A 57,671-nucleotide genomic window follows, 5' to 3' on the forward strand; every position below is an offset into this window, starting at 1 on the left:
TTTGGTTTAAATTCTTGAAAATAATTATTAAGCATAAAAACCCCGAATGTTTTTGACCTAAATTCACAACAATAGATACACAACAAAACAACACATAAAAATGAAAATCAACAAAAACAATAAATCAACAAATACTTATAATATAATTTTAATCGTAATAGTCAAAACATCTTATTAAATAGCAATATTTTTTCTATTTTTTATAACAATATAATATAATCGCTTATATGTATAATTCTATTTCGACATAATCAATACATCTTCGGCAATTCCTTTAATTTCACACAACATAATGATTACAATCAAGATAGCCTTAACCTGTTTAAATATTACGATTAAAACTAAAAAGGGGTGGTATTACCACCCCTATAATTTATTACTTGATTTATTACTGATGACCTTTCGGATTCTTTTTAAAATACTCTTTTACTTTTTCTGGATCTGGCTTCATTGTATCTTTACCAGGTCTCCAGCCAGCAGGGCATACCTCTCCATAAGTTCTTACATATTGAAGGGCATCGAGACTCCTTAAAATCTCATCAACATTTCTACCAATACCCAGATCATGGATCAGCTCAAACTGAACCTTACCCTCTGGATCTATGATAAATGTAGCTCTAAGAGCCATCCCAGCAGGAAGAAGCACTCCATAATCTTCAGATATCTTCTTTGTAAAATCAGCTACCAATGGATAAGCTATATCACCAAGACCACCTTCCTCTCTTGGCTGATTTACCCATGCAAGGTGAGAAAACTTACTATCGGTAGAAACACCTATTATCTCACAATTCCTCTTTTTAAATTCTTCCACAGCATCGCTTAATGCTGTAATTTCTGTAGGACAAACAAAGGTAAAATCCAATGGATAAAAGAACAATACAACCCACTTACCCTTATAATCCTCAAGATTTACTTTTACAAATTTCTTGTTTAAAACTGCATCGGCTTCAAATAATGGCGCTGCTTTTGATACTAAACTCATTTCTCTACCTCCACACTTTTTATAGTTGACAAATTATATTTTATATAATTTTAATAATTTGTCAATATAAAAAGACAAAAAAACTCTTAAAATACTATATAGCCATACCAGCTGGCAGTACAAATGTCCTCGTAGAAAGCTCTTTATCTATCATGAAAATACCATTTCCATCAGATTTTGTTAGCTTTAATTGATCTATTATCCCATTCACAGACGCCTCTTCTTCCACCTGCTCAGTTACAAACCACTGCAAAAATGCATTGGTTGCATGATCCCTCTCCTCAAGAGCAAGATCTACAAGGTTATAGATACATTTGGTGACGAATTGTTCATGCTTTAAAACCTCTTCAAAAGCTTTTAAAGGTGATTTAAAGTCTTTCTCAGGTTTTGGAATCTCTAATAACTCCACGGCTTCCCCTTGATCAAGAATATAGTGGTAAAACTTCATAGCATGAACCAGCTCCTCTTTCGATTGCACATAAAACCAGTTTGCAAAACCCTTAAGCCCCTGAGATGTGGCCCATGAAGACATAGAAAGATAAAGATACGAAGAGTAAATCTCATTTTTCACCTGCTCATTGAGAGCCTTTGCCATCTTTTTAGATATCATAACATGAAACCTCCAAATTTTTATAGATTATTATATAACAAATAAAGATAGAAAGCAATAAAATTATTTATAAAAATTCTAATTCAATATATTATCTGTTTTACAAAAGGTAATGACTCTAATTTCTGCAAAATCTTATCCAACTGTGACTTCCCGTTTAACTCCACTGTAAAGGTTTGTCTTGCATTTCCATCCTTCTGGGGCTTAGCAGATAGTTCCACTATATTAATAGCCATGTCTTTGAGTATAGTTGTAATTTCACTAAGGATACCTGGCTTATCGATGGTTATCGTTGTAATCCTAAAAGGTAATTTAACGTTTTTACCTTCTGCCCATTGGACGTCGATAATTCTATCTTCATTTGTTTTTGCAAGCTCAGCTAAATTTGTACAATCAGCCCTATGCACCACCAAACCTTTACCTACACTGATATAACCTTTGAGATTATCACCGGGCAAAGGGTGACAACATTTCGCTATATTAGTCAACACACCATCAATACCATCTATATTAAAGGGTGATGTTTTGGAAAAGGTAGGCTTTACAACCACCTCATCCTTCTCCTCAACTCTATGGAAGATATTAACTATCTGCTTTGGCGATACCCTACCAAAACCAACAGACTTAAATATATCCTCTTTAGTTTTTATCGAAAATTTATCAAGGATAGTTTTTATATTTCTCTCATCGTCGAGAAACTCCACTCCATTAATCCCCCTAAACTCAAACTCCTTTATCAAGAGTTCCTGTCCATTTTTTATGGCAAGATCCTCCTCTTTCTTTCTCAAATAGTTACGTATCCTTACCTTAGCACGGTTCGTTTTAACAAAATTGAGCCAATCAGATCTTGGCTCTTGTGTAGGAGACGTGATAATCTCCACTTTTTCACCGTTTTTCAATTTGTATTTCAGACTAACCATTTTGCCATCAACCTTAGCTCCAACACACTTTTCCCCCACCTTTGAATGGATAGCATAAGCAAAATCTATAGGTGTAGAGCCAACTGGAAGTTCAATGACATCCCCTTTCGGTGTAAACACATATATCTGAACGGGTAAAATATCCTCTTTTAAAGCCTCAACAAGATCCTGTGGTTTGTTCAGCTCTTTCTGTTCCAAAAGTTGTCTTAGCCATACGAAGGCATTGTCATCTTTTGGATTATATACTTTACCTTCCTTATATTTCCAGTGCGCAGCAATACCCTCTTCAGCGATCCTGTGCATCTCCTCTGTTCTGATCTGAATCTCAACATTCAAGCCATGAGGACCTACAACTGTAGTATGAAGTGATTGATACATATTTGGTTTTGGCATAGCAATGTAGTCTTTAAACCTACCTGGAATAGGTTTCCACAAATTATGTATAATCCCAAGTGTAGCATAACAATCAGAAACCGTTTTAACAATAACCCTTACAGCAAGTAGATCATATATCTCATCAAACGTGGTTTTCTTTTTAATCATCTTACTATATATGCTATAAAAATGTTTGGGTCTGCCAGTAACCTCAGCATCTATTTTAACATTTTTTAAATGAGCATCTAATAGGTTTATAACTTGGTTTAAATAGGACTCCCGTTCACTTCTCTTTAGCTTCACAAGGTTGTAGATTTCGTAATATTTTTCAGGGTTTAAAACTCTGAATGCCAAATCTTCAAGCTCCCACTTTATCCAAGCAATACCCAGCCTGTGGGCTAATGGTGCATAAATTTCCATTGTTTCCGTTGCTATTCGCTGTTTTTTCTCCTCACTTAAGTGATCTAACGTTCTCATATTATGGAGCCTGTCGGCCAACTTTATCACAATAACCCTAACATCCTTAGACATGGATATAAGCATCTTGCGAAAATTCTCAGCCATCTTTTCTTCTGTCGATTTAAAAGATATCTTACCTATCTTGGAGACACCATCCACAAGAAAGGCAACGTCTTCTCCAAACAATTGAGCTAATTCTTCATAAGTGGCATCAGTATCCTCTAATGTGTCATGCAAAATACCTGCAATTACAGTGTCAAGATCCATATTCATATTAGCTAAAATTAAGGCTACATTTAAAGGATGGGACAGGTATGGTTCACCACTTTTTCTTAGTTGTCCCCTGTGTTTCTGGGCTGCATACACATAGGCTTTGTGTAGCTTCTCTATGTTACCTATATTATTCTTTTGAAGAACTTCCTGTATATCCATTAATCTTACTAATTTATCCTTAGCCATTTAGCTACTCTTCTTAATATCTTTAATCTTTAACTGGATATTGGTACCACCTATCCAATTGTTAAGTTCTATTGTAAAAGCAATATCAAACAGATTATTCTCTTTTATTAGTTCCTTATATTCAGCCATATTAAATCCGATGATTTCAAAATACTTGCCATCTTTTGTTACAAACCCCTTTAAAACACTTTTATCCCTTCCAATAAAAGCAAATTCCTGAGCTTTAGATACCCTTTTCATAACAAATACAGGCTCTGGATTACAGTTACCAAATGGTCTTAGCTTATTGATAAAATCGAGAAAACTTTCAGTGATATCCTTAGGATCCAAAAAAGCATCTATCAAAAGTTCTGGCTCTAACTGATCTTGGGAAAAGTTTTTATTTAAATAATCCTCAAATCTTCGCTGTAGATGTCTTAGGTTTTTAGCATCCAATTTTAAACCTGCAGCATACTTATGCCCACCAAACTCTATTAAAATATCCCTGTTTGAACGCAGAAAAGCAAAAATATCTACAGATGAAATACTCCTTGCAGACCCTTTTGCAATATTGTTTTCAACCGTTAGCACGATGGATGGCTTCGAAAATCTTTCCACAAGTCTAGAAGCTATGATACCTATAACACCTGGATGCCAATTCTTAGAATAAACAATAATCCCTTTGTAACGATCGTTTATCCTTCGTCTTTGAATCTTTTCTAAAGTCTCTTTTAAAATATTTTTTTCTAAATCCTGTCTATACCTGTTTTCTGTTTCCAGTTCTTCGGAAAGCCATCTTGCCTCATTACTGTTTCTTGTTATGAGTAGTCTGACACTTGCCTTACTATTACCCATTCTACCCACTGCATTTATACGGGGAACAAGGCTAAATCCAATATTTGAAGTAGTTATGTCGGTATTGACTAAACCTGAAATCTTTTTCAACTCTTCTATACCAGGTCTATTTGAATTTTCTAAAAGTTTCAAACCATGCTTAACAAACACCCTGTTTTCATCGATCAACGGCACCACATCAGCTATTGTACCTAACGCTACGAGATCTAAAAAGCTTTTGATAGGTAATAGCTTTTTATCATATTTCCTTTCGTATAGATACTTTATTGCCATAGCAAATTTAAAAGCAACCCCAACCCCCGAGAGAAATTTGAAAGGATATGTATCACCAGGCTGTAATGGATTGATTATGGCATACGCCCCTTTTGGAATATCAAAATTAAGCTGATGGTGATCAGTAATAATAATATCAAGCCCTATTTTAGTGCCATAGTCTACCTCTTCTACAGAAGTTATCCCACAGTCAACGGTTATAACTAACCTCGCACCTTTAGATTTCAATTCATCTAAAGCCTCTTTATTCAAACTATAACCTTCCTCCAGTCTGTTAGGTATGTAATAATCGATATTTGGAGTCATTTGGGATAGAAACTCATACAACAAAGATGTAGCAGTAACACCATCTACATCGTAATCACCATATATGCAGATCTTCTCTTTTTGTTCAATAGCAGATAATACCCTCTTTACTGCCTTTGTCATATCTTTGAGCAAAAAAGGGTCATATAGATTACTTAAAGGCACTTCGAGGAAAGCAAGCAGATCATCTTTTTTATAAAACCCCCTTTTAGCAAGTACCTCAAGAATTGGTACAGGGACATCTGTAAAATGTATCTTTAAATCTAAAATCTTTTTTACATCTAACTTTTTGCAGATCCAACGGTATTTAGGGGTTTTATCTACTAATGCATAATCATTTTTCTCCATCTACCAGCCAAATGTTATTTTCTACTAATTTAATATTAATATTAATAAAGCATATTTTCAAGTACTTTTTAGATAAAGTCATAACTGGATAGTTCTGGCATTTTTATTGTGTTTAATATAGTAAAATTAGATATGGAGGAAAAAATGAAGAATATTCTACTATTAATCTTAGTGCTCTTTATGTTCGGTTTTTTTGGTGGAAAATACAAAACTGTCAAAGAGTCTAACGGGACCATAAGTATACCAATCAAAGAACTTGAAACAGAAAAAGCTAGTTTTTACAGGTACAAAGTTAATGACAAGGATATTAAGTTCTTTGCAATAAAACTAAAAGATGGTTCCATAAGAACAGCTTTTGATGCCTGTGAAATATGTTATCCTGCCAAAAAAGGTTATTCCCAACAGGGAGAGTTTATGATATGTAACAACTGCGGTCTTAAATTTCACCAATCTAAAATTGGAGTTATTGCCGGTGGCTGTAACCCATCACCCCTTAAAAGCACCATAACAAAAGACCAAATACTAATCTCCACCAAAGAACTTATAACACACTATAAATACTTTTAAGGTGAACTATGAATATATTTACCATTCCATTAAAGAATATTCGTAGGAAAAAAATAAGAACCTTAACAATATTGTTCATCTTTTCAGTAGGGATCATATCTGCTGTTTCCTTCTATAAAATATCAAATATTGTACTGTTAAGCTTTGAGGAAAAGTTAAACAAATATGGTGCAAACATTATAATTAATTCAAAAACAGATACATTAAATATCACATACGGCGGTGTAAACTTAGGCAGTGTTATGTATGACATCAAATATCTTAACCTATCAAAAAGCATAGAAAAAATTAAAAATATCAAGTTTAACAAAAACATAAGCACAATAGCACCCAAACTCATTGTGGTAAAAGAGTACAATAACAAAAGTTTGGGGTTTGTAGGAATTGAGTTTGAAAATGAGATAAAGCTAAAAAACTACTGGCACATAAACGGCAAACTACCCACTAAGGATAACGAGATAATCGCAGGCAACTTAACAGCTACCCTATTAAACCTTAAACCAGGCAGTACAATACAAGCTTTCGGAGAGACATTTATTGTAACAGGAGTACTGGATAAACTTGGTTCAGAGGAGGATCATCTTCTCTTTATTGATTTAAACAAACTCCAAAAGCTTTCAAATTTACCAAATAAAGCAAATTTCATAGAGATTGCAGCACTGTGTGCAGGCTGCCCCATAGATGATATTGTTGATGAACTGGAAAAAGCGCTACCAGATGCAGAGATAAATGCCGTTCAAAAAGTAGTTAAACAAAGAATGTCTGCCCTTCATTTCGTTGAACATCTTTCCTACGTAGTGATATCTATCATGCTACTTACTTCCTGCTTTATAATAGGACTTTTTGTCTTTAACTCTGTAAATGAAAGAAAAAAAGAGATTGGGATCCTCAGGAGTATGGGGTACGAAAAAAAAGATATTTTCATAATATTTAGTTTCGAAGGTGTCTTCATAGGCTTTTTCTCAGCTATTATAGGTTATATAATAGGTTTACTGCTTTCAAAAGAGATTTTGCAATACCTACACATTGATAAAAATAAGATAGTATTCAGTTTCCCTGAAATGATACTTTTAATCTTACTAGTCATGCTATTAACTCTACTTGCTTCCAGTTACCCATCATACAAAGGTACCAAAATTGAACCCTCTGATACAATTACGGCATTATAGGAGATTATTATGTTAACTGCTAAAGGCATAACAAAATCTTACAACAACAATAACAACAAAGTAACCGTCCTAAAAAGTATAAACATAGCAATAGATAAAGGTGACTTTGTTACAATCACAGGGAGATCAGGTTCTGGTAAGAGTACACTGCTAAACGTATTAAGTACACTTACCAATTACGATGAAGGTGAAATATACTTTGAGCAAACATTGATAAACCACAAAAACGAAAAACATATAAACCATCTAAGAAGATATGACTTCGCCTTCATATTTCAGCTATATCACCTAATTCCATACCTTAACGCTCTCGAAAACGTCCTACTACCATTTTCCTACAGCATTAAAAAAATAGACATGAACCATATTGAGTTGGGAAAGTTTGCGCTTGACAAAGTAGGTTTAAAAGGGAAATATTATAGATTACCAGGAGAGTTATCCGGTGGAGAACAACAAAGAGTTGCTATCGCAAGGGGTATAGTCAAAAAACCAAAAATTGTGTTTGCAGATGAGCCCACTGGCAGCCTTGATGAAAAAACTTCAGCAGAAATTATTGAACTCATACAAGCACTAAACTACGAAGGTATGACAATTGTTATGGTTACACATGAACAAAAGCTTGCCAAATTAGGCAATAAAACCTACGTTATGGAAGATGGAAAGATTACTATTTAGCCATCTTTATATTCCAACCTCTAAGAAAAATGTACTTCTCGTCATTATTGCCACATTGCTCGTTACCTATCTACACTATTCGGTCTCAGATAGCTTTCACATAATACACATCATGCATTATTACATGTATTATCTCATAGTAATCTATGCAGCCATAAAAATGGGGCTTTTGGGTGGTATTGTTGCTTCATTTTTTATTTCAATACTTTATGATTATGAAATCTACCTCTATCTATTGGATATCCCCCATTACAAGCTGAGATCTTTTGTTGAGGTCATAATGCTTTTCACTGTAGGGGGATTTACAGGATACTTCTCTCAAAAACTATTTGAAGAAAATCAAAAACTACAGCATACCAAAAATGAGCTTTTAAAAACATTAAATGAACTACAGAAAAACATAGATGAAAAAACAAAGATGGAAAAAGAATTATCACGTATAGATAAACTACGACTCATGGGAGAAATAAGCGCTTCTATAGCTCATGAAGTAAGAAACCCCCTCTCAGCAATTAAATCAGCAGCAACCCTGATCAGTAACAATAACATGAGTGATGACCTTATAAATATAATCATTAAAGAGAGTGAACAGTTAGAAAAATTTGTCTCCAAGTTCACACAATTTATTCGAAAATCAGAAATCAAAAAGGAAAAAATAAACATACCTGAATTCCTCGTTGAACTTGAAGACTATGTTAAGATGTATATAAAGGATAAAAACAAAAAATATTCTATAAAAGACCGAAGCAAGATAACTGAAATATACACAGATAAAATAGCGTTAAAACATATCTTATTAAACTTGATTATTAATGCTTTTGAAGCCACCCAAGACATAAATAATGGGAGAGTTGAGATAGAGTTTTACAATGATAATAACCATGTATACTTTTCTATTTGGGATAACGGAGTTGGTATAAAAAAAGATCATATCGACAAAATATTTGAACCCTTTTTCACAAACAAAGAAGAAGGAACAGGCTTAGGTCTCTCCATATCTTTAAAATTGGCAACAGAATTAGGAGGTACTATCCTGTTAGAACATCTCGATGGAACAAAATTTATCCTGAGGTTACCTATATGAACAACAAAGTCTTACTCATCGAAGACAACGAATCCCTTTCCAAGATTATTAAATTACTCTTAGAAAAGGAAAACATAAATGTCATTTGGTCAAAGAATCTTTCTGAAGCTTTTTATAACATAAACACTGATGATTTTGATGTAATCATAACAGACTTAAGATTACCCGATGGTGATGGCTATGAAATATTCAAAAAGATTCAGGAAATAGATTCGGAGATACCTGTTATCATCATTACCGCCTACGGGAATGTAGCAGATGCGGTAAATGCTGTAAAAAATGGGATTTACGACTACATATCTAAACCTTTTGACAACGATGAGTTTGTAATCACTGTAAGACGAGCTATCTCTTATTCGAACATCAAAAAAGAGAACAAAAACCTTAAAACTATAAAAGAAGAATCCATAAAAACAAAAATTATTGGTGAGAGCAAACCTATAAAAAACATGATAGAAAAACTAAATTTGGTAGCACCTACTGATGCTCCTGTTCTCATATTAGGTGAAAGCGGTGTAGGAAAAGAATTAGTCGCAAAATATATTTACAGTAAAAGCCTAAGAAAAGATAAGGCATTTATTACTGTAAACTGTTCAGCAATCCCTGAAAATCTTTTTGAAAGTGAATTTTTTGGTCATAAAAAAGGTGCTTTTACAGGTGCCGACGCAGATAAAAAAGGGAAACTTGAAGAAGCTGACGGTGGAACAATCTTTTTAGATGAAATAGGAGATATCCCATTAACAATACAACCAAAGCTTTTACGTTTCTTACAGGAAGGGGAGATAGAAAAAGTAGGTGACAGTAAGACAAAAAAATTATCGGTAAGGATCATAGCAGCTACTAACAGAGATCTAAAAAAAATGACTGAAGAGGGTTCTTTTAGAGCTGATCTTTTTTATAGGCTCAATATCTTCCCCATACATGTTCCTCCACTTAGAGAAAGAAAAAGCGATTTACAAGAGCTTATCCAATTCTTTTGCAAAAAGTATAGAAAACAGCTAATTTTTGAAGAAAACACCTTTACTTATCTTTTTAATTACGACTGGCCTGGAAATGTAAGGGAAATTGAAAATCTTATCTATAGACTTACCATTATTTGCAAAGACGGTATTGTAAAAAAACAACACCTCCCACCAGAAATATACCCAGAAAAAGAGGCAAAAAATTGTATTTTAGATACTTTACCAGAAGATGGATTAGACTTAGAAGAACTGGAAAAAAATATTATTGAAATGACCTTGAAAAGGTTTAATGGAAATAAAGCAAAAGCAGCAAAATACCTCAAATTACCAAGACACAAACTGATATATAGATTAGAAAGATATGGTATAAAATAATAATTAAAAAGCTCCAGTAAAAAAAACAAAATTAAAGAATATTCTTCAAAAGAAACGATTATCTTCTGGCATTTTATTTGTATTTTATTGAATCAAAAAAAATAATTTGAGGTGCGATATGAAAAAACTTTTAGTATCTGTGCTAACCTTTTGTATGTTAAGTGTTTCTGCCTTTGCTATGGATCATTCCCAACATTCAAATTCCGCCAGCGGTAAAGTATCATCATCTGGCGAACACAAAAAAATGGCCTGTATGACTGGGAAAAATGAAGGTAATATGATCCCCCTCAGTAAATCAATAGCAGAAGATATTGTTGAAGAACAGATCCTCAACAGGCTAAAAAACTTTTCTATAGTAAAGTCTGAAAAAAACGATCATGGGTTTGATATCTATGTAAAAGATAACAACGGAAACAACTTTAAAATAACCCTCAAAGGCCACATAATATCTTCAGGATTAGAACCTGTAAAACAATAATATCTGGGGGACCACCCCCATTTTTTATTCATATATTGAAATTTTATTCTATTACTTTATAATAATTCTATGAGTTATTTTGAATTCAGTTCTACATTTGACCATAGTCTTGAAGAACTTTTTAGTTGGTATGAGAGAAAGGGGATTATTTGCCGTCTAATACCACCATGGGAGGATGTAAAGGTTATAAGAGAACCTGATAATCTTCAAGATGCAGAAGCCACTTTTATATTAAACATTACCCCTTTCATCCGTTTTGTCTGGCATGCTAAGCATACAGATTATATAAGGTATAAGCAATTCAAAGATATTCAGTTAAAAGGACCCTTTAGACGGTGGGAACATACACACATTTTTAATAAGTTAGATGAAAACAGCTCCCTACTAAAAGATGTTATATATTACGAGCCTATGTTTAACATGTTTTTAATACCTGAAAAGCTTGTAGCATCTAAACTCAAAAGAACATTTAGATACAGATATACCATTACAAAAAACGATCTATCTTTCATCTCAAAATATAACAACTCTAGTCCTATGAATATAGCAATAGCAGGCTCAAATGGTACCATAGGAAGAGAACTCGTACCTATACTCAGAAGTCACGGTCATAGGGTATACAGAATAGTTAGAACACCATCAACCGAAAAAGATACAATTCTTTTTGACATAGAAAAAGGGGTTTTAAAAGGTAATTTCGATACTATAGACACAGTCATAAATCTCGCAGGAGCACCCATAGCTGAAGGAAGATGGACTGTTGAGAAATTAAGAGATATAGAAAACAGTAGAATTTTCTTCACCAAGCAATTAATAAAAGCTCTAAGCCAAACAAACACTACCAACCTCCACTTCATAAATGCCTCTGCCATAGGTTATTACGGTGAAAACAATCATCCCCTTGACGAACAAGGTCCAAAAGGGAAAGGATACATTGCAGAACTCTGTCACCAATGGGAAGAGTCAGCTAAAAATGATCTATTTAAAACAACTATACTTAGAATAGGGGTAGTATTGACTCCCAAAGGTGGTGCCCTCAAGAAACTATTATCTCTTACAAAATATAACCTTTCGGCAGTGCTCGGCAGTGGCAACCAATTTATTAGTTGGATAAGTATAGATGATGTCATTTACGCTATATGCCATATAATATACAATAAGCTAACTGGTGTATTCAACATTACAGCACCCAATCCAGTCACCCAAAAGGAACTAGTGGATATACTGTCCAAAAGATTAAAAAAGGTACGTTTCCTTACACTTAATGAACATATTGTAAAAACATTATACGGTACCTTAGGGACAGAAATACTTCTATCCAGCTGTAGAGCAATCCCAGAGCACCTGACAAAAACCAGTTTTACCTTTTATTTTCCCCAACTAAACTCCACCATTGACCATCTGTTAGGAGTAGTGGATGAGTGAAAAAAACAGATCCCTTTTTTACACAATAATAATGCTCGCTCTTATATTTGGATTCATGCACCATTTTTTTCCAGAGATACATTTTGAAAGATTACACATTTTTCTACTTAATCTCTGCACAGGTGGTACTTTGATTATCTACTTCACAGAAGGCAGTATAGTTTTTACAAGAAAAACTACTATCTTTTTTATATCCTCCTTTTTATATGCCATATTTGCCTTTTTGGAAAAATATGAACTTGCTATTATAATAGCCATTATTATGTTCTTAGTTGTAGAATCCGTGAGACTAAAGAGATTTGGTTTCTTCCCTATTCAATTTTTTAACAACAACTATAAGATGTCAGAAAGATTTCATCATGCTTCATTACTATGCCTATCCATAGGTCTTTTGTTGTCAACATTCGCTATAATAAATCATAAGTATCTGAACCTACTACCTTTTAGAAAATTCGAGTTAAATACATTTTTCTTGGGATTTTCATTCCCGGTATCCCTTATCACCCTTTCGATAATATTTTCCACAATGCAAAAAGCCCCTTCTCTATTCCAACGTTTCCTTAAGTTTGCATCTTTTTGGATAATAAATCTTGGTGTAGTGATCTTTTTTATATTTATCTTGTTTGAAAACCACCGTTTAGAACTTATTATCTCCAGTATCCTCTTCATCACTGTTACAACAGTATTTGTCTTATATTACAGATTAGGATATGCAGAACAACGAAAACTTTTCCTATCATCAGGAATAACATTTCTTATCTTCACAGCCATAACAGGGATAGCATATATAGCTCTCTATTTTACAGCTTTTAATACCCCAGAATTATCAAAATTGATAAAAGACCTTCATCGTATAATTTCTTTATACGGGTGGAATCTTACAGGTTTGTCCGTAATAGTGAGATTTAGGGATTTTCCGATAGAGTTAAACTCATATCAGGTAATCCTACTTCACTGGTTAACTGTTTCAATATTTATACCTCTTGGATACTATATAAGCTTTTTTGCCCTTTTGGCAGTGTTATTTTTTGGGGCATTCCTCTATATAATGTTTTATAGCAAAAGAATATTAGCTTAGGTTAAAAATCTCTTCAACTCTTTTATACCTAAAATCAAATATCTCCTTAAGTTTTACACTTACGTAAAAGTGCAATATATCTCCCAAAAAGCCGTATGGCATTATATAATCAACATCATCCACCATTAAAACATAACTTTCTTTGGGTAAAAAAAGATGTTTATGATGCCAAAACTTATAGGGGCCAAACCTCTGTTCATCCACAAAAAACTCAAAGTCTCTCACATGGGTTATCTCAGTAATCCATTTAATTGGTATACCTAATACAGGTCTTATCCTATATTCTATGATCATACCAGCATACATTCTTTCAGGAATATCGGTAATAACCCTAAAATCAAGCCAGTGCGGTGTTATTGTGGAGAGGTTTTTAGGTGAAGAAAAAAATTGCCAAACTTTTTCCACCTCTGAAAAAATCTTCTGCTCTCTGTAAATTTTTCTAAGTTTCATGCTAACCCAACTTTAATAAAAAAGGGAATAGATCCGTTAAAAAAGATACTATCGAAGTCAAAGACCCTGAGATCATCAAAATCCCTATTAAAATAAGCATAGCCCCAGCGATCTTTTCCACAACAATCACATACTTTGATGCTTTTTTAATACTACCTATTACAAAGCCTAAAGCTATCGCTGATAATAAAAATGGAATCCACAGTCCAAGTGAATAGACAAAAAGCAGCATTACTCCGTGGGAAAGAGTACTCTCCTTTGCAGCTAAAGACAAAACACCAGCCAGAATAGGTCCAACACAAGGTGTCCAGCCCAACACAAAAGCAACACCCAACAGAAATGCCTCTACAAAAAATGGAGCATTGATCTTTTTAAAGTTCCACTTTTTTTGTAGTAAAAGTGTGTTTATTTTATACAACCCCATCAGATGAACCCCAAGTATTACTACAATCACACCCGCAATTTTTTCGAAATAATTGCGGTACTCATTTAACGCTTTTCCCACACCTGTAGCTGACGCTCCCAGCGCCACAAAGACTAAGGTAAAACCCAGACCAAAAAAAATCGCCCCCAAAAACGCTTTGAGCCTTGCACCCTTACACCCTTGTGTGGTAAGACAATCTATACTCTCTCCAGAAATAAAAGAGATATACCCTGGTAATAAAGGTAACACACATGGAGATAAAAACGTCAATAGCCCAGCTAAAAAAACCCCATAAAAAGTTAACTCTTCCATATCTACTCCATTTATTTAATCGATATTAATTTATATGCCTGTGGACCTATTGTCAAGTTCGTGTTGTAATTTTGAATAAAGGATGTATATTAGTCATTATGAAACTAAATATAATATCTTATGAAGCAATAGAAAGAGGTAACATCGATCTTAAATCTCTTTATGATGTAGTAGAAAAAACTATTCTACTTAAATCAACAGGAGCTATAGAACTTCCTCCTAAACCAGCTATTTACCCACGAAAAAACAGCTTTATAAACGTCATGCCCGCTTACATAAAAAATGAAGATATAGCTGGTATGAAATTGGTTTCCTACTATCCTGAAAATAGCCAATACAACATACCAACAATAAATGCACTTATCATACTGTGTAATCCTGAAAATGGATTACCCGAATATATCATAGATGGTAATTGGATAACAGCATACCGTACTGCTGCAGTATCTGCGGTTACCTTAAAAAAAATAACTGACAAAAAGAACCTTGTTTTGTCCATTATAGGATCTGGAGTACAGGCAAAAAGCCATATTGACGTATTTTCTACAATATTCTCAATTAAAAAGATATATCTACATTCGAGAAATCAAAAAACTGCCAAAAACTTAAAAAAATTTACAACAGATAGATATAACTTAGAAATAATAATTACAGATATTAATACTGCACTCTCAGAAGCAGATGTAGTCATCTCTGCAACGACCATATCAAAAGATCTAAGACCCTTCCTCGATCCTACCCTAACTAAAAATGATACAATCATCCTACCTGTGGATTACGCTTCCCCTTGGTATGAAACCCTTTTCTCACTAAACAAAAATATCGTTACGGATGATAAAAACCAATTTTTAAAATACCATGAAACTGGATATTTCAAAGGCTTCAACGATCAAAACACGCTGTTTGATATTTCAGAAAACCATCCAAAGGATGCAAGATTAGCAATAAATTTAGGTATCGGGGCGTTTGACCTTGTTATCGCCCATTTAATCAAAAACAAGATAAAAACCGATAGGATAATTGATCTATGAAAGATAAAGCCGAAGAGATAAGAATCAAAGCAAAATACAAGGAATTAATACTTAAAGGCAAAATCAAACTACCCCTTGAAGCAGCTAAAAAATTAACTGGGCCAGATACGGCCTATCACCTTTATAAAAACCAAATGAACAAAGAAAAAAGTTAAATTCATTTTAACTACGCCAACACAATAAAATCTATTGACTTTTTATCACAAAAGAGATATTTCTAACCAAAAGCACCTATTTTCAGTTAACTTTAACTTAAAAAGGAGGATTTGAATGAAAAGAAGAGATTTTATTAAAAAAGCTGCAACTGTAGCTTCCGTAGCAACAGCAACTACTGTCATTGGCGCCCCTGCCATCCATGCAGCACCAAAATACAATTGGAAAATGGTTACCACATGGCCTCCAAAATTCCCAGTTTTCCAAGAAAGTGCCGAAATGATTGCAAAATCTATTAAAGAGATGTCAGATGGTAGACTCAATATACATGTTTATGGTGGCGGTGAGCTTGTTCCTGCATTTGAAGCATTTAATGCTGTAAGCGCTGGAACTGTTGAGATGGGTCACGGCTGTCCCTACTATTGGGCTGGAAAGGTTCCGGGAGCTCAGCTCATAGCTGCTGTACCTTTTGGAATGAACAGCCAGCAGGTAAATTCATGGATCACCTCAGGTAATGGGCTCAAACTATGGGAAGAACTGTATGCCCCCTTCAACGTAGTACCATTTTTAGTGGGTGAATGCGGCATGCAGATGGGTGGATGGTTTAGAAAAGAGATCAAGAGCCTTAATGATATAAAAGGTCTCAAGATGAGAATCCCAGGTCTTGGTGGTAAAGTTATTACTAAGGCTGGTGGTACATCAGTTACTGTTCCTGCTTCAGAGGTATTTACAAACCTTGAAAGAGGTGTCATAGATGCTACAGAGTGGGTTGGACCATACCATGACTACATATTAGGTCTATATAAAGCTGCTAAATTCTACTATTATCCAGGTTGGCACGAACCAGGTACTGTCATCGAAGCTTTCATAAACAAAAAAGCCTGGGAAACACTCCCATCAGATCTCAAAGCAATAGTAAAAGCGGCTTGTGCCCAATCAAATGCCTGGATGGTAGCCGAGTTTGACGCCAAAAACAATTTTTATCTTGAGAAATTGAAAAAAGAACACGGAGTTAAAGTGTTTAAATTCCCAGAAGATGTTATGAAGGAGTTTAGCAAACTCTCTATAGAAGTTGTAGAAGAGATTGCTTCTAAGGATCCAATGTCCAAAAAGATATGGGAAGACTATAAAAAATTCATGATAAATATAAGAGACTTACATAAAAACTCAGAATTTGCCTACGCAGATTTTATATTTTAAGATTAAGGGGGCACCAACCCCCTTTTTTTAATTTCTAATCCTACAAGTTCTAAAATTTTATCCCCAATTATGTTATAATAGATATGAAAGCTTATGATCTGGTATAAAAGTGATATAACCCAAATTTTTGAATACCTTGCAACGTCAGAAAATGGTCTTTCAACTGAAGAAGCCAAAAAAAGGATAAAACTATACGGCTTTAATAAATTACCCGACTCAAATAAAATTAATATATTCAAAATTATTCTACATCAGTTTACAAGCCCACTAATTTACATACTTATAATCTCCGGTGTAATCACCTTTTACCTCAATGAGTATATAGATTCCTTTGTAATATTTGCAGTAGTAATTTTAAATGCCCTCATAGGTTTTCCCCAAGAACTAAAGGCTGAAAAAAATGTAAAAGCCCTAAAAGAGATGTTACTACCAAAAGTGAGTATCATAAGGGATGGGGTAGCTAACGAAATAAATAACCACGACATCGTTCCCGGTGATATCGTTTTATTATCATCAGGGATGAGGGTACCAGCTGATATCCGTTTGATCTATACCAATGAACTTAGAATTGACGAATCTATACTGACTGGGGAGTCTATACCCGCCAATAAAACAGACAAAACTATATCAGAGGACAACCTCACCCCTGGCGATCAAAAAAACATGGCTTTTATGGGGACATTGATAGTAAGTGGACGAGGTAAAGGGGTTGTGGTTGCCACCGGAACATCTACAGAAATTGGTAAGATAGCAAAAAACCTTTACGAAATAGAATCCTCCCAAGCTCCCATAAAAACAAAAATTGAAAAGTTTACAAAAGAGATCGGTACTTTTATAATGCTTGCCTCTTTAATAATCTTTTTTATTGGATTAATAAAAGGTATTAGCGTTAAAACCATGTTCTTGACATCAATTGCTGTAGCCGTTGCTGCTATACCTGAAGGGTTGCCCATTGTTGTCACCATAGCATTGTCTGTTGGAGTAGCAAGGATGGCAAAGAAAAACGCAATTATCAGGAAACTACCGGCAGCAGAAACCCTCGGTAGCACTACCATCATATGCTCCGACAAAACAGGAACGCTAACAAAAAACGAGATGACCGTTCAAAAAGTCTTTTCCAAAAACACAGTCTATGATATCAAAGGATCTGGATATATACCAAAAGGTGAAATATTAAAAGATGGAAAACAGGTTTTATTAAAAGAGTTTGATAACCTTTACCTAACATTCTTAGTGGGGGCTTTATGTAACGAATCAACTATCAACATAATAAACGATAAACCTAAGATAACCGGTGATCCCACAGAAGTAGCTCTTATTATTTCAGCAATGAAAGGGGGTCTAAAGATCGATCATCTTAAATCAGTATTTAAACTGCTATACACAATACCTTTTGAATCAGAAAAAGGATTTATGGCTACCTTTCATAAACATAATGATACATTTTTTATATTTGTAAAAGGTTCTCCAGAAAAGATTTTCGAACTTTGCTCTTTCCATAGTGAATTGTCTCAACTTGAAGCTATAAAAACTGCTGAAACCTTTTCAAAAGATGGGATGAGAGTCTTGGCTTTTGCATACAAAGAGATATCTAAAAACACAGCGATATTGTATCAAACTACTGGCCAAAGTGAATATATACATAATGAGCTAAAGGAACTCACATTTGTGGGACTTCAAGCAATGGTGGATCCTCCAAGACCAGAAGCAATAGAAGCAATAGCAGGTTGTAGAAAGGCTGGAATACGAGTGGTCATGATTACCGGAGATCATGCCCTTACAGCAAAAACAATAGCAAAACAGCTACTTATAATAATAGATGAGGAAGAGGTTTTAATCGGTAAAGATATAGAAAACATGAACGACGATGAACTGTTGGAAAAGGTAAAGTATATAAATGTTTATGCAAGAGTTACACCGGAACACAAACTGAGAATAGTAAACCAACTCAAAAGATTGGGTCATATCGTTGCTGTCACAGGGGATGGGGTAAATGATGCACCAGCTTTAAAATCAGCCCATATAGGTGTAGCAATGGGTAAATCTGGTACAGATGTTGCAAAAGAAGCTTCAGACATGGTACTTACAGACGATAATTTTGCAACTATCTATAAAGCAGTAAAAGAGGGGCGCATTGTTTTTGAAAATATAAGAAAAGTGACCTTTTTTCTCATTCCAACAGCTCTTGGGTCTATACTATCTATACTGGGCACACTGCTTATGAACATACCTATTCCATTAGTACCAGCCCAACTACTCTGGATAAATATAGTAACCAACGGACTACAGGATGTTTCTTTAGCTTTTGAACCAGGTGAAAAAGGTATTGAAACAAGACCACCCAGAAAACCTGAAGAACCGATCATGTCCAAAACCCTTATTGAAAGGACATTTTTAATAGGTATTCTCATCGCTCTAGGTGTCATTTATATCTTTCAACACACATTGGACAAAGGGTACAGTATAGAAAAAGCAAGAACTATGGCTATGACCACTATGGTCTTTTTTCAATTCTTTCAAGCTTGGAATGCTCGTTCTGAAACTGTATCGATATTTAAAATAGATCCTCTCAGCAACAAATTCCTCTTTTTCAGTCTTATTGCTGCCACTTTAGCCCAACTGGCTGTCATATACTTACCACAACTTCAATGGATATTTAGAACAGAACCTTTGAACTGCAATGACTGGCTTCTATTGCTCTTTATATCATCCAGTGTTGTGATTTTAGTAGAAGTGGATAAATATTTGCGTAAAAAACTAAAGTAACAAAAGTAAATAGATAAAAACTTGATTTTTTTCCAATTAACATTACAATGAAAATAAATGGGGGTTTATGGAGAAAAATACTACGATCATTTCAGTTGCAAGTGGTAAAGGTGGGGTAGGTAAAAGCAATTTTTCACTAAATCTATCTTTAGCTCTTGCAGAAAAAAACAAGACAACTGCCCTATTCGATGCAGATCTTTCTTTGGGTAATGCCTCTTTGTTACTTGGTACTAATCCCCAAAAAACCATTTTAAATCTTGTAGAAGAGGATGTCTCCATCAATGACATCGTTTACAAAAACAAGAAATATGACAATTTTCTACTAATCCCTGCTGGTACAGGGATTACGAAGTTTGCCAACCTCAGTAAAACCGATAAAGAGAAGATCACCTTCAAGATAAATGAATTCAAATCTAATGTAGACTTTTTCGTTATTGACACCGCGGCAGGTGCCTCTGATGAGGTTTTACATTTTATAAAAATGTCAGATATCTTGATTTTGATTATAATACCTGAAATCACATCCATCAAAGATGCCTATGGTCTTTTAAAAATCCTAAAAGATAAAGAGATCATAAAGAAAACATATGTCGTGATAAATAGAGCAAGATCAAAAAGTCAGGTAAAAAACATTTTTGAAAAGTTTGAGGAAACTGTAAAAAAATTTTTAAACCTGGATATCGAGCTATTAGGCCCAATACCTTTTAACCCCAAAATCTCTGAGGCTGTAAATAATCAAACACCCATCTTGTATTATGAACCTGAGGGTAGCACTGCCAATCTCTTCAGACAGTATGCTAATCTATTTTCGGAGTATATGATTGGTAAAAGGGAGATTAACGATCTCTTATCCAATTTAATTCTAGTAAATAAAGAAGAGGACCTGTACAGCGAAGAAACAACCCAGATAAAACCTGTTGTAGATGAATCTATTTTTTTTAGTTTGGAGCAAAATATAAATAAGATAATCTCAGAAATAAACAATATTAACAAGACGATAAAAATAAACTTAAGAAGAAACCTATTAAACCTCCCAAAAGACGATTATTTTTCTGAATTTCAAGTAGGCAGAGAGCTTGTTTTCATAGAAAAAAATAGTTACTACATCACTTCAACTATCTTAGGATGGGACTTTGGAAACTATCTTTTTGTAAAGATAAACAAAAAATTATTAGACTTTTTAGAAAACACAACCATAATCTCTGCTCGATACAGCTATCAGGATAAACTTATAGAGTTTAAAACAAAACTACTGCACAAACCATCAGAATTAGATGAAATCGCCCTCTTTTCTTATCCCAAAAAATACATAGAAACCTCATTAAGAGGAAATAAGAGATATAAGGTGAACTTAGGGGCTATTATACTCATTGGTAATAATGTATATAAAGGTAAAATTATAGATCTAAATCAATCTGGAGCACTAATAGAATCAGAAGTATCTATGAATTTAGAAGATATATGTAGAATATCATTTGTTCTACCGGATGGTAAACTGATAGAAAATATAGCATGTAAAGTAAAAAACATAAGAGATGTAACAAAATATGGTGTAAGCTTCGAATCGATTTCACCTCTATCGCTCAGAAGATTAAGCAATTTTTTTGAAATATATGAAAGGATAACTGGGGGTAAAGAATCGATCACAGAAGTTAAAAAGACAGAAGGTAATTTGGAGAATATAAGTCCCATGGATTTAGTACAAGTTCTATCCATATCAAATAAAATATGTGTTTTAGAATTAGTAGGCAATGAAATATCTGGAAAGATCTATTTTGATAAAGGATCTGTCGTACACGCCGAATCTAAAAACCTATCTGGTCTCGATGCCTTTTATTTTCTAATGGAATTAGCAGAAGGGGAGTTTTTAATAAACGACATGCCCTCATCAAACATTACCCAAAGAACCATATCAAAATCTACCAATCAACTGCTACTTGATTCAGCATTTGTTATAGACACCAGGAAAAACCTATTAAAAAACAAGACGGATATTTAATCCGTCTTCATCAATCTATGGTTATTAGATCGTACTCCCTTTTACCCAAGCCAAGATATTCCGCATGAGAAAGTTGAATTTCAGGCGACAGATACGGATATATATCCACAAAAGGATCCTTACCAGCAAACTGTTTCAACACTAAATCATAAGAAGCCTGATCAATGGCTACAGGATCAGTGGATGATAAAAATCCAATATCTGCACATATAGGTGCATCATTACCTGGGTAACAATCACAAGCTGGACTTATATTTATAAGAAAATTTACGTATAATATCTTACCTCTTAGGGCCTTATGTACCCCCAAAGCATACTCAGCCATTTTTAATTGGGTGTTTTCTGTTGTCTCATCCCAGTTTATACCTATTGCCCCCTCAGGACACACAGCTATGCATCTGGCACAACCGGTACATTTTTCATTAATAAAAGCTTTGGGCTTTATATCTATAGCACTGTGGGCACATGCTGAAAGACATCTACCGCAGGAAGTGCACTTTTCTTGATGGACTTTCGGTCTGGTAACAGAATGCATCTCAAGCTTACCCTGCCTTGAAGCACAACCCATGGATAAATTTTTTATAGCTCCACCAAAACCTGATACCTCATGCCCTTTGAAATGGGACACACAAACCATACCATCAGCATTCACTATATCTGAAGCCAATTTTACACTTTTTAAATATTTGCCACCGATCTCCACATCAACACTGTTCTCCCCCCTGAGACCATCTGCAATAATTGTAGGTACGCCAAGAGTGGAATAACCAAAACCATTTAAATTAACATTGTGCAGATGATCCACACTGTTAGTCCTCATCCCAACATAGAGCGTATTTGTATCTGTAAGATAAGGATTTGTCTTTAAATTTTTTAAGACTTCAACTACAGGCCTAAGATAAATTGGGGAAACAAAAGCGGTATTACCCAACTCCCCAAAATGGGTTTTGATAGCTATGATCTCACCTTTTGAAAAAAACTTTTCAGGAGAACATTTATTTAGGAGCTTTTTTATTTTGTTAAGGGAAGAAGTATGTTTTTTATTTTTTACTGATGCAAAGTAAACAGTTGGCCTCATACGATTACTCCAAATTAAATACCACGGTTTTTATCTCCGTCATCTCTTCAACTGCAAATCTTGGACCTTCTCTACCTGTCCCAGAAAGTTTTACACCACCATAAGGCATTTGATCAACTCTAAAAGTAGGCATATCGTTTATCATCACACCACCCACTTCTAACTCATCTATAGCTTTAAAAGCTGATTTTATGTCTTTTGTAAATATGCCTGCCTGAAGCCCAAATTTCGAATTGTTCGATTTTTCAATAGCTTCTTCTAAGGTCTTATATTTCATAACACATACAACAGGCCCAAAAATCTCCTCACTTACCACCTTCATCGTTTCATTCGTATCAGACAGGACAGTAGGCTCCAAAAGAGCCCATACCCTTTTCCCACCACACAAAAGCTTAGCCCCTTTGGCGATAGCTTCATTTATCCACTCTTCGACCCTTATCGCTTCTCTCTCCTCTATCATTGGCCCTACTACCACATTTTCATCCAATTGAGAGCCAAAAGGTGTGTGTCTTACAGCATTCACAAATTGTTTGGTGAACTCCTCATAAATATCTTCATGTACATAAATCCTCTGAATACTGATACAAACCTGTCCAGAGTTTGCAAACCCACCTATCACACATTTAGGGAGAGCAGATGATATGTCAGCATCTTTATGTATAATCACAGCCGAGTTATTACCAAGCTCGAGGGTAACCTTTTTCATCCCAGCCTTTTTCTTTATCTCAAGACCCACTTCTGGTGAGCCAGTAAAACTAATCATAGCAATCTTATCTGACTCCACCATTCTATTCCCCACTACAGAACCAGACCCAACTAAAAGAGTAATACCCTCTTTAGGTAAACCAGCTTCTAATAGTATTTCCACAAGCTTGGCTGAGGTAAGTGGTGTCGTTGTTGCCGGCTTTAAAACAATAGCATTACCCGCAGCAATAGCAGGGGCAACTTTATGTGCAACAAGGTTTAGAGGGAAATTAAAAGGTGTTATGGCACCTATAACACCCAAAGGGTATCTTTTATAATAGCCAAATCTATTTTTACCTGTTGCTGCAGCATCCAACGGGATTAATTCCCCAGACAACCTTCTGGCCTCGTCAGCAGCAAACTGAAACGTCTCTGAACTCCTTAGCACTTCACCCTTAGCAAATCTCATCGCTTTACCACTTTCAAGAGCAATCGTCTTGGCAAGGGTATCAAAGTTGTCTAAAATGAGCTTTGAAGCTTTGCTCAAAATCTCACCTCGCTCTTTGGCTGTAAGTTTGGCCATTATCGACCTATTATTATAAGCATAATTTATCCCCCTATCCGTCCATTCATTGTTTGATATACATATTTTTGATATCAAAGAGTTATCGTATGGATTTAGTACATCTATATAACTTCCGGTATCAACCCAATTACCCTCGATGAATAACTTTTGCACCTGCATAGCTACCTCCCTTTTTTTGATTAAGATTATCATTTTATCTCTTGACTTTCAACAAATTTTTTATAATTTCGTTTTATATGGAGAACTTTGGCGGATTTGGAAAAATACTCATTACAATAGGTGTACTTCTTATTATTGTAGGCTTATTTTTTCATTTTGGTGAAAAAATAGGTTTAGGTAGGTTACCCGGCGATATAAATATAAAAAAAGATAACTTTAGCTTCCATTTCCCCATAGTTACTTCAATCATTATCAGTATTATTCTAACAATTTTGTTAAATATTTTTTTTAAAAAGTAGGAACAAAAAACCCCGCCATTTAGGCGGGTGTAATTTTCTTGGTAAGTGGAACTATCCTCTTACAACATTTGCAGCTTGCGGACCTTTAGGACCTTTTACGATATCAAACTTTACTTTGTCTCCCTCTTTAAGGCTCTTAAAACCATCCATTGCAATTGCAGAGTAATGTACAAATACATCCTCTCCTGTTGAGCTGGTAATAAAACCATACCCTTTTGTGTCGTTAAACCACTTAACTGTTCCTGTGTTACTCATAACATTTCACCTCATTGTTAAATTACAGAGCTATCTGCTCTAAAATTAATATAGCAGTTTTAATGGGTTTGTCAAACAATATTTTTAAAAAAATAAAAAATGTTTTAAAAAAAGTAGTGAAATATATAGTCAATTCTACCTCTTTTTATTAAATAAATTCCGCTAAATTTCATAACCTCTTTAATTTTCAACCTCATCTCATGCTTGTAGCAATGTATCTTACAATCTTTACACTTAGGCTTGGGGTCAAGGGGACACTTTTCATCCCTCTTCAGAGCGTACTCCAAGAGATAGGCACATTCCCCACATAAACCATCCATAGAAAGGCTTGCCCCATTTTTTAAATGATGCTCCCTGCAGTATATACTTATAAACCTTTTTAAAGTTTTTGCATCTTTTTTTATTCTCTTTGATTTTTCCATTTCAGTAGTCTATACCAGCCTTTTGAACATACTTCTTATCAAAAGCATGACAAGGTGTAACACCGTACACCATAGAGCATTTGGGGCATCTTGCTTCAAATGTCTCCATTAAAAAATGTTCACCACATTCACATTCCACCTCAAATGGTGAAGACATGAATTGATTATTAAACCCCATAAGTCTTAATTTGTCCACTACCTCCTTACCATTTTCAAAATTCCCTGAACAACCCTGATGCATAGTTCACCTCATATATTTTCTAAAATATCACCATTTCTAATCTTATTCCTAAGAGAAATAAGTTTATTATCAAGCTCCTGTAAATAAGGTAGATGCTTTCTCTCCTCTTCACTAACATCAATTACCCTCGATATCCCACCATTTTTGATTACTACCCTTTTATCACCCATAAGGGCTAAAATAGGATCATGGGTAGCCATGAGAACAATCTTTTCCTCCCTGATAAGGAGTTCAAGTGCTTTTTTTCGGTCTATTCCAGCATTTTCTATTTCATCAATGAGTATAATGGGAGATTTACTTAAAATAGCAGTATCAGCAATCATCAAAGCCCTAGATTGCCCACCGCTTAACGATGTTATCGGTGTATTAGGCGCAAATTTCTCCCCAGCAAGCATATTGGCCTGTTCTATTATACTTTTTATCTTTTCATTCACATCATCTACAAGCCTGCTCTCAGCATGCATCTTAATAAACTCCTCAACTGTCAAGTCCATGACAAAGTTCATATTCTGAGAAAGTTGGGCTACCATTTTGTGATCTATGGAAAACCTTCTCTTTTTATCCGGCTCCTTACCGTTTACCAAAATTTGCCTTTTAGTAGGAGTATCCCTTTGGGCAAGCCACTCTATATCAGCCAATAATCTACTCTTGCCTGATCCAGTGGGACCTACAATACAAACAACTTCCCCTTTATTAATATTTAGCTCCACATCCTCTTTCTCACCAAATTTATTTACTCCACCTTTGATGGTTATGAAATAAACCTCTTCGATATCTTCGAACCCCTGACACATAACTGACATGAAATTTAAAAACTGCTCTTTTAAAATAGAAATGCTTAACCCTTTTTCCTCTAAAAGATCTTCATTTTGGGATTCAAAAAATGCTCCAAATGTTTTTGGCATATCATCATCGTGAAGCTTTAGATCATAAGAATCTAAAAAGTCGCTTATGAAGATGTATTCATTTAACAAATTTCCAACAGTTAAATTTAAAAAATCTTTCATATCAAAACTCCATCTTTCTTACATTACCCATTTGATACGAATCACCTATACGCGTTTCACCCAAACAGTAAGAACAAAGAGCAGCTGGCATGGAAAAGCGTAACTGTTTCCCCTTAAGAGTATCTATCGACTCCGCCTCCTCAAGCAATGTAGAGAGTTCAAAAGTACCCTGTCCAGTGATACCGTTTACATGCATGATAATAGCTCTCGGATTGACCACTTTGATCCTCGAAGCGAAAACCTCACGCTCAGCTTGGGAAACAATATCACCTTTTGTTATCACGACAATATCAGCAAATTTCAACATGGGACCGATCTTCTTAGGAGTATTTACACCACTAAGATTATCTATAACACAGATAGCTGTCACACCCTTTATATGAGGGGAACAGCGGTTACACAGCCCTGCACTCTCACTGATTAGTACATCTATCCCAAGGTTCAACCCCCATTCAACACAAGCTTCAACATTACTCACAAAGAAATGATCCGGACAAAGCCCCCCAGCCAAACCCTTTTTTACAGGGATACCTCTTGACTCATAAATCTTATCATCATCCGTAAAAAGGCAGTCAAACTTAACTACCCCACACTTTATATTTTTTATTTTATAGGACTCTATCATTTTAAGTATAACAGATGTTTTTCCAGATGAAGGAGGACCTGATACAGTCAAAAATTTCATTTTACACCCCTACAGCATTTTTTTCAAAAAGAGTGTTTAGCTCTTCTATCAATTTACCAATATCATGATTATATATAAAATCCCAACCCAACCATTTAAAACCTACTCCAGATGGTAAATTATTTGAAACATCTTTATGTAGAGATGGGAAAAGACCCCTGTGGGATAAAATCTCTCCCATCTGCTTACCTGCTATAAACCTTGCTATTGGCTCAAGAATCTCTTTCTTGCATCTTTTGACCAGCATGAAAACAGGTGCCACAATTGCTCCATCCTCTGGCCAGATAACCTCCATACCACTAACATCCCTAACCATTTTAGTAAAAAAATATGGCATGATAGTTATTGCAGGCTTTTCAGAATGCTTCATATTGGCATTTTTCACCATCTGGGATGGATGCATAGATCTCAAAAGAGATTTGGCCAAAGCCTTTACTCCTTCATGACCAAAATCTTTATACACATTCAACAATATAGCATTAAAAAGATCAAAATCACCCACAGGTAAAGCTACTTTTTGTCTGTATTCAGGTTTTAAAATATCAGTCCAGCTTTTAGGTACAGGCAAATCACCCAACTCCTTTTTGTTCACCATAAAAACTGCCACAACTAAAGAGATTATCGAATAATCACCATGGGGATCTTTTATCCTAAGAGATTTAAAATCATTGTTTATATCATCTTCTGTAACGTCTATAAAGACTTTACCTTTTTTGAACAGCCCCAAAGCCCTCTGATCAAAAAATGCCTCAAACCCAGCGCTAATAAAAATATCAGGTAAATCCTCTGCCTTTTGAACTGATAAAATATGTTCCCTTAGATAGTCTAATCCCAAAGATGCCGCTTCAAATTTATATGTTACCTTAACACCCATTTCATGCTCGAACCTTTCTAGAAACCCTTTAAACTCCTCTTGCAACGGCATTCTGACGGGACATGGTAGCAATCCCACTATATTGATATCGTAATCTTTTTTAGTCTTTATATATGTTTCATAGCTATTGTCAGAAGTTATTTTATCATGGAGTAATTTCAAATATGTTTCTATACTATACCCTTTGGATTTAAGTGCAGTAGATAACTTTAACATCTTGCCAACTGTTTCTAGATTTTGTCTGTTAGCAAACTGGGGAAAACCGTTTGCCACTAACACCTTAATTGTTTCAGGATATAAACTTACAAGCTCATATATTGATATGTTTTCATCTATTCTGGTTGTCATAAAGCCTCCTTTCTTTTGATTATACAATATACTTTTTTACAAAAAAGAAATTGATTTTAGTCAAAAGAAATAAATATTTGTAACTTAAAGGTATCAACAATACAATTTCACCCTTTCAATAACATACTCTATCTCCTCCTCACTCATACCGGGCCAGATAGGTAATGATAGAGTGGAATCAAAAACCATATTTGCAACGGGATAGTCCTCATCTTTGTAGCCATATTTTTCTTTATAGTATGGATGCTTATGAACAGGTATAAAATGAACCGAAGTACCTATTCCATCTCCCTTTAACCTCTCTATTAAAGAATCTCTATTTGATACCTTTACAACGAAAAGATGCCATGCAGATATTCGATCATCTTTCAACTTGGGTAACTTAATTCTTTCATCACCATTAAATGCCTGAAGATATCTTTGTGCAATTTTTTCCCTTTTACTACGCATCCACTCAGCTTTTCTAAGCTGAGCAAGTCCTAAGGCCGCATTTATGTCTGTAGAATTATATTTAAAGCCATTATCCACCACCTCATAATACCAACTACCCTTCATCGTATATCTATCCCAAGCATCTCTATTTATACCATGTAACCTATTCGTTTTTATTGTTTTAAGATATTCTGCATTATCCGTAGTCACAGCACCACCTTCCCCCATAGCAAGGGTCTTGGTGGCATAAAAGCTAAAACAGGTCATATCACCTATCGTACCTACTGGCATACCTCTGTAATATGCAGGAAAAGAGTGAGCTGCATCCTCAATAACCGTTAAATTATACTTTTTAGCTAATATCATTATCTCTTCCATATCACAGGGCTGACCAGCAAAGTGTACAGGTATGATTGCTTTTGTTCTTTCCGTAATGAGAGATTCTATTTTTGAAACATCCAATAGCATACTATCATACTCTATATCACAGAGCACAGGTCTTGCACCAAAATATGTAACAACTTCAGCCGTTGCAATAAAGGTATTTGTAGGAAGTATCACCTCATCACCTTCTTTCAAACCAATGGCCTTCAGCGCCAAATGAAGGGCGGCAGTACATGAGTTTACCAGAACTGTCTTTATCTTGCGCTGACTCATGCTATTGATAAAGTGAGAAAACTCTTCTTCGAACTGAATAACCTTTGGTCCCATGGTTATCCATCCAGATTTAAGCGTATCCACAACCGAGCTTATCTCCTCTTCCGTAATCAGTGCCTTATGGAAAGGTATCTGCATAAATTTATCTCCTGTATTTTAGTACAAATTCTGATATTCTCTTTGCCTCTTTATCGGAAATCTTTTCATGGGTGGGCAGATTTATGATCTTTTTTGATATATCCTCAGCAATAGGACATTCCCCTTTAACATAATAAACATTTTCCCACCCTGTCAGATTGGGATGCAGTGGTGACAAAAACCAATCCCCAAGCTCCACCATGCTCCTTTTAGCAAGCTCAAGTATCTCTTCTTTATTGTTGACCAAAACAGGAAATCTTAAAAACACAATGTTAGTTTTTTGACTTTTTAACCTCTCCATTTCCGATGGAAAGTAAGCAGAATAAATCTGACAAATCTTCATTCTATGTTTTATTATTTCACTTTTATTTATCATCTTTTTGAAAAGTAGTCTCTCTTGTGCATAACCCATCCTCTTTTCATACCCCTCAGGCTTAGCATACTCCAACTCATCATCTGAAGAAGAACCTACCGTAGCCCCAATTGACGAAAGTTTTCGATAAACAGACCTTGCAACCCAAAACATCTTAGGGGAGAGCACTTTATCGAATAGCTCGTATTGCATCTCTAATAAAAGTTCTTCCTTTTTTCCTGGTTTTTTAAAAGAATCATAAATAACATCCATTTTCTTTATTAAATCTGAATTATTTACCTGAGCCCACCCTCCGAGCCCTGTGGTAATAGGTTTAGACCATTGGGACGAAAAGAATGAGGCATCACCAAAATTCCCCATCTCGATTCCATTGTATTTTGATCCAAGGCAATGGCAAGCATCTTCTATCAAAAAAAGTCCATATTTTTTACACAGATACACAATATCATCCATTTCTGCAGGGATACCAAAGGTATGTTGAGCTATTATTGCTTTTGTTTTTCGTGTAATTTTGGATTCTACCTTTGTGGGGTCAATATTAAAATCTTTCGCCCTTATATCCACATAAACAGGTTTTGCTCCAGTATAGCAAACTGCATTGGGAACAACTACACAGGTAAAACCGGGCAGAATAACCTCATCCCCTTCACCCACCCCAATACTCTTTAAAATTGCGTAAAGGGCCACTCGTCCTTTAAAGAATGTATATATCACAGACATTATTCACCTTAAAAAGTATTTTATTATACCAAAAACCGAACCTAAACCATAGGAAAAATGTAATGTAAAAAATGAAACAAACGTCGGTAAAAAATATTTAAATCCCTTATCCTTAGCTATCTTAAAACTAAAATAGATATTGGCAAATGTGTAGGAAGAGATAGTGAAAATAAATATATAAAAGAAAAAGGGGATAAATGATAGTACTCCAGAAACAATCAATGATAGAACAAAAATAGCTGGAACTGTATGCCTCAACGAAAATGGAAGCTTAGCGAACTTGAGACTATAAAAAACCCAAAAACCGTTCCAGAAATTTTGTATAAATAACCCATTTAGGTCCTTTCTCGAATAATATATAGTCTTTATATCTGGATTGAGAACAATCTTCCCACCACCTTTTTTTATTCTCAGATTAAGCTCAATGTCCTGATTTCTAACAAGGTTTTCATTAAAATAACCATATTTATCAAAAACCGATCTCCTGTAGCACCCATAAGGTACCGTATCTGATTCGATAGTTTTATCAACACCTGTTCTAAATGCAGAGTTACCCACTCCAAACTTATTTGAAAGAACAAAAGATATACTTTTTGAAAACAGATCATCCGTAGGTGGCACCGTTATAATAACACCACCAACACAATCAGCTTTTTCTTTTATAATAGTTTCTATATTTTTTTTGATAAAATCTTCTTGGACCTCCGTATGACTACTCATAATAATAATATAATCGCCACTTGTGTTCTTTATTCCTAAATTCAATGCCACAGGTGTAATCCTTTTTGGATTATCAGTGATAGATATGTGTAGCTTGTTCCTGAAAGTAGCAATAATTTCTTTAGTCTTATCTGTACTCATCCCGTCCACAAATAGGATCTCAAGCTTTTCTTTGGGGTAGTTTAGTCTACAAAGAGAGGATAAAAACTTTTCTATATGATTCTCTTCATTTCTACAAGGTATAATCAGAGAAACTTTAGGATAATCTAAATTCATATATCACCTTTATAAAATTCTTTATATTATTGCTCCAAATAGCTCTTGCAGAAATGATGTCTTTATTGATCTTTGCAATTTCACCCGATCTCTTTACAATATCTATAACTTTGTTAGGATTACCATCGAAGTAAAGACCATTGTAACCATCCATTACCCATTCCCTGTTGGCAGCGATATTAGAAACAATCGGGATACAACCATAGGACATAGCCTCCAACAACGATACTGAGGTGGCATCTGAATCTGGAATAGAAATGTAAAAGGTTGATTTTGAGTAGATTTTTCTTTGTTCGTTTTGACTTATATAACCTACATAATCTACAGCATCTCCAAGATGTAATTCGTAGATTTTTCTAAGTATCAACTCCCTAAGGGGACCATCATTTGCTATTATAAGTTTTGATGAAGGTATCTGTTTATGAATAACGCCAAAAAACTCTACCAACTTTTCAATATTGTAGTTTTTTTTAAGCATTCTATTCGAATAAAACAAAAACGGCTCCTTTTGACTATCGTTTGGTATCTCTTCAACACCAAAAGGGAAGGTAAGGGGCTCTTTTCCACACAACTCCCTTATTTTATCGGACATAAAGTATGAATCAGAGGTTATCATATCTGAATTTTTTAAAATATATTTTGTTATGCTTTTATACATAAAATTTTTATTTGGTGTAACCAGGATATCACTACCCCAACATGAAGCTACAATCTTATAGTCATAACCATGAAGCTTCTTGAGTAACACAGTAATAAATCCATTACTTGTTATATAATGTGGATTCACAATTTGTGGATTTACATATCTCACCACACCATTTAGTAGGGAAAGGGCTTTTAGTATGGAGAAATTGCCACCAGTAGAACTAAGGGAAAAACCCGCAGATATTACCCTTTTGTCTCCTAAGAGATTTAAAAGATCATTAGACACTTTGTTATAAGAAAACAGATAAAGATCAAATGTCTTTTTCAACTCTTTTGCCCATTTTAACATATGTGGGCTATTCCCATCACCTATTATTAGATATTTCATCAGTTGTCTCTTAAGGTTTCAATTTTATTTAAAATAGCATTATTAAGCTTTTCCACCTGGTATCTCCTGTGACAGCTTTTGGCAAGCTCTATATTTGGGCTAAACTTATCTAATCCTTTAAAAACATCATATGCCCATTGAATAGCTTTTCTTATACCATCCATATCATCATTATCTACAACAAAACCAAAATTACCTTCTTTTATAAGTTTTGCAGCCACATCGTCAGGATCCACTAACGCGATAATCGGTTTTAACATACCAATATACTCAAAAAGCTTACCAGTGTAAATACCCTTTAGCTCCGTTGTGGGATGAATAAGTAGTAATGCATCAGATTTCATCATAAAAGCCAAAGCTTGATCACCTGGTACTTTTTCATAAAAATTTACTTTTCCAGAAAGGACCTTATCAACAGTCAAAGGTTTTGTTACACCAACAAAATTTATCCTAATGTCATCTATAAGCCCATCCAACACCATCTCTTTGATAGCTTTCAAAAAATTCTCAGGATTTCTCTTACCATAAAAAGTACCTGTATATGTAACAGTCCATACATCGTTTTCGGTTTTTACTGGTAGTTTGATATCAAAGTCATAGCCATTCCTAATCTCGATAAACTCCGAAATAGAGTCTGGATATCTCTGTCTTAATTCATCTATAATCGGCCAAGACACCGCTGAAACAATATCAGCATTCTGTAATATCTCTGCTTCATAAGGTTTAATCTTCTGTCTGTATCTTTCTGGGAAAAAGATATTGCTGCTCATCTGATCCCTCATATCTGCAACCCAACATACCCTTCTGTTATTTTTCTTATACCATAGACCCACAAGATGAGATGAAATAGGTGCAAAGGATGTTAAGACAACATCTACACTAATTTTATTTTGATATAGATACTTTACTACATTATTTCCCCAACCACTATACTCATCAACCTTGAAGTATAACAATAAATGATTGTAAAACGCCTTTAAATTATGAAAAAATATATTTGTCTTCCTATCAAAAGTTGCCTTCTTAAATATTGATCTATCAGGTATTCTGAGAACCTCTATGTTATCCCCAAACAGCTCCTCTCTTAATCTATCCTTTGAAATGGTAACCACATAAATTTTAAAGTCCTTTAGATACCTACAAAAAGCTACCATTCTGTTTGTAGCAACAGATTCCACAGGAGGGAAAAATGGTGTAATAATTAATATCTTGTACAACGTATTATCCTTCCCTTTTTCTTATTATTTTTGCAGGATTTCCAGCTATAATGAGGTCATCTTCTTCAAAACTCCTTGTTACGATACTCCCCGCCCCAATTATACAACGGTTACCGATTTTAACACCAGGCAAAATAACCACATTAGCACCTATCCATACATCGTCTCCTATCACCACTGGGCCATCCTTTGTTGGCTTACTCAAATCCTTTAGATCATGCCCGGAGGTAATTATTTTTACACCTGGTGCAAAAAGAAAGTTCTCACCACAGTATAGACCATTATATGCCTGAAAATAACAATGACCACTCACAGCAAAGCTTGTAAGGGTAACAAGATCATAATGTATTCTGATATTTTCCACATGAGTGATCTTGGATGTAAAATGCACAGAAAAATCGATCTCTGATTGGTTCCTTAAAACCCTTTGAAAGAAAAAATTTGTAAAATACAACGGAAAACCTATTTTCCTCAAAAGTAGTAATTTTACAGCAAACCTGCCCCAAAAGCTGTTTTTATCTTCTAAAGTTTGTAGTTTTCGCTTTATACTATCTTTTATTGACATACATCCCTTTAGAAAAAAGATATGATAAATACAAATATATTAAATATATCACACTCAACGATATCGTGTAAAGATACAATGCTAACTTCACACTATTTTTTTGATCGCCAATGTAAAAACTTCCTAAGGTTACTAATATAAAAGCTATTTGCCCCAAAAGATTCCAATGCTGTTTTTCGGCAATATAAAACATATATGTTAGTGGTGAGGTTATAAACCTTACAAAAAAAGAGATTACTAAAATCTGAGCAAAAAATCCTGAAATACGCCAATCATTTCCGAACACGAATCCAAAAATCTCTTCTCCAAAAAACAATATGATAAGAGTTGGAAGTAAAGCCACTACTGCCATAAACCTTAAAACCTTTATAAAAATATCCCTGCATTCCCCTTTTTCTTTAAATTCATCGATAGCTTTTTGTCTAAAAGCCCCAAGAACAGATCCTGCTATCAAAGACACTGGCATCTGTAGCATTCTCTGGGTCAACGAAAAAAAACCAGCATTAATAGCACCAAAAAAACTGGATACAAGCATAACCGGCACCTGTTGAAATCCTGTATTAAATAACCCCGCCCACATATCATACTTTGGAAAATTTATGTATCTTAACGCAACAGTTTTTAGTTCTTTTTTATATCTTAATATACCCACGACATTTGAATCTTTTAACAAAATAATAATATCGGCTACCACTACCCCTAACAAACTACCCAGTATCAAATTAAAACTATTGGGTTTTAAAAAACCTGCTAGCATCTGATATACGACTATAACCATAGACTGGGCTACAGCTACTACAGAGATCATCTTGAAATGACCTGCTCGGTTCAACCTGTGGTAAAGGGTATTATAGAAACCTATAAAAAAAAGGTGTATAGAGCCCAACACAATAAGAGATATAAAATCTTTTAAAAAACCAGCAAAAACAAAAACAACACCTAAAACTAAAATAAAAACACCCGACAAAAGGGATAAAAATATAGAAAGTAATGCAACAGCTTCAGATTGCTCATCATTCTCGGCAATCATAACTGCCAGATCATACCTCCCTGTTACAACGACAGACAAAACCGTCACCACAGCTAAATAAAAAGCATATTCACCAAAATCCTCCGGCTTATACACCCTTGTCAGAACAGGGGAAACAACCAGTAAGATGAATTGAGACAGAATAGTACCACTGAATAGCGTTAGCACATTCTTCAAAAAACTATTTTTACTATCAGGCATAATCCAATAAACATTCGACAATCTTATCCGCAGCGTTACCATCACCATAAAGATTTTCAGTTATAGGAAACTGCTTGTTCTTTAAGTCTAAATATACTTCTACAATTTTATTTTTATCAGCTCCCACTACAACATTAACACCGCTTTCTACAAGCTCCACCCATTCAGTTTCATCCCTTAGGGTTATGCAATATTTTTTAAAGAAATATGCTTCCTTCTGTAAACCACCACTATCAGTCAAAATTAGAAAAGCACCCTGTAATAGAGCCAACATATCAAAATACCCCACAGGATCGATGATTTTTATATTTTCGCAAATCTTAAGAAGATCCTGATCCTTTTCCAATATTTTTTTTGTTCTTGGATGAAGTGGTAATAACAAAGCTTTATCTTTTGATATTTCCCCAAGCCCTATTAGAATCTCCCTAAGCCTTTCTGGGTTATCAGTATTTTCTGCTCTATGGATTGTACATAGATTGTATCTTCCCGGTTTAATACCAAATCTACTATATATAGAACCTTTATCCACAATTTTATTGCTATAATAGATAGCAGTATCAAACATCACATCACCAACAAGATATATCTGCTGCCTTGTACCCTTTTTTAGAAAATTTGGATACCCCTCACGTTTTAAGTTCTCTACAGATTGCTGAGTAGGACAAAAAAGTATTGAACTTATCCGATCGGTAATTATTCTGTTTATCTCCTCCGGCATCTCAAAATTAAAACTTCTAAGACCAGCCTCTATATGAGCAACAGGTATATGAACTTTTACTGCAGACAAAGCCCCTGCAAGCGTCGTATTAGTATCGCCATAAACAAGAACAAGATCTGGTTTTTCTTGCAAAAGGACAGCCTCAATCTTCTCCATCATCTGCCCTGTCATGGCAGCATGGGAAAGACCATTGATACCGAGCTGATAATCGGGATATGGTATCTCCATCTCTCTAAAAAAAACACCACTCATCTGGTCATCAAAATGCTGACCAGTATGAACTATAATCTCTTTTATGTTATAACCCTCAAGAACTTTTTTAGAAATAACTCTACTAACTGCAGCTGCTTTTATAAACTGGGGCCTTGCACCAATAACAGTCAATATTTTCATATCTAACCTTTTAAAATTTTTATCAATGGATAGTAATCCAATTTGTCAATTTGTCAAGAAAGATATTGATTATTTTAGTATTTGCTATATAATTTTTTAATAAATCACTCAGGGGTTTATAATGTTAAATACTTTTCAGATATACGAAGAGTTAAGCCAGACATTTGGAGAAACAAATGCAAAGGTTTTAACAAGGACTCTTTCCAAGGTCTATGAAGATCTACAGAATACAGTCACCAAAACAGAATTTAATGAACTTAAAAATATAGTCTCAGAACTCGCTGAAGCACAAAAGAAAACTGAAGAGAGGATAAATGAACTAACTGAAGCACAAAAAAGGACTGAAAAAAGGGTAGATGAACTTGCAGGAGCCCAGAAAATAACTGAACAACGATTAAACGAACTTGCAGAAGCCCAGAAAAAAACTGAAGAATCCCTTCAAACACTCATTAAGAGAGTGGATAAGATAGAGATAAGATTAGAAGGCATTTCAAACTCAGTGGGGTATTCATTAGAAAACTCTGCTTATAAAGCTTTACCCAAACTATTAAAAAAGTATGATATAGAGGTTAAAGACAGACTAATCAGACGTTATTTTGGTATCAATGAAATAAATATTTATGGTAAAGGAATACAAAACAATAAATCCATCACTATCTTAGGAGAATGTAAAGTTAGTCCCTCAAAAAAAGAGGTGGACAAATTTATCAAAATTGCAAACGTTATTAAAAAGGAACATGAAATAACTGATGACCTTTTTCTTATTTTTGTAGCCCACAATTTTCATCCACATGTAGAGAAATATTTAAAAGATAAAGGGATCATCCACTTCTGGTCTTACGAATTTGAGTAAAGCAATACTACCTCTTTTTTAGATCATCATAAAACACTTTACCCACCGATAGCTCTGGTGGTAAAGGTGCTTCTTCATCCAGATCTAAGCATCTAAGGATATTTGGCTCCACCTCTTTGTACCGCAACCCACTCTCAGGACAAACCATAATACCATCAGCATCAGGATCCTTCAAAATATGCCCATGCCTACTCATCCAACCTTTCTGCCTGCCAGGTACACCTAAAATAAAAGCATAATCCGGCACATCTTTGGTCACCACTGCACCAGCAGAGATAAAAGCATATCTACCGATAGTTATACCACAAACAATTGTAGCGTTTGCACCTATAGTACACCCTCTTTTTAAAACAGTTTTTTCATAAAAATTCTTTCTATTTACCTGACTTCTTGGGTTTGTTACATTGGTGAGCACACAAGAAGGGCCAAGAAAAACATCGTCCTCTATAATAAGCCCCTCATAGATTGATACATTATTCTGCACTTTTACATTATTACCAATAATAACATTCGGCCCTACCATACAATTTTGACCAAAAGAGCAATTTCTACCTATTTTTGTACCAGGTAGGATATGACAAAAATGCCATATTTTAGTTCCTTCACCTATCTCCACATTCTCGTCTATATAGCTTGACTCATGAACAAAAAATCCCATTACACCCTCTCCTTTAAAATGTTATTGACCCATTCAGCACCAGTTTTTTCTAATTGCATCGTTCTTATCTCACTTGTAATCTTTATTGATGGTAATGCATCCATCAAACCAAACCCACCCCCACTTAGAATATCTCTATATGAAGTGGTATGCAAATCAGTAAAACCCTCTGAAAACTCAATCTCCTCTCCATCCATTGTTATACTTCGATAAGTTCTTTTACCTTGTTTTACTGCAGATTCAGGAAGATATTTAGGATTAATACTTAAAAACCATCTTACCTTAGCATGTTCCAACTCAATATAGCCAGCACAAATATCTTTTTCCCTAACATATACCACGTTTTTTTTGAAATCACCAAAGATAAAATATAACATATCAAAAAAATGAATCCCTATGTTTGTTGCTAACCCTCCAGACTTACTTTCATCCCCTTTCCAAGATGTAAAATACCAGTTACCACGACTTGTTATATAGGTGAGATCTATATCCCAAACCTTACCTGGATCCTTTTTTATCATTTCTTGAACCCTTTGTCGGGTTTTAATTATATTTTCATGGAGCCTCAACTGTAGTATTGTAAAAACCCTCTTTCCGGTCTCTTCCTCCAACTCCTTCAAACCATCTATATTCCAAGGGTTTAACACAAGAGGTTTTTCACAGATAGCGTTGGCACCACTCCTTAGAGCAAATCTTATATGGGCATCATGGAGATAATTTGGTGAACATATAGAGATATAATCTACCCCCTCACCCTTTCTTCTGAGCTTGTCTATATGTCTATCAAACCTTTCAAACTCGGTAAAAAAATCTGCATCGGGAAAATAACTATCGATAATCCCAACAGAATCATTCTTATCAAGTGCTGCCACAAGTATATTCCCCGTCTCCTTAATAGCTTTTAAATGTCTTGGCGCAATATAACCCCCTACACCTATTAAAGCAAATCTCAATGGTCTAAATGTCATAAATTCATTCCTTTACATTTTTTCTTTATAATGATAAATACATCTGAAGATGGGAGTTGTCAATCTATTTTCTAAATTTGAAAATGGAGCTCTAAAATGAAGAATATACTTTCTCTAATACTGTTACTTTTGATTATGACTTTTAACATTCAAGCAAATGAAATTCTCCTAAAAGAAGGTAGCACAATCAGTGAATTAGTAATAAAAGTTTCGCCGGACTTAGTTAAGAATATCACTACAAAAGATAACATAGCCACTATATATTTTAACAAAAAATTCAATATCAATATCAAAGAATATAACAAAAAGGTAATCCAAGATATTATAAAAAATAACGACTCCCTAACTATTAAAGCCAACAGTTGGGCATCCGTTTTCGTAGCAAAAGAAAAAGATCAGCTTAGAATAGTCATAGCAAACACCCCCAAAAATGCTATACCTGTAAACATCAATACTGTATCAGCAGTACCAGTAGTTGATCAAACTTACAAAAACGAAGAGTCTGAAAAAATGCTAGACGATCTCAAACTAAAATTTAAAAAGGAGGATTACGACGCAGTTCTACAACTGAGCGATAAACTCATAGAAAAAAATCCATTGGATAAGTATGGAGAAGAAGCACTTTTCTATAAGGCACTTACCTATTATGAGCTTGGTAAAGACTCCGACAAAGCCCTATTTTCAGCATCAGCTCTTTTCGATGAATTCACAAGAAAATTCCCAAAATCCCGTTTACTCGGTGAAGCCATGTTAAAATCTGCTGAAACCAAAGAAAAACTTGGGTTTAAAAACGAAGCTGTCTTTATCTATCAAGAGATGACAAAAAACTTAAAAGATGAAAAATACCTCAATATAGCATACACAAAAGTAGGGCAGTTATACAATGAATTGGGACAACCAGATCGTGCATTAAAATATTTCACAGACTATATACAAAAAACCAAACCAGAAAACTCCCCAATATATGCCTATGTAGGTACTATCTATGCTCAAAAAAACGATTTCGCCAAGGCTGAAGAATTCTTTTCCAAATATAAACCCAAAAAGTTAGAAGATGTTCCAGCCGAAACCTTATACTGGATGGCTGAAACTTACAGACATAAAAACGACCTGGACAATGCTCTAAAAATTTTCACACTATTTTACAACAAATATCAAAACCATAACCTCACCGATATGGCCATGTATCAGGCTGCCGACATTTTATACAGAAAAGATAAAAAAGATATTGCTCTTGGTATATGGAAAGATACAAAAAACAGATTCCCGAACAAAAAAGGTGGTATTTTATCTGCAATCCGTGTTGCTGAGGAGACTTTAGACTCAAATGACCCAACTTTTTGGTCAGTGTATCTTAAAGATGCCATGGCCAACGATATAGATATAAATTTAGCAATGAAAGCCTCTACTTTACTAATCAAATCTATGATCAAACATAAAGAATTTGACGCAGCACTTAAGGAGATTTCTGTTTTTGAATCCAAATACCCCTCCACTAAGGAGGCAAAAGATCTGCTATCTATAAAAGAAGATATATATCACAATCTAATCAAAAACTCCTTCGAAAAAAAAGAATATAACAAAACCATTCAATATATAGACAAGATTATATCTGAATTTCCAAAAACAAAATATCTTAATGAAGTAATTTCCATAAAAGAGGAGATCGATTTTGACAAAATAAAGAACCTTTATAACTCAAAAAAATATTCAGAAGCACTAAAACAATTAGAATTTTACATGGCTTCCAACAAAAACCTTATCCATAAAGATAAATGGCAGACCCTTTGGGAGGATACCCTTTACAACTATACTATGGGCATGAAAAATGACCCGGTAAAGTTTGGACTTAATGCAAGGCAATTTATCTCCCTTTTCCCTAATAGTCAGAAAGCAACGGAATTAAAAGAGCTAATTAGCAAAAACATTCAGAAAGAGTTCGATGAAATAATAAAAAGCAAAGATTATTACAGCATCGTAGTCTTTTACCAGAAAAATAAAAATGAACTTGATCAAACATCAAAGAAAGATTACTATACAGCAAGAGTAGCCATCGCCTTATACATGATAGGTGAGAAGGATAAGGCAAAAAATCTAATTAATAACACCAAACATATTGATACCGAAGTCGAACTGGTAAAATTTATGCTTGGCCTAAATACAACAAAATTTAATATAAACAACTACAATGAAACCGATTTCCAAAAAATAATAGACGAACTGATAAACAAAGATCCATCAAAAGCATTCCAATTATCCTTGAATTATCAGAGAAATAAAACTCTTGGGGTAAAAAATGCCTTAGACTCCTTTGAAAAGCTGGATGAAAATACCAAAAGTAATAGTATAAAAACCCTTCTTACAAGCTTAGAAAAGCTACCTGATAACATAAAAAAATCGGCATTTAAAATATACTACCAAGCTGCAGAAAGAGATTTTCTTTCGAAAAACTACAACGGTGCCATCACCCATTATCAAAATTACCTAAAATTTGCACCCAAAAACGATCCCAACATGCAGGAAGCCCTTTATTTTTTAGGTAAATCCTATATAGCATTAAATAACAAAGACTTAGCCATAAAATATCTAACAGAGCTAACCAAGCAATACCCCAATAGCCAATACTCAAACTTGGCCAAAACAGAGATTGAGGATCTAAAGTGGAAGAGTCTAAAAAGATAGAACAGATAGAACTTTTAAGAAAAGCATTTGAAAGTTTTAACGAAGCCACAGAAAAATTACAGAAATCGTACAAAGAGCTCCAAGAAGAAGCGGAAAGACTCAGAATCCAATTAGAACAAAAAAATAAAGAGCTACAGGAGAAAACAGAACTACTTAATGCTGTTTTAATGAATGCATCAAGTGCCATTATTGTTACCGATGACTTAAACAACATAATACTGAAAAATAAATCGGCAGAGTCCATTCTTAACATTTTGTCAAATAACTTAATTTCAGAGATCTTCAAAAATAAAACTCCATCTGTAAATCTTTTAGAAAATAACGATAGGTATTATAATATAAGTACAGGCGTTTTCGATCTCTCAAACAAAAAAGGGTTTATATATATCATTGATGATATAACCAATATAAAAGAGATAGAAAAGGAACAAAGAAGAAATGAAAACCTAAAACTAATGGGTGAAATGGCTGCAGGTATTGCCCACGACATACGAAATCCTTTGGGTAGTATTGAGATATTTGCATCTCTACTCAAAAGAGATCTTGAAAACGACAAAGAAAAAAGCGCACTGCTCAACTCCATAATAAAAGGTGTAAAAACCATAAATAGTACCATAACAAACATTCTCCTTTTTACAAAAGAGATAAGGTTAAATAAAAAGATGACCTATATAGCGGATATAGTAGATGATGTAATACTTTTCATGAAACATCTCATGAATGAAAAAAAGATCCTATTCATAAACAAAATAGGAGAAGAAGATAAAATCTTTTGCGATGTGGAGCTAATTAAACAGGTAGTGATGAACGTCATTCATAACGCAATAGAAGCAGTCCCAACCGAAGGCAAAATATCTATATTTTCAGAAGAAACCGATGACAACTCGATAATCTACATAGAAGATAACGGACCCGGCATCCCCGCAGATTTTCTGGATAAAATCTTTTTACCTTTTCACTCAAAAAAAGCAAAGGGGACAGGCCTCGGCCTCTCCATCGTATACAAAATAGTTAAAGCACACAATGGAAACATTATACCAGTAAGCCAACCTGGGCAAACAATTTTTAAAATAATAATACCAAAGGGTGATAGATGATGAATAAAAAAGTCTTAATAGTTGACGACGACGACAATATGAGATCTGCAGTACAAACCACTTTGGAGAGGATGGGCATAGAAGTATACACCGCTGAAAACGGTAAAGAAGGTTTGGATATGGCAACATCACAATCTTTTGATCTCATTATAAGCGACATGAGAATGCCCATTATGGATGGAGAAACGATGTTTAAGATGTTAAAAAACGCAAGTGTTGAAACAAAGGTGTGTTTTATAACCGCCTATGGTACAGTAGAATCAGCAGTGAAACTCATAAAAGAAGGGGCTTTTGACTACATTTTGAAACCTTTTGCTCCAGAAGTATTGGAGGAACTTGTAAAAAGAGCATTCGAACTGGAATCTCACCCCCAGCTTATAGAAGATAAAAAAACAATTTTCCGAAGCCCTTATATGACCCAGATCTTTTCTATAGCAAAAGATGTAGCAGAGAGTGAAGCCACAGTTTTGATTACCGGAGAATCTGGAACGGGTAAAGAGGTGCTCGCAAGGTTCATCCACGAACACAGTAAAAGAAAAGGTGATTTCGTAGCTATAAACTGTGCAGCTATCCCCGAATCCCTTATAGAAAGTGAGCTTTTTGGATATGAAAGGGGAGCCTTCACTGGAGCAGTGAATAGAAAAGAAGGTAAATTTGAACTTGCAGAGGGTGGTACATTGCTTTTGGATGAAATAGGTGAGATCCCCATTAACCTTCAGGCTAAATTGTTAAGAGTTTTGCAGGAAAAAGAGATAGAGCGTTTGGGAGGCACTAAAAAACAAAAAGTAGACGTTAGGATAATAGCCACAACAAATCGAAACCTGAGGGAGGAAGTAAAAAATGGTAATTTCAGAGAAGATCTTTTCTATAGACTCAATGTCATCAACATAGAAATCCCTCCTTTAAGGGAGCGTAAAGAAGATATCGAACCGTTAACTCTTTTTTTCATAGACAAGTACTGCAGTATAAACAAAAAACCTCTAAAAAAACTGTCAAAGGACGCCCTTGAACTATTACTAAACTACGATTGGCCAGGTAACGTAAGAGAATTAGAACATACCATAGAAAGAGCAGTGATCCTCTCTAAGGATCATTTTATAACACCTTTAAACCTTTTCCTTCATGGTATAAGCATTAGTAGTTATAACGAATACCTTGCAAACCGTAGTAAACTAAAACCTGATGAAACAGTAGAGTCCAGACCACCAGAAGAGCCAAAGCAACCTATCTCCATCTCAGCCGGCATGACAATTGCAGATATGGAAAGAGAATTAATTTTAAACACCCTTAAGGAAACAAAAGGTAATAGAACAAAAGCTGCTGAGATATTAGGCATAACAGTAAGAACATTAAGAAACAAACTCCACGAATATAGAGAACAAGGTATCAATGTGGATGATTTTTTGATGGAAGATTAACTACTATATCTCCTCTGAATAACATAACAATAAAATAACAATGAAAATCTTAATAGCTACACCATCTAACATTGCAAAAAATCAAGAAAACTTTAAATTATTAAATAACTATTATGAAACTTATATAGAAGAGATGAAAAAGTTTCTTATAATAATCTCCTGTATGCTTTTATTAGATTTTGCCCATGCCATGGAAATTGAACAATACAAATGTATAGAAATAAAAACTGAGATTATAAACATTAAATACTCTGTTAAGAAGGAAAACACTGCTGAGTTCATACTTAAAGGCAATACCATAGAAAATCTGAAAATTAATATTGGAAATCTAAAACTCACCTATCGACAATCAAAAAAACTTGTAGAAGAAGGCAGAGATGAAAAAAAAGATCTTTTCGTAGTTGAGTGTTATGAACCATTTTTTGATGATGAACTATACATTTATAAAGTTAACCCCATTGAGTTTAATAGACACCTTAAAGAAAGAGAAAGAATGTATCATCTATCGAGGATTTCTCCTGTAATTACTCCCCAGCATCCCTTTTATCCCACTTTAAAAAAGGTTTCAAAGAAACTCAACATGAAAATTCCCCACAGAACATTCGTTATACTAAATACCTACGGAGATTTAACCCATGAATTTTTCTGCTACCTCGATAAAAACCCAAAGATGCCCAAAAAAAAATGAATAGGAAATACACACCTTCTACTGATGTGAACATCCAAAATATACAAAAGAAACAAAAATCGAAAAAAGATTTATAGTAATTTTTATTAACAACAAATTACACCAGAACATTATACTTGATTTTTACAAAATAACGTATAAAATAAAACATCATTTAAAAACAAGATTACACCATCAGGAGGCAATATGAAAGCGGTGTTTTGCAATGGTTTTGGACCAGTGGATGTTTTAGAAATTCGAGAAGTAGATATCCCAGAGCCAAAGGATAATCAGGTTTTAATAAAGGTTATGGCTTCTTCGATAAATAGACCGGATCTTGTCCAAAGAGAAGGGAAATATCCACCTCCCCCAGGTGAATCGGAGATATTGGGTTTGGAAGTTGCTGGGGTTATTGAAAAATTAGGTAAGGATGTAAAAGGATGGAATATAGGAGATAGGGTAATGACTCTTGTAGGTGGAGGGGGTTACGCAGAGTATGCTGTTGCTTATGCTAATCATCTTATAAAGATACCAGATTCTATGAGTTTTGAAGAAGCAGCATGTGTTTGTGAATCCTATATAACAGCTTTTCTAAATGTTTTCATGTTAGGCGAACTAAAAGATGGGGAAACCGTTCTTCTTCATGGCGGTGGTGGTGGTGTAAATACCGCTGGGATCCAGCTCGTAAAAGCTCTTGCCCCCAATTCCAAAATCATAGTCACAGCCTCTCCGGAAAAAATTGAAGGTGTTAAAAAATTAGGTGCCGATTTGGTTATCAATTTTAAAGAAACCTCAGACTTTAGCGAAATTGTCAAAGAATTTACCAACAAAAAAGGTGTAGATGTAATATTGGATCATGTAGGAGCAAAGTATTTAGACCCAAATATAAAATCTCTTGCATATGCTGGTAGACTTGTGATTATTGGTGTCATAAGTGGTATAAAAGCAGAACTCAATATAGGTCTCTTGATGGTAAAAAGACATAAAATTATCGGGTCGGTTTTAAGATCAAGGCCAATCCATGAAAAAGGGGAGATTGTATCAGAATTTACCCGAGTCGTCATTCCAAAATTTGCTGATAGAACAATTGTACCAATTATAAGTAAAGTATTCCCCCTTGAAGAGGTCAAAGCTGCCCATAAGATGATGGAAGATGATCTACATTTTGGTAAGATAGTATTAAAAATATCATAATTTAAGGGGCTTGATGCCCCTTTTCACTTCATCCTAAGTATTACCACCTTAATCAACTTGATAGCTAAAACAGATACAATGAGGTAAAGTAAAAAGATCACCACCCACATTTCAATAATTAATTTTGAAGAAGATATAATCTCCATACCCTGAAAGGTTAGTTCAGGGATAGCTACCACAGATGCTATCGCAGTATTTTTGATAATGGAGACCAGATGCCCCATCATAGCAGGTAAAACTGACTTCAATGCCTGAGGTATAACTACTTTTCTGTAGGTTTCTAATTTTGATAACCCCAAAGCATATGCAGCATCATACTGGGTCTTATCTACACTGTTTAATCCACCTTTTACAATTTCAGAAATATATGAGGCTTCATAGACACTTAATCCTACCACGGCAGATATAAACTGAACAATTAAACTTGAGGGTACAAATATTATTTCAAAAGTTTTATGGTAACTCAAAGGCACTAACATATCAAATGAAATAACACGAGCAAATAGATCTCCCACTAAAAAGTATGATATAAAAATAATAACAATAGGTGGTATATTCCTAATAAAATTAAAAAAAGTATCTAAAAAGTAAAAACTCACCCCTCTGTTTATGGACATTAGAAAACCACAAAAAAAACCCATAACAAAAGAAATTATTGTTATCCATAATGAAAGTTTTAAAGTATAAAACAACCCTTTAAGTATCAGCCCATACTCAAAACTATCACCATTGTAGTAATAAAAAAAGTCCTTAACCTCCCCCCATCTAAACTCATACTCAGTTTTAACATTTAAAGTATTAAAAAAACTTAAACACAAGATCAAAACAGTAATGATTACAAAGAGATCCGCAACAGTAAACTTGCTTAAAAAACGCTTCATTTAAACCTATTTCAGCAGAGACTCCCAATTTTTTGTTTCAAACCAGTAATGCTTCCTCTCTTCAAGCCACCCTTCAGCAGAAACCACTGTTATCCAGCTGTTTAAAAAGTTTAAAAACTCTTGATCACCTTTTCTCACAGCAAAACCTATCGGCTCTTTTGTAAAAGTCCCTTTTATAGGCAAATAAAGCTTTGATGGATGCTCAATTGCCAAAAATGCCGGTAAAGGAGCTGATGCCACAAGTGCCGTAGCCCTTCCATTTAGCAGTTCTTGGATAGCTTGGGCTTCGTCATCAAAAAGCTTTATCTGGGCTTTAGGGAAATACTTTTTAGCTACCTCTGCAGCTGTAGTTCCCATCCTTGCTACAATTATCGTATCTGGATTATTAAATCCTTCAAGTCCAGCAGCCTTCGTTTTGGCCCTATTGGCAACAATAGACATACCAGAATAGTCATATGGTATTGAAAAGTTCACCTTTAAGGCCCTCTCCGGTGTAATACCCATACCTCCGATAATAATATCGTATTTCCCCGTCAACAGTGAAGGTATGATGCCAGACCACTTAGTAGGTACAAACTCAGCTGTCACTCCCATATCCTTTGCAAGCCTCTTAGCCACATCAATTTCAAACCCTACCCAGTCACCAGATTTAGTTTGCATCGCCCATGGTACAAACGTAGACATACCTACTATCAACTTCCCCCTTTTTAAAACAGTATCAAGGGTACTTTGTTGAGCAAATAAATTAAATCCATTAGTAAACAAAAACAAAAGGAAGATAACAAGAAGTAAAACTTTTCTCATCTTTTCCACCTCATACTTTTTATTTCTAAAAATCTTACTAAAATAGTAATTATTATATTTATTATAAAATATAAAACAGCAACCGTCCACCAAATTTCAAATGTCAAAAACGATTCACTCACAGCTTTTTGGGCTTCAAAGGTGAGTTCATATATCGATATAACTGATAAAAGTGAAGAATCCTTCACAGTGGATACCACAATATTACCTAAAGGCGGAAGAACAACAGGGACTGTTTGGGGCAAAATTACCCTTCCAAATACCTGACATCTACTCAAACCAAGAGAGTACCCAGCAAGCCATTGCTCTTTAGATATGCCTCCAAATCCACCCCTTAAAATCTCTGCTACATAAGATCCCTCAAACAAAGCCAGTGTACCCACTGCTACCCAATAAGCACTTAAATTATAAATATGACCAACAATAAAATAGTTGATCAAAATCTGAATTATCAGCGGAGTATTTCTAAAGGAAAAAATATAGGCTTTATAGATTATTTGTAATGAACTTAAAGGGGAAAAACTTAATATTGCAGCAAAAGAACCCACCATTAAAGCACTAAAAATTGATAAAAAAGCAATCTCAATGGTCTTAAAAAAACCCTTGAGTAATTCACCACTGATGAATCGACCATATTCAAAATAACCCAACAATCTTGGAATCCTATACCAGTCCCATTTATAATCTACAAGAGTAGTCAAAAAATATAATGAAAATATAAGTATAAGGTAAGATAATATCCTTAATCCCAAATTTCTATTAATTGAAATCATCATAAAAGATCAATTTTTAGCAATAGCCTTTCTTAATGCTTCTTTAACATCCTGTAACTCGTATGGTTTTTTTAAAACAGCAGAAAAACCATAACTGTTAAAGTCCTTAAAAACATGATCTTCAGCATAACCACTTGAAACAATAGCTCTTATATTACTATCCATTTTTAAGAGCTCTTTAACTGTCTCCTGCCCACCCATACCACCAACAATTGTAATATCAAGGATAAAAACATCAATATTGATCCCCTTTGATTTCAATTCTTTATACATTTCAATGACCTCGTTCCCATTTCTACATAGATAAACCGTATGCCCCAACGTCTCCAACAGAATCTTACAAGAATCTAGAATAAGCTCCTCATCATCCATAACTAAAATATTTAGCTTATCATAGAACTCTATCGTTTTAGTAGCCGTATCAGTAGGTGCCCTATCTGTAGCAGGCAAATACACATCAAAAGTACTTCCAACACCAGGCGTTGATTTGATGTCAATATAACCATTATGCCTCTTAACTATATTATAACATATCGCCAAACCAAGCCCCTTCCCTTTTTTCTTCGTAGTAAAATAAGGCTCAAATATTCTCTTCAAATGTTCTTCTGGAATACCACAACCGGTATCAGTTATCGATACCTTGACATACTCACCATCTAACAGTGTAATAGCACTATCACCATTTTTGTGTATATATTTAGAAACCTCCACAGTAATTTCACCTTTATCAGACATAGATTGTCTTGCATTAATCAAAATGTTTTCGAAAACCTGGGATATCTGGTGTTCATCAGCCAAACAATACAAAACATCATCATTAATTGTCAGCTTATACCTTACTGCTGATCCGGACAAAACAAAAGGTACAATATCTGTAATTAACCTCTTTATATTCACCACAGTAATATTGGGTTCTCCACCTTTTGAAAAAGTTAACAATTGGTTTGTTAATGCTTTTGCTCTTTCAAAGCCATTGCGTGCTTTTTCTATTAGATCATCGATCATGTTAGGATCTTTCATCAATCTAATCATCTCAATGTAGTTCCAAATCCCAGCTAAGAGATTATTAAAATCATGGGCTATTCCACCAGCTAATATCCCAATCGACTCTAATCTCTGGGCCTGCTGAATAGCTTCCTGGTATTTTATAGTAGAAGAAATATCCTTCATTGTTCCAAATATGTGCAACTCACCTGCAATATCCATGTAAACACCCTGATCATGGATATAAGCATAAGAACCATCTTTTTTTCTGAGCTTATACCTGCAATCAAACTTTGTATTATTAGGCTTTGGGTTCTGAACTATCGATAAAGCTACATCCCTATCCTCAGGATGTAATAATCTAATAAAATCATTCACATGGGTTTTTTCAAATTCTAATTGTTCTATACCTAAAATATCTTTGATGGCCCCACTTCTTTTTACAATACCTGTTTTCATATTATAATCATATACAATCTGATCACTGTACTCTAAAACAATATTGTACATGTTATTTAATTCATTCAGCTTCTCAAGATACCTGTTTTTCTCCTCCATCTCTTTTTTCAATATCTCATTCCTTTTGGAAATAACCATTATCCCCAAAGCAAATCCTACTGTCAATATGAATATCATCACCTGTAAAGTATACTTACGCCATAAAATATTTTCATAAAAACTATCTTTTTCAATCTTTACAGTATACCCTAAAAAAACCTTATTAACATCATAAAGTGGTAAAAAGATAAGTACATTATTGTTAGAATTTAGTACATATTCTCTGGGTGGTAAGAGCTGTAAGCTCTTCGTTGTATCATTTATATAGATGTCTTTATTTAATTCTGAATACTTTTTATTGTAGTAAAACCCTTTTGCAAACGATGCCTCTTCATACAGTTTTTTAAAAACCTCCTCCTTCATGACCTTGACGGCCTCTTTATAAACCAAAAGAAAAAACCTACCGCTAAGCTCTCTGTTTATATAATTTAATATAAAATCGGTATTTAATCCCAAGTCCACAACCCCCAAAAAAATACCTTTATAGAATATAGGATAAGCTACTCTATAAGCAATCTCATGCTTACCAGTTTCAAGACCAGTAGTCTTAACATGATTATCTATTGCATATGACACAACAGTTCTGATGGACTTGATATCATCCCCATACACATCTGGCAAATGTAATCTTAAAAAACTATACCCATCTTTATCTATGATATGAATCTGGGTATAACCCTTTTCATTAATTTTATTAAACACAGGTAACAGTTTATTATAGATATATTCCCTTGTATCATCCTTACCTCTTTCCAAAATTAACGCACTGTACAGTTTTGCAAGTAACTCAGAGTCTCTTAAAATATATGAATCAAACACAATATCAGAAATGTTATAAAAATCTTTAACAATTGTATTAAATTCAAGGTAAAACTTATTAATTAGTTGTTGATTATATCTACTTAAATCGTTTTTAGTTAAAGATTCTACGATATAACCTGTCAATATATTCGACACCAAAATAAATAATATCCAAAAAATTATCCTTTTCATATTAAAATTATAAAATCTATACCACAAAAATCAACAAAATTATAAAGAAATCAAAAATAAAAAAACCTTAGACCTTGAAAATTGAGTGAGTTTCTGTTATTATAAAATAATGAAGGTAATTTTTGATCTCGACAACACCATCTATCCCCCAGAGTCTGGCTTACTAAAAAACGTCGATCTAAAAATAAATACTTTTATGCAAGAAATACTGGGTATACCATCTTACATCGTGGATAACCTCAGACAAGAATATAGAAAAATCTATGGAATTACCCTCAAAGGGCTTATGATACATCACAATGTAGATCCATATCAATATTTAGATTTTGTTCACAACCTGGATTATCACCTACTACTTAATCCTGACCCATTACTTTACGAGATATTGTCCTCAATAGATGCAGAAAAATACATTTTTACCAATGGATCCAAAAAACATGCAATAAATGTTCTAACTGCTCTTGGCATCCTTGATCTTTTCCACGACATTTATTCCATTGAAGACCTTTCATTTAAACCCAAACCATCTTTTGAAAGTTTCGAAGAATTTATTAAACTTACAGAGATAAACCCTTACGAAAGTTACTTTATAGACGACATGCCAGAAAACATAGAAGCAGCAAAAAGAATAGGATTTAAAACAGTCTTAGTAGGCAACGAACACTGTGAAAATGCAGATATCACAATAAAATCGATATATGAAGTAAAAATATGAAGGTGAGATATTTTTATGGTAAAAAAAGACTTGATTGATATTTACGGGTACTTTTCCCACAATTTAAGAACCTGTACTTCGACAATTGTAGCCACTCTTGAAGCTTTGAAAACAGGTATAATTTCTATAGATGATGAAGAGATGAATAGCGTATATGAATCAGCATACATCATCGACATACTGGATGTATCACTTAATATCTTGATAGACCACATATTACAAAAAAAGATCTACGATTCAGAATATGAAGTAAATATAAAAACCATAGTAGAAAAATTTTTAGAAGAACAAAAAAGCTTGATCACACTTCAAGAAGTTACTGTAAATATAGAAGCCGTTGATTGTAGAATTTCGAAAAGTGGCTATATTTTAAAATATCTACTCCAACTTATTATTTTTGAAGTAATAAAGATCTCTTCCAATAACCTTGAGATAGAAATCTCACAAAAATCTCTAAACATATCCATAGAAGAAGCAAGAGATGCTTTTCCAAACATATTCAAAATAATAAAAGATATCTTTTCTAAACATGGGATAACCTTCGAGTATACAAAAAATAATCTAATTGTGGAGTTTTAGATGAAAGTGCTACTTGCTGACGACGAGCTTAGACTTAGAAAAGTGGTTGTATTACACCTTAAAAAAGCTGGGTTCGATGTAATAGAAGCCAGTAATGGGAAGCAGGCATTGGAGCTTGCCATCAAATCGAATCCTGAGATCATCGTTTTAGACATAATGATGCCTGAGATGGATGGAATAACCACCTGTAAAGAACTAAGGAAACATGAGGAGTTTAAGTCAATACCGATCATCATGCTCACCGCAAAAGCCACAGAACAGGATATCAAAATAGGTAAAGAAGCTGGAGCAAACGAGTATCTCACAAAGCCATTTAGCCCAAAAGAGCTTGTTGACAAGATTATGGAGCTAAAAAAACAATGATCAATGTTGCTTTTTTTGGGAACCAAGAATTAAACAACAGAATAAAAGAATCCCTCAAGCAATACGTTCAGTCAGTAATCTCCACTAAAGCTGATGTTTTCCTAATATCTATAGAAACCCTCAATGATTTTAACGGTATACCAAAACAGTTTGACAAACCATCTTTACTTTATCTTAAAAGTAATGACCAAAAAATAATAAACCTTATAAAAAACTACAGTTTTTCTGGTATCTTACCTGCATCAGCCAACAACGATGTGTTGTTGAAAAAACTGATATCCATCAAAGACGCAGAGCTTGGCAAAACCATCAATGAAACTGAGGTTTTAAGAGCAAAAATTTTAGCAAAAGCAGAAAATATCCCCCCTTTACCCCTTGTAGCCCAAGAGCTTTTAAAACTAACCCGAAGTGATGAAACGTCCTTGAAAAAGATAATTGATAAAATCAAAACTGATCAAGGTATTTCATCAAAGGTTTTAAAGCTGATAAATTCACCCTTTTATGCTCTCAGGAAGGAGATCACAAGTATAGATCAAGCATCCATGCTTCTTGGTACGAATTCCATAAAAAACCTTATCCTTTCGGTCTCCATAGAAGATTTCTACCATAAAAATTTCTCCCTGTACGGAACAAATGGAACAAAACTTTGGGAACACGCATACAACACCGCCCTTATTACAGAATTCATAGGGAAAAAATGTAAAATGGACACAGATGCTTGCTATTTGGCTGGGTTGATGCACGATATAGGGAAGATAGTATTAGTGGACTTTCTCTTAAAAGAGGTACAATCATCAGAAGATGAAAAAAACCAGGTTGGTCTAACCCACGAAGAGGTTTCCGCAATTATCCTTGAAAAATGGGGATTAAGTAAAAGCATTATAAAAGCAGTCAGGGACCATCACACTAAAACAGAAGATACCTTTTCAACCATATTATACTACTCAAACCTCTTAGATAAAAACAGATATGAATCAGATAGCTTTATAGATGAAATAAAACTTCAATTAAAAATAGATATATCAGAACTTACAAATATCCTCAAAAAGGCTGAAGATGTTGACACTGCACAATGAATTAGCACTTGCCTTAATCTCAGAAACAAAAACAGACTTCATAAAACATTTAGAAAAATACTTAAGTGCAAACAATATAAAAAAGTATATAATTTGGGACATAACCAACAAAATTGCTACAATAAACAGCGCAACAATAGATACAGGTGATTTAACCTTTTGTGATCTTATAGATTTAAATTACTACAATGACAACAAAACCGTATGCTTTACCAATGGGATAGAGATATACACTACTTTTTTTTTAGAACATAAAGATAATATACTACTCGGTTTATCAATCTGTGAAGAGGTAGAACCAGATATAATAAACCCAAATCTCATCACCATACTATCCTCAAAACTTTATGATCTTAACGCAGCAGAAGTAAGAACCAGTATTTTTATAGAGTATCAAAAGAAGATCGACTTTATTAAGAGATCCAGCAACATATTAAAATTACTTGATTTTGAGTCTATCTACACAAAGTCCCTTAGTTTTTTTATGGATATATTTGAATCCCAAGCAGGCTTTCTCATACATCAAGGTGAATTTTATTCGATCGGTCTAACAAAGGAAAATATTAAGGACTCCATATTCATATCCGATGAACCTCTTTTGGACTATATAAATAGAATAGAACATACAGAATTTGTGGAAAATGAGTTAACATCAGACAAATATCTTATAAATAACATGTTTTTGATATTTGAGGAAAAATTAAATCTTAAAATTGCTTTGTTTAATATTTCAACTCACTTTTATCCAGATAAAGAGTTTTCAGAAATAGTATCCCACATCACCTCCATAGCAATAGAAAACGCCATAAACCACCAAAGAGAACTAACACTAAAGCTAGAAGAAAACGAAATGAAAACTACCGCAGATATTCTCAATAGATTTGTAAAAAAGGAGATTGAGCATAGTTGCAACAAATATGATATATTTGGAGTAAGTTATCCTGCAAAACAAGCTGGTGGTGATTTTTTAAGTATTGTAAATGAAGATGAGCATATCATGGTATGTCTTGCTGATGTATGTGGAAAAGGTTATTCAGCTGCCGTTATTACAGTAGCCATGTCCACAATATTTGAACTTTATACTGGTTTTAACATTAAAAGCCCCTCAAACTTTGCTCAGTACCTTTCACATTTTTTATTAAACAAAAATTTAGATGGCAGATTTGTTACACTTTTTGTTTGTTGCATTGATAAAAGCACAAATATTATGAGCTACATATCATTAGGTCATGAACCAATCTTTATCCGAAGAAATGATCAGATCCTGCAAATTCCATCAGAATATATGCCTGCAGGAATAATCATCGAAGACTATAAGGAAAAAACATTTCCCCTTGAAACAGGAGACCATATCTTCATTTACTCAGATGGTCTTGTAGAATATACAGATTATGATGATATACAAAAGATATTATCGAGCTCCAAAAGCTCTCCCAAAGAGTTCATTAAAAACCTTTACCACGAACTTGTAACAGACAAAGATCACCAGATGGATGATTTTACATGCATTAAAATAGTTTTAAAGGGGTAGCACTTGGAAGATAAATCTAAACAGATACAAAAGATGTTTGACAATATTGCACCTAAATATGATCTATTAAATCGACTTTTAAGTTTTAGAAGAGATGTTTACTGGAGAAAAAAAGCAATCTCTTTACTGAATATTAAGGATGATATGCTCATATTGGATCTTGCCTGCGGTACAGGGGATATGACCGTCGAACTAAAGAAAAAATATAAAAGTATTAAAGTGATAGGCACAGACTTTAGTAAGAATATGTTAGATCTTGCAAAATCAAAAGTCAATAATGCTGCATTGGTAAATGGTGATGCTCATTTTTTACCATTTAAGGATCAGACTTTTGATAGAGTTATGATAGCTTTTGGGTTTAGAAATGTTGTGAGAAAAGACGTTGGCTTAATAGAAATCTACAGGGTATTAAAACCGGGTGGAGTACTTTGTATCTTAGAATTCTCCCAACCCGAGGGGACCCTTTTTTCCAAAATCTACAGACTATATTTTTTAAAGATACTACCTCTTATAGGCGGACTAATCTCAGGCAACAGAAGTGCCTATAGCTATCTACCAGAATCCGTATATCAGTTTCCTAATAAAACCGATTATAAAACGATGATCACAAATGCCGGATTTAGAAGAGTAGATTTTAACTACATGACATTTGGTATATGCAATGCAGCTATATGCTATAAATAAACAAAAGGAGTTTTTATGGCTTATAAAGATCTTAGAGAGTTCATAGATCTGCTGGAAAAAGAGAAAGAACTTATCAGGATAAAGCAGGAATGCGACCCTATCTTGGAGATAACAGAGATAACAGATAGAGTATCCAAAAATTATGGCCCAGCACTACTTTTTGAAAAGCCTAAAGGGTCAGAACATCCCCTCTTGATAAATACCTTTGGATCCACCAAGCGAATGAACATGGCCTTAGAAGTAGACTCCTTGGATGAGCTTGGTGAAAGAATCATAAACCTCATTGACAGAAATGTTCCCCAAAACTTTATCGATAAGATGAAATCCCTTCCTATGCTCTTTGAATTGAATCAGATATTCCCCAAAATAGTCAAAAGCGGACCCTGCAAAGAGGTAATTTTAAAAGATGATGAGGTAGATCTTTTTAAATTCCCTATATTACAATGCTGGCCTAAAGACGCCGGAAGATTTATCACGCTACCAAACATTTTTACAAAGGATCCTGAGACAGGCACAAGAAACTGTGGTATGTACAGGATGCAGGTATATGATAAAAAGACCACTGGTATGCACTGGCATATCCACCATCATGGAGCAGAACACTATAGAAAAGCTAAGAAGATGGGGTTAAAGAGGCTTGAGGTAGCTGTCTCTTTGGGTGCAGATCCTGCAGTCATCTATTCAGCCACAGCACCAGCACCAGATGGCATAGATGAGATGCTACTGGCTGGATTCATAAGAAAAAAACCTGTAGAACTTGTGAAATGTGAAACAGTAGACTTAGAAGTTCCTGCAAATAGCGAAATAGTCCTCGAAGGCTACGTAAATATAGATGAATTAAGACTCGAAGGACCTTTTGGAGATCATACAGGCTATTATTCCTTAGCAGATATGTACCCGGTTTTCCACGTCACATGCATCACCCACAGGAAAAACGCCATATACCCCACAACAATAGTGGGCAAACCACCTATGGAAGATTGTTATATGGGTGTAGCCACAGGTAGAATATTCCTACCACTGCTAAAGAAACAGGTTCCTGAGATAGTCGATATGGCTCTACCTTTAGAAGGGGTATTCCATAACATCATGTTTATATCCATCGATAAAAAATACCCAATGCACGCAAAGAAGATTATGAACTTTGTATGGGGTACAGGTCAGATGATGTTCACTAAGATGATCGTAGTAGTAGATAAAGATGTGAATGTTCACAATACCTCCGAAGTCCTCTGGAGACTTGGTAACAACGTTGACTGGAAAAGGGATATCGTCATAATGGAAGGACCACTGGATGCCCTTGACCATTCATCCCCTTATGCTTTCTGGGGAGCAAAGATTGGTATAGATGCCACAAAAAAATGGTCA

Annotated in this window: 55 protein-coding genes (1 of these 55 running past the window's edge); 27 read left to right on the forward strand and 28 right to left on the reverse strand. The window is 34.5% G+C overall.

The features are described 5' to 3' along the window. Positions 1–388 precede the first annotated feature (388 nt). From N3C60_05790 to recJ, 4 genes are all read right to left on the reverse strand, one after another. Complete coding sequence (locus tag N3C60_05790) at positions 389–982, reverse strand: peroxiredoxin (GenBank protein ID MCX8084416.1); 594 nt, start codon at positions 980–982, stop codon at positions 389–391. Between the two features lie 94 nt (positions 983–1,076). Next, on the reverse strand, positions 1,077–1,592 hold the full coding sequence (locus N3C60_05795) for a ferritin (GenBank protein MCX8084417.1): 516 nt from the start codon (positions 1,590–1,592) through the stop codon (positions 1,077–1,079). A gap of 83 nt (positions 1,593–1,675) precedes the next feature. Next, positions 1,676–3,805 (reverse strand): bifunctional (p)ppGpp synthetase/guanosine-3',5'-bis(diphosphate) 3'-pyrophosphohydrolase, encoded by a 2,130-nt coding sequence (locus N3C60_05800; protein ID MCX8084418.1) that lies wholly within the window; start codon positions 3,803–3,805, stop codon positions 1,676–1,678. Further along, on the reverse strand, positions 3,806–5,566 hold the full coding sequence (gene recJ, locus N3C60_05805; protein ID MCX8084419.1) for a single-stranded-DNA-specific exonuclease RecJ: 1,761 nt from the start codon (positions 5,564–5,566) through the stop codon (positions 3,806–3,808). Between the two features lie 144 nt (positions 5,567–5,710). Between recJ and N3C60_05810 the strand changes: the two genes are divergently transcribed. The 8 genes from N3C60_05810 to N3C60_05845 all read left to right on the forward strand — a co-directional run bounded on the left by N3C60_05810 (position 5,711) and on the right by N3C60_05845 (position 13,379). After that, the gene (locus N3C60_05810) at positions 5,711–6,133 is read left to right on the forward strand and encodes a DUF2318 domain-containing protein (protein ID MCX8084420.1); all 423 of its coding nucleotides are present in this window, start codon (positions 5,711–5,713) and stop codon (positions 6,131–6,133) included. 8 nt (positions 6,134–6,141) lie between these two features. After that, on the forward strand, positions 6,142–7,302 hold the full coding sequence (locus tag N3C60_05815) for an FtsX-like permease family protein (protein MCX8084421.1): 1,161 nt from the start codon (positions 6,142–6,144) through the stop codon (positions 7,300–7,302). A 9-nt stretch (positions 7,303–7,311) separates the two neighbouring features. Beyond that, on the forward strand, positions 7,312–7,977 hold the full coding sequence (locus tag N3C60_05820; protein ID MCX8084422.1) for an ABC transporter ATP-binding protein: 666 nt from the start codon (positions 7,312–7,314) through the stop codon (positions 7,975–7,977). Beyond that, positions 7,958–9,061 (forward strand): ATP-binding protein, encoded by a 1,104-nt coding sequence (locus N3C60_05825; protein MCX8084423.1) that lies wholly within the window; start codon positions 7,958–7,960, stop codon positions 9,059–9,061. The genes N3C60_05820 and N3C60_05825 overlap by 20 nt, the downstream gene beginning before the upstream one ends. Further along, on the forward strand, positions 9,058–10,398 hold the full coding sequence (locus tag N3C60_05830; GenBank protein MCX8084424.1) for a sigma-54 dependent transcriptional regulator: 1,341 nt from the start codon (positions 9,058–9,060) through the stop codon (positions 10,396–10,398). Before N3C60_05825 ends, N3C60_05830 begins: the two co-directional genes overlap by 4 nt. A gap of 118 nt (positions 10,399–10,516) precedes the next feature. Further along, positions 10,517–10,876 carry a hypothetical protein gene (locus tag N3C60_05835; GenBank protein ID MCX8084425.1) on the forward strand — a complete coding sequence of 120 codons (360 nt, stop codon included), beginning with the start codon at positions 10,517–10,519 and terminating at the stop codon, positions 10,874–10,876. A gap of 69 nt (positions 10,877–10,945) precedes the next feature. Continuing rightward, positions 10,946–12,301 (forward strand): TIGR01777 family oxidoreductase, encoded by a 1,356-nt coding sequence (locus N3C60_05840; protein ID MCX8084426.1) that lies wholly within the window; start codon positions 10,946–10,948, stop codon positions 12,299–12,301. After that, positions 12,294–13,379, forward strand: coding sequence for a hypothetical protein (locus N3C60_05845; protein ID MCX8084427.1), 1,086 nt, complete (start codon positions 12,294–12,296; stop codon positions 13,377–13,379). The genes N3C60_05840 and N3C60_05845 overlap by 8 nt, the downstream gene beginning before the upstream one ends. On the opposite strand, the gene N3C60_05850 is transcribed toward N3C60_05845, so the two are convergent. Then, positions 13,371–13,829 (reverse strand): SRPBCC family protein, encoded by a 459-nt coding sequence (locus tag N3C60_05850; GenBank protein ID MCX8084428.1) that lies wholly within the window; start codon positions 13,827–13,829, stop codon positions 13,371–13,373. The two genes, N3C60_05845 and N3C60_05850, sit on opposite strands and share 9 nt — an antisense overlap. A 1-nt stretch (position 13,830) precedes the next feature. Then, complete coding sequence (locus tag N3C60_05855; GenBank protein MCX8084429.1) at positions 13,831–14,565, reverse strand: cytochrome c biogenesis protein CcdA; 735 nt, start codon at positions 14,563–14,565, stop codon at positions 13,831–13,833. A gap of 98 nt (positions 14,566–14,663) precedes the next feature. On the opposite strand from N3C60_05855, the gene N3C60_05860 reads away from it, so the two are divergent. The 5 genes from N3C60_05860 to N3C60_05880 all read left to right on the forward strand — a co-directional run bounded on the left by N3C60_05860 (position 14,664) and on the right by N3C60_05880 (position 21,714). Beyond that, entirely contained in the window at positions 14,664–15,596 is a 933-nt protein-coding gene (locus tag N3C60_05860) for a hypothetical protein (GenBank protein MCX8084430.1), read from the forward strand. After that, positions 15,593–15,751 (forward strand): hypothetical protein, encoded by a 159-nt coding sequence (locus N3C60_05865; GenBank protein MCX8084431.1) that lies wholly within the window; start codon positions 15,593–15,595, stop codon positions 15,749–15,751. Before N3C60_05860 ends, N3C60_05865 begins: the two co-directional genes overlap by 4 nt. Positions 15,752–15,866: 115 nt before the next feature. Beyond that, positions 15,867–16,949: a TRAP transporter substrate-binding protein gene (locus N3C60_05870; GenBank protein MCX8084432.1), complete on the forward strand. Its 1,083-nt coding sequence runs from the start codon at positions 15,867–15,869 to the stop codon at positions 16,947–16,949. Between the two features lie 93 nt (positions 16,950–17,042). Then, a complete protein-coding gene (locus N3C60_05875) occupies positions 17,043–19,715 on the forward strand; it encodes an HAD-IC family P-type ATPase (protein ID MCX8084433.1) in 2,673 nt (890 codons plus the stop codon). Positions 19,716–19,782: 67 nt separating this feature from the next. Beyond that, positions 19,783–21,714 (forward strand): P-loop NTPase, encoded by a 1,932-nt coding sequence (locus N3C60_05880; GenBank protein MCX8084434.1) that lies wholly within the window; start codon positions 19,783–19,785, stop codon positions 21,712–21,714. 10 nt (positions 21,715–21,724) lie between these two features. Here the strand turns inward: N3C60_05880 and N3C60_05885 are convergent, their stop codons facing one another. Further along, positions 21,725–22,792, reverse strand: a complete 1,068-nt coding sequence (locus N3C60_05885) for a DUF362 domain-containing protein (protein ID MCX8084435.1) — start codon at positions 22,790–22,792, stop codon at positions 21,725–21,727. Between the two features lie 4 nt (positions 22,793–22,796). Further along, complete coding sequence (locus tag N3C60_05890; GenBank protein MCX8084436.1) at positions 22,797–24,221, reverse strand: aldehyde dehydrogenase family protein; 1,425 nt, start codon at positions 24,219–24,221, stop codon at positions 22,797–22,799. Positions 24,222–24,298: 77 nt separating this feature from the next. Here N3C60_05890 and N3C60_05895 point away from each other — a divergent pair, with 77 nt between their 5' ends. Further along, positions 24,299–24,520, forward strand: coding sequence for a DUF2905 domain-containing protein (locus N3C60_05895; GenBank protein ID MCX8084437.1), 222 nt, complete (start codon positions 24,299–24,301; stop codon positions 24,518–24,520). Positions 24,521–24,571: 51 nt separating this feature from the next. Here N3C60_05895 and N3C60_05900 read toward each other — a convergent pair whose 3' ends face one another. The 14 genes from N3C60_05900 to wecB form a co-directional block, all read right to left on the reverse strand. Beyond that, entirely contained in the window at positions 24,572–24,775 is a 204-nt protein-coding gene (locus N3C60_05900) for a cold-shock protein (GenBank protein ID MCX8084438.1), read from the reverse strand. Between the two features lie 104 nt (positions 24,776–24,879). Next, positions 24,880–25,197: a nitrous oxide-stimulated promoter family protein gene (locus N3C60_05905; GenBank protein ID MCX8084439.1), complete on the reverse strand. Its 318-nt coding sequence runs from the start codon at positions 25,195–25,197 to the stop codon at positions 24,880–24,882. A 1-nt stretch (position 25,198) separates the two neighbouring features. Beyond that, the gene (locus N3C60_05910) at positions 25,199–25,438 is read right to left on the reverse strand and encodes a hypothetical protein (protein MCX8084440.1); all 240 of its coding nucleotides are present in this window, start codon (positions 25,436–25,438) and stop codon (positions 25,199–25,201) included. An 8-nt stretch (positions 25,439–25,446) separates the two neighbouring features. Further along, the gene (locus N3C60_05915) at positions 25,447–26,445 is read right to left on the reverse strand and encodes an ABC transporter ATP-binding protein (GenBank protein ID MCX8084441.1); all 999 of its coding nucleotides are present in this window, start codon (positions 26,443–26,445) and stop codon (positions 25,447–25,449) included. 1 nt (position 26,446) lies between these two features. Then, positions 26,447–27,130, reverse strand: a complete 684-nt coding sequence (locus N3C60_05920; protein ID MCX8084442.1) for a hypothetical protein — start codon at positions 27,128–27,130, stop codon at positions 26,447–26,449. Position 27,131: 1 nt separating this feature from the next. Continuing rightward, positions 27,132–28,352: an ABC transporter substrate-binding protein gene (locus tag N3C60_05925; GenBank protein ID MCX8084443.1), complete on the reverse strand. Its 1,221-nt coding sequence runs from the start codon at positions 28,350–28,352 to the stop codon at positions 27,132–27,134. 93 nt (positions 28,353–28,445) lie between these two features. After that, positions 28,446–29,579 (reverse strand): DegT/DnrJ/EryC1/StrS family aminotransferase, encoded by a 1,134-nt coding sequence (locus tag N3C60_05930; GenBank protein ID MCX8084444.1) that lies wholly within the window; start codon positions 29,577–29,579, stop codon positions 28,446–28,448. Positions 29,580–29,583: 4 nt separating this feature from the next. Then, positions 29,584–30,672 carry a DegT/DnrJ/EryC1/StrS family aminotransferase gene (locus tag N3C60_05935; GenBank protein ID MCX8084445.1) on the reverse strand — a complete coding sequence of 363 codons (1,089 nt, stop codon included), beginning with the start codon at positions 30,670–30,672 and terminating at the stop codon, positions 29,584–29,586. A gap of 3 nt (positions 30,673–30,675) precedes the next feature. After that, positions 30,676–31,668, reverse strand: coding sequence for a glycosyltransferase family 2 protein (locus tag N3C60_05940; protein ID MCX8084446.1), 993 nt, complete (start codon positions 31,666–31,668; stop codon positions 30,676–30,678). Next, positions 31,649–32,701, reverse strand: coding sequence for a glycosyltransferase family 4 protein (locus N3C60_05945; protein ID MCX8084447.1), 1,053 nt, complete (start codon positions 32,699–32,701; stop codon positions 31,649–31,651). Before N3C60_05945 ends, N3C60_05940 begins: the two co-directional genes overlap by 20 nt. Further along, positions 32,701–33,918: a hypothetical protein gene (locus N3C60_05950; protein ID MCX8084448.1), complete on the reverse strand. Its 1,218-nt coding sequence runs from the start codon at positions 33,916–33,918 to the stop codon at positions 32,701–32,703. The genes N3C60_05945 and N3C60_05950 overlap by 1 nt, the downstream gene beginning before the upstream one ends. A gap of 4 nt (positions 33,919–33,922) precedes the next feature. Further along, complete coding sequence (locus tag N3C60_05955) at positions 33,923–34,483, reverse strand: acyltransferase (GenBank protein MCX8084449.1); 561 nt, start codon at positions 34,481–34,483, stop codon at positions 33,923–33,925. Further along, a complete protein-coding gene (locus N3C60_05960; GenBank protein ID MCX8084450.1) occupies positions 34,467–35,681 on the reverse strand; it encodes an oligosaccharide flippase family protein in 1,215 nt (404 codons plus the stop codon). Before N3C60_05960 ends, N3C60_05955 begins: the two co-directional genes overlap by 17 nt. 25 nt (positions 35,682–35,706) lie before the next feature. Further along, positions 35,707–36,825 carry a UDP-N-acetylglucosamine 2-epimerase (non-hydrolyzing) gene (gene wecB / locus N3C60_05965; GenBank protein MCX8084451.1) on the reverse strand — a complete coding sequence of 373 codons (1,119 nt, stop codon included), beginning with the start codon at positions 36,823–36,825 and terminating at the stop codon, positions 35,707–35,709. A gap of 121 nt (positions 36,826–36,946) precedes the next feature. Here wecB and N3C60_05970 point away from each other — a divergent pair, with 121 nt between their 5' ends. Continuing rightward, the gene (locus N3C60_05970) at positions 36,947–37,678 is read left to right on the forward strand and encodes a hypothetical protein (protein ID MCX8084452.1); all 732 of its coding nucleotides are present in this window, start codon (positions 36,947–36,949) and stop codon (positions 37,676–37,678) included. A 7-nt stretch (positions 37,679–37,685) separates the two neighbouring features. Here the strand turns inward: N3C60_05970 and N3C60_05975 are convergent, their stop codons facing one another. Together N3C60_05975 and N3C60_05980 are read right to left on the reverse strand one after the other, a co-directional pair. Next, positions 37,686–38,336 carry an acetyltransferase gene (locus N3C60_05975; GenBank protein ID MCX8084453.1) on the reverse strand — a complete coding sequence of 217 codons (651 nt, stop codon included), beginning with the start codon at positions 38,334–38,336 and terminating at the stop codon, positions 37,686–37,688. Further along, positions 38,336–39,304, reverse strand: coding sequence for a Gfo/Idh/MocA family oxidoreductase (locus tag N3C60_05980; GenBank protein ID MCX8084454.1), 969 nt, complete (start codon positions 39,302–39,304; stop codon positions 38,336–38,338). Before N3C60_05980 ends, N3C60_05975 begins: the two co-directional genes overlap by 1 nt. A 96-nt stretch (positions 39,305–39,400) precedes the next feature. Here N3C60_05980 and N3C60_05985 point away from each other — a divergent pair, with 96 nt between their 5' ends. The 5 genes from N3C60_05985 (at position 39,401) to N3C60_06005 (ending at position 46,362) form a co-directional block, all read left to right on the forward strand. Continuing rightward, positions 39,401–41,986 carry a tetratricopeptide repeat protein gene (locus N3C60_05985; protein MCX8084455.1) on the forward strand — a complete coding sequence of 862 codons (2,586 nt, stop codon included), beginning with the start codon at positions 39,401–39,403 and terminating at the stop codon, positions 41,984–41,986. Further along, a complete protein-coding gene (locus tag N3C60_05990) occupies positions 41,965–43,083 on the forward strand; it encodes an ATP-binding protein (protein MCX8084456.1) in 1,119 nt (372 codons plus the stop codon). Before N3C60_05985 ends, N3C60_05990 begins: the two co-directional genes overlap by 22 nt. Next, the gene (locus N3C60_05995; GenBank protein ID MCX8084457.1) at positions 43,080–44,501 is read left to right on the forward strand and encodes a sigma-54 dependent transcriptional regulator; all 1,422 of its coding nucleotides are present in this window, start codon (positions 43,080–43,082) and stop codon (positions 44,499–44,501) included. Before N3C60_05990 ends, N3C60_05995 begins: the two co-directional genes overlap by 4 nt. Before the next feature lie 40 nt (positions 44,502–44,541). Then, a complete protein-coding gene (locus N3C60_06000) occupies positions 44,542–45,189 on the forward strand; it encodes a hypothetical protein (protein ID MCX8084458.1) in 648 nt (215 codons plus the stop codon). Positions 45,190–45,375: 186 nt separating this feature from the next. Beyond that, entirely contained in the window at positions 45,376–46,362 is a 987-nt protein-coding gene (locus tag N3C60_06005; protein MCX8084459.1) for an NAD(P)H-quinone oxidoreductase, read from the forward strand. A gap of 23 nt (positions 46,363–46,385) precedes the next feature. On the opposite strand, the gene N3C60_06010 is transcribed toward N3C60_06005, so the two are convergent. From N3C60_06010 to N3C60_06025, 4 genes are read right to left on the reverse strand one after another with little or no spacing between them, the layout of a single operon-like run. Continuing rightward, complete coding sequence (locus tag N3C60_06010) at positions 46,386–47,243, reverse strand: amino acid ABC transporter permease (protein ID MCX8084460.1); 858 nt, start codon at positions 47,241–47,243, stop codon at positions 46,386–46,388. A 6-nt stretch (positions 47,244–47,249) separates the two neighbouring features. Next, positions 47,250–48,047, reverse strand: coding sequence for a transporter substrate-binding domain-containing protein (locus tag N3C60_06015; protein ID MCX8084461.1), 798 nt, complete (start codon positions 48,045–48,047; stop codon positions 47,250–47,252). Beyond that, complete coding sequence (locus N3C60_06020; protein MCX8084462.1) at positions 48,044–48,823, reverse strand: amino acid ABC transporter permease; 780 nt, start codon at positions 48,821–48,823, stop codon at positions 48,044–48,046. Before N3C60_06020 ends, N3C60_06015 begins: the two co-directional genes overlap by 4 nt. A gap of 6 nt (positions 48,824–48,829) precedes the next feature. Further along, a complete protein-coding gene (locus N3C60_06025; protein MCX8084463.1) occupies positions 48,830–51,355 on the reverse strand; it encodes an ATP-binding protein in 2,526 nt (841 codons plus the stop codon). A gap of 109 nt (positions 51,356–51,464) precedes the next feature. Between N3C60_06025 and N3C60_06030 the strand changes: the two genes are divergently transcribed. The 7 genes in view from N3C60_06030 to N3C60_06060 are tightly spaced (at most 15 nt apart) and all read left to right on the forward strand, a layout consistent with a single transcriptional unit that may run on beyond the window. After that, positions 51,465–52,070, forward strand: a complete 606-nt coding sequence (locus tag N3C60_06030; protein MCX8084464.1) for a pyrimidine 5'-nucleotidase — start codon at positions 51,465–51,467, stop codon at positions 52,068–52,070. A 15-nt stretch (positions 52,071–52,085) separates the two neighbouring features. Further along, positions 52,086–52,649 (forward strand): hypothetical protein, encoded by a 564-nt coding sequence (locus N3C60_06035; GenBank protein ID MCX8084465.1) that lies wholly within the window; start codon positions 52,086–52,088, stop codon positions 52,647–52,649. Next, positions 52,650–53,012: a response regulator gene (locus tag N3C60_06040; protein ID MCX8084466.1), complete on the forward strand. Its 363-nt coding sequence runs from the start codon at positions 52,650–52,652 to the stop codon at positions 53,010–53,012. It begins immediately after the preceding gene. Next, positions 53,009–54,088, forward strand: coding sequence for an HDOD domain-containing protein (locus N3C60_06045; GenBank protein ID MCX8084467.1), 1,080 nt, complete (start codon positions 53,009–53,011; stop codon positions 54,086–54,088). The genes N3C60_06040 and N3C60_06045 overlap by 4 nt, the downstream gene beginning before the upstream one ends. After that, positions 54,069–55,619, forward strand: a complete 1,551-nt coding sequence (locus tag N3C60_06050) for a SpoIIE family protein phosphatase (GenBank protein ID MCX8084468.1) — start codon at positions 54,069–54,071, stop codon at positions 55,617–55,619. Before N3C60_06045 ends, N3C60_06050 begins: the two co-directional genes overlap by 20 nt. A 3-nt stretch (positions 55,620–55,622) precedes the next feature. After that, positions 55,623–56,303, forward strand: a complete 681-nt coding sequence (gene ubiE / locus N3C60_06055) for a bifunctional demethylmenaquinone methyltransferase/2-methoxy-6-polyprenyl-1,4-benzoquinol methylase UbiE (protein ID MCX8084469.1) — start codon at positions 55,623–55,625, stop codon at positions 56,301–56,303. Positions 56,304–56,318: 15 nt separating this feature from the next. Beyond that, on the forward strand, positions 56,319–57,671 hold the 5' portion of the coding sequence (locus N3C60_06060; protein MCX8084470.1) for a menaquinone biosynthesis decarboxylase. Its footprint extends 96 nt past the window's final position; only the first 1,353 of its 1,449 coding nucleotides appear in the window; the start codon lies at positions 56,319–56,321; the stop codon falls past the right edge of the window.

The sequence above is a fragment of the Calditerrivibrio sp. genome, from assembly GCA_026415135.1.
In the GTDB taxonomy this organism is placed as follows: Bacteria; Chrysiogenota; Deferribacteres; order Deferribacterales; family Calditerrivibrionaceae; genus Calditerrivibrio.

Excerpts from the sequence above, each read along its gene's own strand:
- N3C60_05790 (MCX8084416.1), bottom strand. The coding sequence starts at position 982 with ATGAGTTTAGTATCAAAAGCAGCGCCATTATTTGAAGCCGATGCAGTT.
- N3C60_05795 (MCX8084417.1), bottom strand. The coding sequence starts at position 1,592 with ATGATATCTAAAAAGATGGCAAAGGCTCTCAATGAGCAGGTGAAAAAT.
- N3C60_05800 (MCX8084418.1), bottom strand. The coding sequence starts at position 3,805 with ATGGCTAAGGATAAATTAGTAAGATTAATGGATATACAGGAAGTTCTT.
- recJ (MCX8084419.1), bottom strand. The coding sequence starts at position 5,566 with ATGGAGAAAAATGATTATGCATTAGTAGATAAAACCCCTAAATACCGT.
- N3C60_05810 (MCX8084420.1), top strand. The coding sequence starts at position 5,711 with ATGAAGAATATTCTACTATTAATCTTAGTGCTCTTTATGTTCGGTTTT.
- N3C60_05815 (MCX8084421.1), top strand. The coding sequence starts at position 6,142 with ATGAATATATTTACCATTCCATTAAAGAATATTCGTAGGAAAAAAATA.
- N3C60_05820 (MCX8084422.1), top strand. The coding sequence starts at position 7,312 with ATGTTAACTGCTAAAGGCATAACAAAATCTTACAACAACAATAACAAC.
- N3C60_05825 (MCX8084423.1), top strand. The coding sequence starts at position 7,958 with ATGGAAAGATTACTATTTAGCCATCTTTATATTCCAACCTCTAAGAAA.
- N3C60_05830 (MCX8084424.1), top strand. The coding sequence starts at position 9,058 with ATGAACAACAAAGTCTTACTCATCGAAGACAACGAATCCCTTTCCAAG.
- N3C60_05835 (MCX8084425.1), top strand. The coding sequence starts at position 10,517 with ATGAAAAAACTTTTAGTATCTGTGCTAACCTTTTGTATGTTAAGTGTT.
- N3C60_05840 (MCX8084426.1), top strand. The coding sequence starts at position 10,946 with ATGAGTTATTTTGAATTCAGTTCTACATTTGACCATAGTCTTGAAGAA.
- N3C60_05845 (MCX8084427.1), top strand. The coding sequence starts at position 12,294 with ATGAGTGAAAAAAACAGATCCCTTTTTTACACAATAATAATGCTCGCT.
- N3C60_05850 (MCX8084428.1), bottom strand. The coding sequence starts at position 13,829 with ATGAAACTTAGAAAAATTTACAGAGAGCAGAAGATTTTTTCAGAGGTG.
- N3C60_05855 (MCX8084429.1), bottom strand. The coding sequence starts at position 14,565 with ATGGAAGAGTTAACTTTTTATGGGGTTTTTTTAGCTGGGCTATTGACG.
- N3C60_05860 (MCX8084430.1), top strand. The coding sequence starts at position 14,664 with ATGAAACTAAATATAATATCTTATGAAGCAATAGAAAGAGGTAACATC.
- N3C60_05865 (MCX8084431.1), top strand. The coding sequence starts at position 15,593 with ATGAAAGATAAAGCCGAAGAGATAAGAATCAAAGCAAAATACAAGGAA.
- N3C60_05870 (MCX8084432.1), top strand. The coding sequence starts at position 15,867 with ATGAAAAGAAGAGATTTTATTAAAAAAGCTGCAACTGTAGCTTCCGTA.
- N3C60_05875 (MCX8084433.1), top strand. The coding sequence starts at position 17,043 with ATGATCTGGTATAAAAGTGATATAACCCAAATTTTTGAATACCTTGCA.
- N3C60_05880 (MCX8084434.1), top strand. The coding sequence starts at position 19,783 with ATGGAGAAAAATACTACGATCATTTCAGTTGCAAGTGGTAAAGGTGGG.
- N3C60_05885 (MCX8084435.1), bottom strand. The coding sequence starts at position 22,792 with ATGAGGCCAACTGTTTACTTTGCATCAGTAAAAAATAAAAAACATACT.
- N3C60_05890 (MCX8084436.1), bottom strand. The coding sequence starts at position 24,221 with ATGCAGGTGCAAAAGTTATTCATCGAGGGTAATTGGGTTGATACCGGA.
- N3C60_05895 (MCX8084437.1), top strand. The coding sequence starts at position 24,299 with ATGGAGAACTTTGGCGGATTTGGAAAAATACTCATTACAATAGGTGTA.
- N3C60_05900 (MCX8084438.1), bottom strand. The coding sequence starts at position 24,775 with ATGAGTAACACAGGAACAGTTAAGTGGTTTAACGACACAAAAGGGTAT.
- N3C60_05905 (MCX8084439.1), bottom strand. The coding sequence starts at position 25,197 with ATGGAAAAATCAAAGAGAATAAAAAAAGATGCAAAAACTTTAAAAAGG.
- N3C60_05910 (MCX8084440.1), bottom strand. The coding sequence starts at position 25,438 with ATGCATCAGGGTTGTTCAGGGAATTTTGAAAATGGTAAGGAGGTAGTG.
- N3C60_05915 (MCX8084441.1), bottom strand. The coding sequence starts at position 26,445 with ATGAAAGATTTTTTAAATTTAACTGTTGGAAATTTGTTAAATGAATAC.
- N3C60_05920 (MCX8084442.1), bottom strand. The coding sequence starts at position 27,130 with ATGAAATTTTTGACTGTATCAGGTCCTCCTTCATCTGGAAAAACATCT.
- N3C60_05925 (MCX8084443.1), bottom strand. The coding sequence starts at position 28,352 with ATGACAACCAGAATAGATGAAAACATATCAATATATGAGCTTGTAAGT.
- N3C60_05930 (MCX8084444.1), bottom strand. The coding sequence starts at position 29,579 with ATGCAGATACCTTTCCATAAGGCACTGATTACGGAAGAGGAGATAAGC.
- N3C60_05935 (MCX8084445.1), bottom strand. The coding sequence starts at position 30,672 with ATGTCTGTGATATATACATTCTTTAAAGGACGAGTGGCCCTTTACGCA.
- N3C60_05940 (MCX8084446.1), bottom strand. The coding sequence starts at position 31,668 with ATGAATTTAGATTATCCTAAAGTTTCTCTGATTATACCTTGTAGAAAT.
- N3C60_05945 (MCX8084447.1), bottom strand. The coding sequence starts at position 32,701 with ATGAAATATCTAATAATAGGTGATGGGAATAGCCCACATATGTTAAAA.
- N3C60_05955 (MCX8084449.1), bottom strand. The coding sequence starts at position 34,483 with ATGTCAATAAAAGATAGTATAAAGCGAAAACTACAAACTTTAGAAGAT.
- wecB (MCX8084451.1), bottom strand. The coding sequence starts at position 36,825 with ATGAAAATATTGACTGTTATTGGTGCAAGGCCCCAGTTTATAAAAGCA.
- N3C60_05970 (MCX8084452.1), top strand. The coding sequence starts at position 36,947 with ATGTTAAATACTTTTCAGATATACGAAGAGTTAAGCCAGACATTTGGA.
- N3C60_05975 (MCX8084453.1), bottom strand. The coding sequence starts at position 38,336 with ATGGGATTTTTTGTTCATGAGTCAAGCTATATAGACGAGAATGTGGAG.
- N3C60_05980 (MCX8084454.1), bottom strand. The coding sequence starts at position 39,304 with ATGACATTTAGACCATTGAGATTTGCTTTAATAGGTGTAGGGGGTTAT.
- N3C60_05985 (MCX8084455.1), top strand. The coding sequence starts at position 39,401 with ATGAAGAATATACTTTCTCTAATACTGTTACTTTTGATTATGACTTTT.
- N3C60_05995 (MCX8084457.1), top strand. The coding sequence starts at position 43,080 with ATGATGAATAAAAAAGTCTTAATAGTTGACGACGACGACAATATGAGA.
- N3C60_06000 (MCX8084458.1), top strand. The coding sequence starts at position 44,542 with ATGAAAATCTTAATAGCTACACCATCTAACATTGCAAAAAATCAAGAA.
- N3C60_06005 (MCX8084459.1), top strand. The coding sequence starts at position 45,376 with ATGAAAGCGGTGTTTTGCAATGGTTTTGGACCAGTGGATGTTTTAGAA.
- N3C60_06010 (MCX8084460.1), bottom strand. The coding sequence starts at position 47,243 with ATGAAGCGTTTTTTAAGCAAGTTTACTGTTGCGGATCTCTTTGTAATC.
- N3C60_06015 (MCX8084461.1), bottom strand. The coding sequence starts at position 48,047 with ATGAGAAAAGTTTTACTTCTTGTTATCTTCCTTTTGTTTTTGTTTACT.
- N3C60_06020 (MCX8084462.1), bottom strand. The coding sequence starts at position 48,823 with ATGATGATTTCAATTAATAGAAATTTGGGATTAAGGATATTATCTTAC.
- N3C60_06025 (MCX8084463.1), bottom strand. The coding sequence starts at position 51,355 with ATGAAAAGGATAATTTTTTGGATATTATTTATTTTGGTGTCGAATATA.
- N3C60_06030 (MCX8084464.1), top strand. The coding sequence starts at position 51,465 with ATGAAGGTAATTTTTGATCTCGACAACACCATCTATCCCCCAGAGTCT.
- N3C60_06035 (MCX8084465.1), top strand. The coding sequence starts at position 52,086 with ATGGTAAAAAAAGACTTGATTGATATTTACGGGTACTTTTCCCACAAT.
- N3C60_06040 (MCX8084466.1), top strand. The coding sequence starts at position 52,650 with ATGAAAGTGCTACTTGCTGACGACGAGCTTAGACTTAGAAAAGTGGTT.
- N3C60_06045 (MCX8084467.1), top strand. The coding sequence starts at position 53,009 with ATGATCAATGTTGCTTTTTTTGGGAACCAAGAATTAAACAACAGAATA.
- N3C60_06050 (MCX8084468.1), top strand. The coding sequence starts at position 54,069 with ATGTTGACACTGCACAATGAATTAGCACTTGCCTTAATCTCAGAAACA.